The organism is Ralstonia pickettii, assembly GCF_016466415.2.
Classification (GTDB): Bacteria; Pseudomonadota; Gammaproteobacteria; order Burkholderiales; family Burkholderiaceae; genus Ralstonia; species Ralstonia pickettii.
This window is the reverse complement of the sequence record NZ_CP066772.2, coordinates 453,797-509,932: the sequence shown is the minus strand read 5'-3', so window position 1 is coordinate 509,932 and position 56,136 is coordinate 453,797. Positions and strand designations below refer to the sequence as shown.

Below are 56,136 nucleotides of genomic sequence, written 5' to 3'. Positions count from 1 at the left end.
GCGCACCACGTAGTCGACCAGGCGAATGCGCTGGCGGTGGCAGTCGATCTCCTGGCGCGAGAGGATCACCGTGCCGGGCCGGTAGTGCGCCCCATGGGCGCGGCGTTCGCTGCGCCTGAGCACGGTGCGGGCCAGAAAGGTCTTGTGACCGGCACGGTTCGAGCGCAGCGACGTGCGATCGATGGAAGCCACGACGGACGTCGTCGTCAGATATTGGTGCCAGCGCGCAGCCTGGGCAGGCACTGCCAGGCCGAGGGCGCCCACGCCGACACTGCATATCCAGATCCACCGCCACATCATGCGTTTCACGACCGTCTGTCCTGCCATATCAAGAAACCAAGAAGCGGCACTGCTGCCGCAGGCACCTATTGTAACAATTGGCCCGCAAGACTCGCGCCTGCGCCCTCAGGTAGCATGCCGCCAACCCGATCGCCCCGACTACCCCATCCGCCATGCCCACCGTTGCCCTGCCTGCCCTCGTTGCCCACGCCGCCGCGGCCTTGCTCATCGCAAGCGTGCCCGTCGCGGCGTGGTTCTGGCTACGGCGGCGCTTTGGCCTGGCGTGGCGCGACATCGGCGTGGGCGCGGCGGTGTTTGTCGTGTTTGCGCTGGTGCTGGAACGCACGCTGCACCTGTATCTGCTGCAACTCAATCCAACGACGGCGCATTGGCTGCGCATGCCTGCGCTGTTCGTCATCTACGGCGCGCTGATGGCCGGTGTGTTCGAGCAAAGCGGGCGCTGGATCGGCCTGCGCTTTCTCGTGCGCAAGCCCGGGGATGCCGCCACACCGGTGGCGTATGCGCTCGGGCACGCCGGCATCGAGGCTTGGCTGGTCGGTGCGGCATCGCAGGCGCAGATGGTGATGTTCGGCCTTGCCGCCAACCGCGGCGAGCTCGAATCGCGTCTGGCGGCCAGCGGCGCCTTCGCCATGGTGGGGACGATTCACGCCATGCTCGCGCAGCTCTCGCCGTGGCTGGCCCTCGGTGCGGTGAGCGAGCGTGTTGCGGCGATGTTGATCCAGTTCACGCTCACGCTGGTGGTGTGGCACGCGGTGCGGCAGCGGCGTTTTGTGATTGTCGTGCTGGCGGTGTTGCTGCATGCGCTGGCAGACTTGCCGGCTGCGCTGTACCAGGTGCATGTGCTGCCGCTGGCGGTAACTGAAGCGATCTACGCCGTGGCGGCCGTGCTGCTGGCAGCAACGTGCTGGCCGCCGCAGGGTGGTCGCAAGATCGGCGAATCCTCGCTGCGCTAACTGCTGCGGAAGCGCTCCGGCTCGATCCCGTGCCGGTTGAGCTTGTCGTACAGCGTCTTGCGCGGCACGGCGAGCAGGTCCGCCGCGCGCGCGACGTTGCCCTCCGTGGCGCGCAGTGCTTCCTCGATGGTGGCGCGTTCGACTGCCATCATCCGCCCGGCCAGGGAATGCTGGCTCGCTTCGGACGCCACCAGGCCATCGTCCAATCCGAGGCAGAAGCGCTCAGCCACGTTCTTCAGTTCGCGCACGTTGCCGGGCCAGTCGTGGTGCTGCCAGCGCATCATGTCCTGCGCCGACCAGTCGGGCGCGGGGCGCTCGTAACGCACTGCGGCCTGTTGCAGAAGGTGCGCCATCAGCAGCGGAATGTCTTCTGCACGCTGACGTAGCGCAGGCAGCGCAATCGATACGACATTCAAGCGGTAGTACAGGTCCGCACGGAACTGGCCGTGATCGGATGCGTCTTTCAAGTCGACCTTGGCGGCGGCCACCACGCGGCAATTGACCGGCACGCTCGCGTTGCTGCCCAGCCGTTCGATGCTGCGTTCCTGCAGCGCGCGCAGCAGCTTGGCCTGCAGCGACAGCGGCATCGATTCGATTTCATCGAGGAACAGCGTGCCGCCATCTGCGTATTCCATCTTGCCGATGCGGCGGCGGTTGGCGCCCGTGAAGGCGCCGGCTTCGTGGCCGAACATCTCGCTCTCGAACACGGATTCGGGCAACGCCGCGCAGTTGAGCGCAACGAACGGGCCGCGACGTCGGCTGCTTTCGTGAATGGCACGCGCGAGCACTTCCTTGCCCGAGCCGGTCTCGCCCGTGACGAGGATGTCGGCATCGGTCGGCGCCAGCGCGGTGACGAGCCGGCGCACGTTCTGCATGACGGCGCTCTGGCCGATCAACGGGTACGCCTGCCGGCCCTGCAGCGCTTCACGCAACCGCAGGTTTTCGGACGTGAGCCTGCGCTTTTCCAACGCGCGCCGCACCACGTCTATCAGGCGTTCGGAGTGGAACGGCTTCTCCATGAAATCGTAGGCGCCGGCGCGCATGGCAGCCACGGCCATCGTCACATCGCCATGACCGGTGATGAGGATGACGGGCAACTGCCGGTCGTGCTGCAGCATCTCGCGCAGTACGGCCAGGCCGTCGCGGCCGGGCAGGCGCACGTCGGTGACAACCACGGCCGGTGGTTGCGTGGCGAGTGCGGCCAGCGCGCTTTCCGCATCGGCAAAGGACTGCACCGGCACATCGGCCAGCGAGAGTGCCTGCTCGCAGCCCAGGCGCACGACGTCATCGTCTTCGATCAGGAAGACGGGTGCATGGTCGATGGGGGAAAGGTCCGGCGTACCGTGTTCAGTCATGTGGGTTTCACAACGCGTTCAAGCTCGATGATGAATTCTGCGCCACCTGCATCGTCACCCGCATTGCGACCTTCGAGCCGGCCGCCAAAATCTTCGATGATCGCCAGCGAAATCGCGAGGCCCAGCCCCAGGCCTTGACCATCGTCCTTGGTGGTGAAGAACGGCTCAAACAGGCGCGGCAGCACATCGGCCGGAATGCCCGGGCCGAAGTCGCGCACGGTGATGCGTACCCATTTCTCGATGGGTTCGACGCTCACGCGCACGGTCGACGATTCGGCTGCGGGGGCTTCGGCGGTGGCGTCGATGGCGTTGCGGATGAGGTTGACGAGCACCTGCTCGAGCCGCACGGCATTGGCCCACACCGCCAAATCTGCCGGCACCGGGTCGGCGATCACTGTCACGCCGGCCTGGCGTCGACGCGTCTCAACCAGCATCAGCGCCTGGCGGATGGCTTCGTCCACCGACACGGCTGCACGTGCCGCATCGCCCTTGCGCGAGAACGCCTTGATGTGCGAAACGATGCGCCCCATGCGCTCGGCAAGCTGGCTGATGTGCGTGAGATTGCCGCGCACTTCGTCGATGCGTCCGCGCTCGGCAAGCTGGTTCGCGTTGTCGGACAACGTGGTGAGCGCGGTGAGCGGCTGGTTGAGTTCGTGCGTGATGCCGGCGGCCATCTGGCCGAGTACGGCGAGCTTGCCGGCCTGCACGGCGGCATCGCGCGTTTCGCGCAGGATGCGTTGCGCGGCGTCAAGCGCCTCGACCTTGCCGGCGAGTGCGGTGTTGGCGGACGTCAACTCGGCAGTGCGCTGGGCGATGCGCGCTTCCAGATCGCGCTGGACTTCGCGCAGCGCGGCGCGCGCGCGGTGCTGCTCTTCGCGCCGGCGCTGACGCAAACGCAAAGCGACGAGCACGGCAAAGATGAGCGCCATCGCAAACGCGGCGCTCGCCCCGGCTACGAGCGCAGTGCGCTGCTCGTCGCGCGGGTCGATCAACACGGCGACCTGCCAGCCGAGCAGGCCCACCGGGCGGTACTGCACACGCAGTGTCGATACCGATTTTCCGGGCAATGCCACGCGCACGGTCTGCGGGGGATGGTCCGCAGAAAAGGGTACGCTCGCGGCTCGCCCATCGTTCATGCCGAGCGGGGTGAGGATGTGCGGTGCGTACTGGCGCGTCGCGTCAAGTGCGGCGCGCTGGTCCGCGTTCAAGGTGCCGAGCGTGCGGTATTTCCACTCGGGTACCGACGACAGGAAGATCACGCCGTGCCGATCCACGAGCAGCACCGTATCGCCGCTGCGCGACAAGGTGGCCTCGAACGCATCGAGGTTGACCTTCACGACCACCACGCCGATCGGCTTGTTGTCTTCGCGCACGGGCGCGGCGACGAAATAGCCCGTCTCGCCCGTGGTGTTGCCGACGCCGTAGAAGCGACCGAGCCCTTCGCGCATGGCTTCGACAAAGTACGGGCGGAATGCGTAGTTCTGGCCGACGAACGAGGTCGGCAGGTCCCAGTTGCTGGCCGCGATTGTGAGGCCGGTCGTATTGATCAGATGGGCCGCAGCCAGATCGGTGGCGGCCTGTACTTCTTTCAGATACGCGTTGGCCGCGCGGCGCGTGACAGCATCGCCAGCGTGGGGATTCTCCTGCAGGGCAACGTGCAGGACGTGCTCCAACGCCGCCAGCCTCGGCAAAGATTCATAACGGGCCAGCGTGCTGCGCAGGTTCTGCGCGTGGAAGGTGGTGCGCTGGCCGGCCTCTTCGGCCCGCGTGGCAACGTAGCGCTGCAGGGCGACGGCGTAAGCGCCCCATCCCGCTGCTGCGCAGCATGCCGCCATGGCCAGCGCGACAGCCACGCGCCAGCCGCGCCCGCGTGCGGGTGGGGCAAGGTCGGGGTGGCCGTCGGTTGGCGACATGGGTCAATGTTCGATGCGGGAATGCTCGCGAGTATCGCGCATGAACACGTACACCAACAGCGACAGGAAGATGGTGCCCGTCACGTACCAATAGAACAGCGACTCGTGACCTGCCTGCTTAAGCCACAGCGCGATGTACTCCGCCGTGCCGCCAAAGATGGACACCGTCAATGCATACGGCAGGCCCACGCCCAGCGCCCGCACTTCCGCAGGGAACAGCTCGGCCTTCACCACCGCGTTGATCGACGTGTAGCCCGAGACGATCACCAGCGCGGCCATGATCAGGAAGAAGGCCGCCCACACATTGGTGGTCTGGCTGATGCCGGTCATGATCGGCACGGTAAACAGCGTACCGAGCACGCCGAACGCGATCAGGATCGGGCGGCGGCCAATGCGGTCGGACAACCCGCCCACGATCGGTTGCAGCATCGCAAACAGCAGCAGCGTGGCGCCCGACACCAGCGTCGCCGTGTCCTTCGACAGCCCGACCGTGTTGGCCAGGAACTTCTGCATGTAGATCGAGTACGTGTAGAACGCCACCGTACCGCCCATCGTCAGGCCCACGACCGTCGCAACGGCGCGCGGATGCTTGGCCAACTCCGACAGCGTGCCGCGCTTCTTGTTTGCCTTCGCGGCGGTAAAGGACTGCGTTTCCTCCATGTGCGAGCGCATGGCCATTGCCACCAGCGCACACAGCGCGCCGACAAAGAATGGAATGCGCCAGCCCCACGCCTCGAGCTGCGCCGGCGACAGCACGAACTGCTGCAGCACGATCAGCAGGGCCAGCGCCGTCAGTTGGCCGGCGATGAGCGTGACGTACTGGAAGCTCGAGTAGAAGCCACGGTTTTCCTTGTTGGCGACTTCGCTCAGGTACGTGGCCGACGTGCCGTATTCCCCGCCAACCGACAGCCCCTGCAGGAGCCGCGCCAGCACGAGCAGTACCGGCGCCGCAACGCCGATCGTCGCGTAGCTCGGCGTGAGCGCGATGATGAGCGAGCCCGCGCACATGAGCACCACCGAGAAGAACAGCGCGCGCTTGCGGCCGTAGCGATCGGCGTAGATGCCCATCAGCCAGCCGCCCACCGGACGCGCCAGGAAGCCCACTGCAAAGACCGCTGCCGTATTGAGCAACTGGGCAGTCTGGTCACCCTTGGGGAAGAACGACTTGGCAAAGTACAGCGCAAACGCCGAGTAGACATACCAGTCGTACCACTCGACCAGATTGCCAATTGAACCGGAGAAGATGGAACGCAGACGACGGCGAACATCTGCGGGGGTGTCTTTGATGGGGGCGTACGTGGGCGACAACTCGCCCGCGACCGCGCCAGCCTGGGGCTGCGTCATGGTGTCTCCTTGGAGCGTTGGCGGCGGCCTTTGCTGGTGACATGTCGGCACACCCAGCTGCGTGTGCGACGTCCGAGCGGTCCGCCGGTTTATGGGTGGTCGCTCTTACTCAAGAAGCATTCCATGCGAAAAGCAGACGCGCCGATCCGTCGCAAACGCCCATGGCACGAGGCTTTGCGGGAAATCGGCGGAACGGTGGACGACAGGAGAAGTGTGCGGTTTCTCAGAATCGGCCGGGCGGCCTGTGCGGGATTCCGCACGACCGGCTCTGAGAAAGAGAGAGGCGAAGCTCAGGCGGCCACGCTCAGCGGAATGGCGCCGCGGACCAACGATTCCACTTCGGCAGACAAATCTTCACGCGTGTGCGACAGGCCAAGGCGGTCATGCAGATACGCTTCGAAGTCTGCACGCACTTCCGGATGGCGCAGCGCGAACTCGACGGTCGCCTGCAGGTAACCGAACTTGCTGCCGCAATCGAAGCGCTGACCACGGTAGCGATAAGCCAGGATCTGCTCTTCGGCCAGCAGGCTCTGGATGGCGTCCGTTAATTGCAGCTCGCCGCCGGCGCCCGGCTTCAGATTGCGCAGATGATCGAAGATGCGCGGCGTCAGGATGTAGCGGCCGACCACGCCCAGGTTGGACGGTGCGTCCTTCGGCGCCGGTTTCTCGACGATGCCGTCGAGCTTGACGAGGCGGTCGTCCCATTCACGGCCCGCCACCACGCCATACGAACGCGAGGCTTCCGGCGCAATCGTTTCGACACCCACGATGGAGCAACGGTAGTGATCGTAAAGCTCCGTCATCTGCTGCATGACAGGCGGCTGGCTGTCCAGCAAGTCGTCGGCCAGGATCACGGCGAACGGTTCGTCGCGTACCAGTTTCTGCACGCACAGCACCGCATGGCCCAGACCGAGCGTCTCGGGCTGGCGCACATAGAAGCACTCGACGCCGGCCGGCTTGATGGACTGCACCATCTCAAGCAGCGCCTGCTTGTTCTTGGCGGCCAGTTCAGTTTCGAGTTCGTACGCCTTGTCGAAATGATCCTCAATAGCCCGCTTAGCGCGGCCCGTGATGAAGATCATTTCCGTGATACCCGCAGCAGCAGCCTCTTCCACCGCATATTGGATCAGCGGCTTATCGACAATCGGCAGCATCTCTTTCGGGCTGGCCTTGGTGGCGGGGAGAAAGCGCGTACCGAGCCCCGCCACGGGGAACACGGCCTTGGTGATCTTCTCGTTCATGACAACTCCATTGGTGAGACGTAGTGTCATGAGCAAGTCATATGCCAGCGGAAGCTCCCGGGTCCATCTTTTGGTGGAGCACGATCTGACGTGCCCCGCGCAACGTGGCGGGCACTGCGGTGCCGCCTTTCCTACAACAGGTTGCAACGCGGTCGCACCAACTTTCAGCGCCGAAAGTTGAAAAAGCGTACCCAATTCTGCGTACCGGTTTATGCCAACTTGCGACCGGACAGACCAGTAAGCGCCCGCTAACAGTGCGTCAAGAAATCAGGAAGATGGCTTGACCCAGCCGCGCGAGACCGGCGCGGTGCGCTCGGGCGTGCGCCGGTAGGCGTCGATCTGGGCGTTCAAATGCGCGACTTCGGCTTCGAGGGTGCGGATACGCTGGCGCAGTTGATCGGCTTCGTTTTGCGTTTGCTGGCGTACCGCGTCGTTCTGCAAGCGCAGAAAGCGCTCCGTCCCCGCCAGCGCGCTGGCCGCCCCCTCCAAGCGGGTCACGGTTTCAATGGTCTGCTCTAGGCGCTCTAGCGTTGCGTCGGTCAACTTGGGGGGCACGGCGGGCGCCGTGGCAAGCGCCTCGCCGAGACGACGCTCCAAGTCGGCCATGGCGGCCTGCAATTGCCGATTGCGGGCGGCTTCGTGTTCCAGCGCGCGCTCCGCCACCTCTGCACGAATGCGCGCTTCCATCCATTCGGCACCTGCACCTGGCGCGCCAATAGCGCGTGAGGCGATACGGTTTTGCTCCTCCCGCGCTGAAAGCGTACCCGTTTCTGCGTGCGCCAATGGGAGCGGCCACGGCTCTACCGCGTCCGCTGCGGCACCGGCTGCAGCCGGCCCGCGCCCCTGCGCTCGATCGACCGCTTTCTGCAGCGTCGTATTGCTCGGACGTCGGCGTACTCCAGCCTCCCCCAACCACTGCACGTAGCGTCGAACGCCATAAACACGACGCGTCACAGCCTGGACGGCTTCGATGACTTCATCCAAGAACACTGCGTTGTCGTGCGGGAAGGCGATATCCAGCCTCCGGATCGCTTCAACAATCCGCTGCTGCTGCTCTGCCGAGAAATGGAGTCCGGGTCGGGCCATAAGGTCTATCGAGTGCTTTTTAAGTGTACATGAAAGGTTAAAAACCTCAAGAATTCCAGTGTGATGGACATTATTTTTATATCGCCGCTTTTTCCTTGCAGCTAGATTCTGCAGCGCTAAAACGCCTGTGACTTGCCGGATCGGCCCTTCCAGCACCGGCTATAGGCCAAGTCGGGCCTTCCTGGAGAGGTGGGGATTGCACGCTTGAGGTGACGCAGAAACGGGTACGCTCACGCCAAGTGTCGACGTCCAACACACAGAAATCGGACGAGAAAAAAAGCGCCCTCGCGGGCGCTTATATCGAATGTGCGGCAGCACTACAGCAGCGCGACGTCCAAGCCAAACCGGCTTTTAAGCGCCTCGACCAGCGATTCCCGCGCGCCACGATCGACGAGCTTGACATCCAGCATGACGCGGCCGGAGTCCCATTCCTTGATTGTGCCGAGAAGATCACCTTCTGCACTTCTGATCTTGTATTGGCGGCTCACTTCTTTAACCTTCCGGGTGCGTCCTTCCTGAGCCACCTTACGGATCTGCTCCACATCACGGCTCGAGAGCCCTTCTTCCAACACACGGTGTACCAGCTCACGCGTGCGATCTTCGCCCGCGGTCTTGAAGTACAGGGTCAACTCGTAACCGGTTGCGATACCAATTCCGGCCGGCCGCTCCTTCATCACTTCGAGAACGGACTCCGGCAGCTTCAACAAGGCCAGCGTCTTGTTGACCGTTCCCGCCGATACTCCGGTAATTTCACAAATATCTTCTTCTTTCTTAACTTTTCCTTCGTCCAATAGCTGACGCCAGGCGATCGCGTTGTCCAGTACGGACTGGCCGGAACGCTGCTCGTTCAGAACGAAGGACAGGCGGTAGAAATCGATGTCCGACAGGCCGTCTTCAACGAAGCAGTCCATCTCCGGCTTGCCGGCAGCAGCCAACGCCCGCTTACGATAGTGGCCATCAATTAAGACATACCAGCCGGGTCGTGCTGGATCTGGAGCTGCTAAACCGGGAGTCTGCTGACCATGCGTAGCGATCGATGCAGCCCGTTCCTGGACGATCTGCGGATCGTATATTCGGCGAGCGTTGAGCGGATTTTCCTGCAGCCGTTCAAGCGGAACCTTGATGACCCGGCGCTCGGAAGCGTTCGTAGCGGCGGCACTTTCAGCGCTGAAAGCGGGGGTCGGGACGGGTTGACCCAGAAGGCCGCGAGGGTGAGACGTAATCGCTTTTTCCGCCAAAGCAAAGCGATCAACCGGTGTCGCCTTGGTTTTCTCCGCGGCAATGCCGGCCAGCATGCCATCTTTGAGCGATTTCAACTTCGCGCTCATACACGTTCCTCCTGCAACAACTGCAATACCTCGTCGATCAAGAGGTCGACTTCGCTCATCGCTTCCCGGGCGCCTGGCACACCGTGCACCGTTGCGCCGATCGCCTGGCACTCACGAAATGCTGAGCGCGAGCCGATCATGGAATCCATCAAAGGAATATCACCATCATCACCGAGGATTTCAATTGCTTGTTTTGCAAGCGACACCCGCCGCTGGACCATGTTCGCCAGCACGCGAATACGGAGCGTCTCATTGGTGACTTGAGCCTGCTGCGCAAGCGCTTTGGCCGCCACCGCAGCCCACAGGTCCGGAGGCGAAGGCACAACAGGGATGAGTGCGACGTCCGAAATCAGCAGCGCGCTTGACGACGACGGTGAGTGGACCGCCGGAGGGCAATCGACCACGATGTAGTCGTAGTCCGCGACAAACTTGCGGACCTCCCGGTGCATGGCGCCACCGGAAGGCGCCAAACCAATCACCGAAGCCGGGAAGGGCTTGTCTTCGGGCGCTTGAGCGGCCCACCGCGTGGCCGTTCCTTGCTCGTCCATATCGACCAGCAGCGTCTTACTCCCCCGCAAACCAAGGGTTCCGGCGATGTGCATGCTGACCGTGGTCTTGCCACAGCCACCTTTCTGATTGAATACCGTTACGATCTTGGCGCTCACTGGCCCTCCACTTTCAGCGCTGAAAGTCAGCAGCGCTCATCTTAGGGAAGGCAGCACGAAAACACAAGTTCGATAAAATTCAATTCATACAAATTTCACTGGCATGGTGAGACTGCTGACGACGGAAAGGCGGTTTTCAACTCACCTAAATTGAGATGTAAATGCGGCCTTTAGCGCATAACTTTACGTGTTCAACCCCGCATTTACGGGCTCCCTAGGTGTTTACCAGTGAGATGCATAAAAGCGACATTTCGGAAAAATGCCGCCCATCGACACTCTGCTCCAAACTGGTTATGATGCTTAGACAGTCGTCTGAAGACTTTGTCTACGCAAGATTCGGAATCAGCCGGTTCTTCGTGCGATGTCCGGATCGGCTGGACGACGTGTTTTTTGTTATTTAAAGGAATTTTTGCATGGCCACGGGTACTGTCAAATGGTTTAACGAAACCAAAGGCTTCGGCTTCATCACTCCGGACGGCGGCGGCGCAGATCTGTTCGCGCACTTCTCCGAAATTCAGGGTTCGGGCTTCAAGACCCTGAAGGACGGCCAGAAGGTCACCTTCGAGGTGAAGCAAGGCCCGAAGGGTCTGCAAGCCTCGGCGATCAAGCCGGAATAAGTTTCAGGCTGATCGCCTGAGATGAAAGAAAGGGGAGCTTCTGCTCCCCTTTCTTTTTGCCCGACGCCCTGTTCAGCTTCAGGCCAATTTGCGCACACTGGTTCGCGAAGGCTGCAGAATCAGCGCCTTGGAAGAGTCTGCATCCACCTTGGCGTCAGGATAGACAACCAGCACGTCCTTCAGCGCCTTTCGGAACAGCGCACGGAATTTCCGCTCGCTTTCGGTCTCGGTACCGAATTGCATCTGCAGTGCTTCCCAAGGAATCTCCGTACGCTTCTGGATCGTAAAGAAGCGGTACGTGAGCCACGAATACACGTCCAGCGCAAATGGCGATTGCTTGAGCGCCTTCAATGCACGCATATCGACTGGCACAGGCCGATTCACGAGCTCATTGAAGAACGGTTCGGACAGCACCACGAAGCTCTCGAACATCGAGCCTTGCCCTGGCTGCATGGGATCCCACCAGGTCGACAATTGGTCGGCCAGCAGGTAGCCGATACGATCGATCGATAGCGGCTCCTGGTTCTGGTTCTGGCTGCTGGGTGCCGACTTGTTCTGCACGATGGCAATTGTCGCCGAGAACAGGCGAATCATCTGCTGGCGCACCAACGTCATCGTGCCCCGCTTGCCGCCGGTCGCCATCGGAATGCCCAAGTTGTACATGAACTCGGACAGCGAGTTGCCAAGCGAGATACGCCGGTCTTCCACCGTACCCTGGAACTCGCCCCGTTTCTTCTTGGCCATGATCTCCTTGCCGATCCAGGCGAGCATCAGACGCGGATACGAGCCATAGGGATAGCCGAAGGAGACCGTCTCGGAGACGATGCGCTGCCGCCCATTGCTTGCCCGCTCGGAACGCTGCTGCGTGAAGTAGCCCGGCTGGATCATCAACGAGATATTGCCGCTGGAGCGCGTCCAGACCGGCGGCGCACCTTTGGGCGCGCGATAGGGGAGGGTGACCTGCACGCTGGCACGGCTGAGAAAGCCGACCTCGCCGCTTTGCCAGGCGTCTTCGCGCTCCATCGCCTGCGCTTCGTCGAACAGGCGCTGAAACTTCTCCGGCGCGGCAATGACTTGCCCTCCCGAAGGGACGATGATGCGGCCGGGCGAATCGTCGTCCGGTTTCCCATTGGGTGTGAGGCGTTTGGTGACCATGGTGGGCAAGAATTGTTCAGAGCCTTTGTACTAAAACGCCTTCGCCTTGTCACGCAGATTTGGGTACGTTTTCTGAATTTTGCTCGTTGTCGCGGGAAGGGCATCGGTGGGCAACCGTCAAGGTTGTCCACGGAAGACCTTTCCCTACTACCAGCCATATATACCTTCTACGTTTACTACAGGTAAACCGTATACGCGTCCCGCAAAGCCATGCCAGCACTAGGTGTAGTGGCGTAAACCGAACCAGATTCTGCGTACCTGCGAACCAGATTCTGCGCGCTGGCGTACCCGCTTCTGCGCGAAACCGTACCCGCTTCTGCGCATTGGGCGTACCGGAATCTGCGGGGACAACATCATGTTGTCCACAGTGTTATCCACAGAAAACGGAGGGAGGGCGGGGTGATTCAGTGTGTTTCTGCAGGCGCGTACCCGTTTCTGCGGCGGATTTGGCGATTTCTGGGGTGGGCGCAGCCTGACCATCTCCGAAACGTACCTGTTTCTGCGTGAGTAAGGTCAATTTCGGCGCGTCGTTGCGTACCCAAATCTGCGGGGTGAGCCCATCTCCGTGATTTTTGCGTCACCGCAATTACGAGGTTGCTGCAAAAGCGAGTGCACGCTTACGGATTGTAAGCCTCCAGGCCGTGCGTACCAGTTTCTGCGTGGCGATTCGAAAGCCGCGGGCTGCTGCACAGCGACAGGCCTTCCCCCTCGACGGCGGAATTGTGAACTTTCATCGCTGAAAGCCGCACCGGAGGATGCGGCTTGCCAATGTCTTGGTGCCCCGCGATCGGATCACCGTACCTGTTTCTGCGGGTAAAAAGCCTTATTAGCCAAAGGCTTGGCGGCGAGGCTTGCAGATTAGCCGTACCCGTTTCTGCGAAAGGCCACGCAGAAACAGGTACGGCCAATCCCGGCTTGCTCTCGCAGAAACGGGTTCGCATTGATTCAGGCCCTGTGGAGTGAGCACCCGCAGAAACGGGTACGGCACGTCATTCAGCGGCTCGCAGAAACGGGTACGTCTTTGCTCGTTCTCACGCGCTTCTATTTCTGCAAGGGGACGTACCTGTTTCTGCGGAAACAAGCGCAGAAACAGGTACGGTGATCGCCCAAGATGCCCCGTCGCTTCTGGATTTCGCAGAAACGGGTACGTTTTTTTCCATGAAGTCCGCCCTTGCGCTGCCAAAGCGATGGATCTCGCCGGCTGGATGCACAGGCACCGCGTTTCGGGCATCATGCGCATCCCGCGCGCCGGCCCGGCTCTTGGTTGGCCGTCGCGTTTTCATCATTCGATACGCATGAACAGTATTTCGACCGCGCCGCCGTGGGGTGCCGGAATCTTGCTAAGAGTAGCCTCGCCCCATGGTGGGCGTGCATCGGGGGAGCCAAGCGCTGGACGGCGTCGGCCGGCGATGACACTTCACAACAAGAGGAGACAACCTGAATGACCTGGATTGCGCGCACCTTCAAGCTCGAGGAACACCAGACCAACGTCCGCACGGAAGTGCTTGCGGGGCTGACAACGTTCCTCACGATGGCGTACATCATCTTCGTCAACCCGAACATCCTGGCCGACGCGGGCATGCCGCACGACGCGGTGTTTGTCGCCACCTGCATTGCCGCGGCGATCGGCACCATCATCATGGGGATATACGCGAACTACCCCATCGCGATGGCGCCGGGCATGGGCTTGAACGCCTACTTTGCGTACGCGGTGGTCAAGGGCATGGGCTTTACGTGGCAGGCGGCGCTGGGCGCGGTGTTCATTTCCGGCTGCCTGTTCCTGCTGGTGAGCGTGTTCCGCATTCGCGAGATGATCGTCAACGGCATTCCGCATTCGATTCGCGTGGCCATCACCGCGGGTATCGGATTGTTCCTGGGCATCGTGTCGCTGCGAGGAGCCGGGCTGATCGTCGGGAATCCGGCGACGCTCGTGACGCTGGGCGATGTGCACCAGCCTTCGGTCATCCTGGCGGTGGTCGGCTTCTTCGTGATCGTCGCCCTGGACCACCTGCGCGTGAAGGGCGCCATCCTGATTGGCATTCTGGCCGTGACGGCAGCGAGCTTCTTCTTTGCGGGCAACACCTTCCACGGCGTGGTGTCGATGCCGCCGTCGCTGGCGCCCACGCTGCTGCAGCTCGACATCATGGGTGCCCTGTCGGTGGGCATCCTGAACGTGGTGCTGGTGTTCTTCCTGGTCGAACTGTTTGACGCGACCGGCACGCTGATGGGCGTGGCCAACCGTGCGGGCCTGCTCAAGCAGGGCAAGATGGACCGCCTGAACAAGGCGCTGCTGGCGGACAGCACGGCCATCATGGCGGGCTCGCTGCTGGGCACCTCGTCGACCACTGCCTATATCGAAAGCGCTTCGGGTGTGCAGGCCGGCGGCCGGACGGGGCTGACTGCGCTGACGGTGGCCGCGCTGTTTCTGCTGTGCCTGTTCTTTTCGCCGCTGGCCGGTGTGGTGCCGGCGTACGCGACGGCGCCCGCGCTGCTGTATGTGTCGTGCCTGATGTTGCGCGAACTGGTCGACCTGAACTGGGAAGACACCACCGAGGCCGTGCCGGCCGTGCTGACGGCACTGATGATGCCGTTCACCTACTCGATCGCCAACGGAGTCGCGTTCGGCTTCATCACGTACTCCGGCCTGAAGCTGTTCACGGGCCGCATGCGAGAGGTACCGGTCATCGTGTGGATCATCTCTGCGGTGTTTCTGTTCCGCTTCTTCTATCTGTCCGGCGGCCACTGAGCACCGGGCCTTCAAGCGATCCAAAACAAACGCGGACTTTCACGTCCGCGTTTTTCTTTCGGGATTTGAACCAGAGCGTACCCGTTTCTGCGTGCGATGTTGCAGGCTCGCGTACCCGTTTCTGCGTGCCGCCGTCGACGATTGAACGACAAAGCGTACCCGATTCTGCGGACGAGGTAAGCGACAACTGTCGCGCAAATCGCGCCGACAATGGATTTCGACAATGCACGAATACCGCATCCCCGCAGGCGGGGCGTACCCGTTTCTGCGCGATGTGTGGAGCAAAGTCAGGCGGACGGTAGGGCCAGCTTGCGGGCTGCGTCAACGATGCTGGCGGCGAGGTCGGCGTCGCGTGCGCGCACGGACGCGCTCGGCAGGGCCGCAAGCCCAAGCGCATGGGCAACGTCGGCAGCGGCTTCGCCGGTGGCAAGCCGCTCGCGCAAATGCGCACCGCGTACGCTGCGTAGCGAGGCATTCGCAAGGCGCACGGCTGCGTCGGCGTGGCCGATGGCGCGGGCATATTCAGCGGCTTCGCCCAGCATAGCCTTGACGATGAGCAGCAGCTGCGAACGCGAGGCGATGCCCTTGCGCTCGCCGAAGTCGCGGCGCAGGGCAGGTGAGTCGATGATGGTGCCGTCCGCGCGTCGCGGCGAGCGCTTGCGCACCGACAGCAGCAGCGGTGTGGCTTCGTTCGGCAGCGGCAGTGGCGACAGGCCGAAGGCCGTGCGGTACTCACGCAGGGCAGACATCAACGCATCGCATGGCAGCCAGCGCTGCGCGCGGCCCGTGCCGACCGCCAGCAGCCAGACCGATGACGGGAGCTGTGCGCCGGTTGTTGCATGCGAGGCCGGCACGGCATGCAGCGCCACATCGCCCATGCGGGCAAACATCAACTCAGATACGCGCATGCCCGCCTGCGCAAGAAGCACGGCGAGGAAGTGGTCGCGCGCTTGGCGCAAGCGCGCTTCACGGCCCAACGCGACACGCGCACGTACGGCATCGATCATCAATGCCATGTCAGATGCGCATAGTGCGGGGTCTGGTTCCGATGCTGTGACGGGCCTGGCTGCGGGCGCGCTGGGCGCCGGCACGGTAAGAACGAGCGCGTCGTCATCGAGAAACGGGTTCGCGCGCAGATAGCCCGTGCGCTGCAACCAACCGCAGAGGTTGGCGGCGATGATGCTGCTTTGCCGCGCGGAACGTGCAGAGAGCGGACCGCGCAGCGGCGTCCAGTTGGCATCGTCACGTTCGGTGCCGCGCGCGCTGACCGCCCATGCAGGCGGTTCTTGCAAAAAGCGCAGGTAGGCCGATGCGTCGTCACGCTGCCAGCTTGCAATCGGCTTACCGACTGTACGCGCATACCAGCACACGCGCTCGGCTTCCACACGGTACTGCGACAGCGTGGAGGCACCTACCGCGCGTGCGCCCGAAGCCCGCGCCGCAAGCCACGCCTGCACGCGTTCGCGTTCTTGCGCGAATACCTGCAGAGCGGCCTGGGAAGCGGCGTTGTCGGGACGAGGCGCGGCGTTGGCGGGGCGCGGTTCGGGCATGCGAAGCGGGTGTGGCGCACACAGAAAACACAGATCGCGCAAGTATAGCGATCCGTACTCGCGGACGGTCCCACGGGCCGATTGGAGGAACACTTCAAGCCCAACGGGCACGCGCCATGCTCAATGCGGGAACGTCGCTTCGTATGTCGGACGCATCCGACAGAACGATCGGAACCGGTTCGATAGGCGCGCCGAATGTGCGCGCTTATCTTCGGCTTCACGTCGACAACAACGACCATGGGCGCGCGATGCATGCGGGCCGATTCATGAAAAGACTCTCCTTCCGAGGTGCAAGATGAGGATACAGATCAGAAAGATCGCCGCCGTGTTGGCGCTGGGTTCGTTAGGTGTATTGGCGGGATGCGGTGGCGGTGACAATGACATCGGGCAGATCATCGGCACCAGCGCGCCGCAGTACCGCACGGTGCACGCCAACCCGTTCATCGGCAACGTCGATTTCGGGGTGAACGGCACCACGAAAACCTCCAATGTCGCGTTCAAGAGCGTCAGCAACTACTTTGGCATCGACGCGACGGCCAGCACCGCCACGGTGTCGAACACGGGCAGCAGTACCCCGTTGGCCTCGACCGGATTCACTCCGGCCAACGGCCACCGCTATACGGCGCTGGCCCTCGTAGGCGCCAACGGTTCGGCCACGAGCCTGGCCCTCATCGACGACCCGTACAACAAGTCGATCCTGTCGGACAAGGCGCGCGTGCGTGCCTTCAACGCTTCGTACAACGCCCCCAACGTCGACGTCTACGTGACCGCGCCGAACGTGGATCTTTCAGCCATTGCGCCGACCATGAGCGGTGCCGGTTACGGCGGCGCGTCGCCGGCCAGCACGCAGGATTCGATCTACGTCGATGGCGGCACGTACCAGGTGCGGGTGGCGACGGCCGGGACGAAGAACATCATCTTCACCTCGCAACCGTTCAGCCTGGCCAACAACGCCGACTGGCTGATCACCACGCTGCCGGCCGGGGGCGTCGGTGCGGTGACGCCGAATGCGATTCGCGTGTTGGTGGCCCAGGCCAACGGTGCCTCGCAGACGGCGTCTGAATTGCCCTCGCAGTAACTTCGCTCCACGCCCTATGATGCGGTGCTGCGGCACCGTTTTTTTTTGGGCGGCGAGGGCGGGAATGAAAACTGCTAAGAAGGGCGCAATGAGTGAATCCGTAACGGGCTGGTCGGCACCCGTGCGCGCAGCGCGCGAGACGTGTGCTGCACCGGCCGCCAGGAAGCAGGTGGATGTGTTCTGGGTAGACGATCCGTTGACGGGAACGCGTCTGCACGTGAGCGCCGGGGCGCAAACGTGGGGCGTGCAGCCCGATTCTTTGTGCGGTATCCGGGACCGCTGGCTCGTCCATGTGCATCCGGATGACCATGTCGCGCTGCGTGCTGCTTGGGAGGGTTTAGCACGGGGGCGGGAGTTTGCCCTCGAATACCGCTGGCTCGGCACCGACGACGGCCAAACGCGCGAATACCGCGTTCGCGAACGCGGCTACCTCCTGCCACGCCTCGACGGTGCGTCCGCCCATGCCGTGGGCGTGGTCGAAGACGTGACGCAGGGCCAGCAGACCCTGGCTGCACTCACCGAGTCGGAATTCCAGTTGCAATGGCTCACTGAAAGCGTGCCGTTTCCGCTCGTGCAGATCGACCCCGAGCACCGCGTGCGCTTTGCCAACCGCGCCTACGCGCAGCGCTTGGGCTTTCGGCACGAAGACGTGCTGGGCCGACATTTGCGCGATCTGATGGGCGAAGCAGCGTATGCGCGTGTCCTGTCGCACCTGAACGACGCATTCGCGGGGCAGCGCGTCGAGTTTGAAATGGAGTTGCAGTATCGGGCCGATGTTGGCCGTCGCTTCGTGCACGCCGCGTACTCGCCGCAGCATGGCCCGGACGGCAAGGTACAGGCGCTCGTTTGCGTGGTGGAAGACATCACCGAGCGCAAGGAGGCCGAGCACGAGCGCTTTCGCCATCAGCGCGAATTCGTCACGCTGGTCGAGAACGCGCCCGACGTGATCGCGCGGCTCGATCGCGAATTGCGCTGCATGTATGTCAACCGCGCGGTCACCGAAGCCTTTGGCGTGACGCCTGCCGTGATGATTGGCAAGACGCTGGCGGCATCGCCGCTCGCCACCGAGGTCACGCGCCCGCTGGAGGACGCCGCCCGCCACGCGTTCGCCGTGGGCGCAGAACAGACGCTTGCCTTGCATCTGGACGTGCTCGACGGACGTCCGCGCATTGCGCACTACAACGCGCGCGTGATTCCGGAAGCCGATCGGAATGGCGCGATGGAATCGGCGCTGCTCATCATTTACGACGTGACCGAACGCACCGAGGCCGAGCGCGAGCGCGATGCGCTGCTGCTGCGCGAACAAGCCGCGCGTGCGCAGGCAGAAGCCGCGGCGCGGGCGCGCGATCAGTTCCTGGCGGTGGTGTCGCACGAGCTGCGTTCGCCGCTCAATGGCATCCAGAACTGGGCGTATGTATTGGAGAGCCAGATCGCCGGCGGTGCGCCGCTCATGCAGCGTGCGCTCGCGGGCATCAAGACGGGCGTCGAGCAGCAGGTACGCCTGATCGAAGACCTGCTGGACGCAACACGCGTGATGAGCGGGAAGCTGCGGTTGACGCGTGAACCGTTCGTGCTGCGCACGGCGCTGGAACGCGCGCTCAACAGCGTGCACGCGCTGGCCGCCGAACGCCACATCGCCCTGCACACCACCATCGACCTGGACGATCACGAAATTGACGGCGATGCCGATCGTGTCGAGCAGATCGTGTGGAACCTGCTGACCAACGCCATCAAGTTCACGCAGGAAGGCGGTGATGTCTGGCTGTCTGCCGATCTGTTGGGCGAGGTGGCGCGCATTGTCGTACGCGATAACGGCCGCGGGATTGCGCCGGCGTTCTTGCCGTATCTGTTCGATCCATTCCGCCAGGCCGACGGCGCGCACACGCGGCGCACGGGTGGACTGGGGCTTGGGCTCGCGTTGGTCAAGCGCCTGACCGAGTTGCACGGCGGGCGCGTGTATGCGCGCAGTGAGGGCGACCAGCATGGCGCTGCCTTTACCGTGTACCTGCCGCTGCATGCCGGCGCCGATCTGATCACGCCGCTGGCTGAAGACCCCGAACGCAGCGGGCCACTGCCTTCACTGGCGGGCCTGCGCGTGCTGCTGGTTGACGACCAGCAGGATGCGCGCGACGCGCTGGCGACATTGCTCACGCAGGTCGGTGCGGAGGTCGGCAGCGTGGGCTCCGGGCACGAGACGATGGCGCTGCTCGACCTCTGGGGCGCACGGGGTGAAGCAGGCCTCCCGCAGGCGGTGGTGTGCGACATCGCGCTGCCCGATGAAGACGGCTACGCGATCCTGCAGAGAATTCGTGCTTGGGAACACGAACACCTGCCCACCGGCGCGACACCGATGGTGGCCATCGCGCTGACCGCCTTTGCGCAGCCGCACGATCGCGCTCAGGCGCTGGCCACCGGTTTTCAGGAACACCTGATCAAGCCTGTGTCGCCGTACGATCTGGTGCGTACGTTGCGGATGCTGGCGATGCCTGCTGCTTCCGTGTCATAGCCCGCCAGGGCACGACTTTTGCGCAGAGGACGGAGAACCGCATTCTCTGCCATGCCAGCCGAACCGACCCCACCCACCACGCCGCTGGAACCCTTGCACGGTAGCCTGCTCGACGGGCTGCGGCAGCCGGCTTGGCGCGTGGCGATGGTGCTGGTGGCCATTGGCGGCACCTTGGTGTTTCTGCAGTGGGCGCGAGCGTTCCTGGTGCCGGTTACGCTGGGGGTGGTGCTCGCGTTTGCGTTGAATCCGGTGGTGGTGTGGCTGCGGCGCTGCTATGTCCCGCGCCCCCTAGCCGCGGGCATCGTGGTGTTGGGCTTGTGGATTGCCGGTGCGATGCTGGTCTTCGGAATGCAAGACGGCGTGTCGGCCATGGCGGACCGGTTGCCCGTTGCGGCGGAGCGCATGGCGCAAGCCGTCGACGGTATGCGCGGGCACATGGGCGGCGCGTTCGACAAGATGCGCGATGTGACCGTCGCGCTCGAGCATGCCGCCGAAGGCGTGCAGGGCAAGCCGGCACCAGCACCTGCCAAGCGTTCGCCCGCGACCCCGGTTTCCGCCGAGCCAGCTGCCGCGCAGCCGGTGCTGCCGCTGCGCGAGTTTCTATGGACAGGCTCCGCCAGCCTCTTCGCGCTGGCGGGGCAACTCGTCGTGGTCTCGTTTCTCGTCTACTTCCTGCTCGCTTCGGGCCAGGCACTCAAGCGCAAATGGGTGCGTGCAGTGGGCAACACATTGAGCGAGAAGAAGCGCGCGGTGCGCATGATGGCGGTGATCGGCACGCAGATTCAGTATTCGCTGCTGGTGCTGTTTGCCACCAACATCATGCTGGGTGTACTGACCACGGTGGCCTTTGTGCTGCTCGGCATGGAAGACGCGGCGGTCTGGGGTCTGGCGACCGCTGTGCTGCATTTCGTGCCGTATCTCGGTTCGGTGGTGATTGCCGTGGCCAGCGGCATTGGCGCATACCTGCAGATGGGCGCGTGGTCGGATGCGCTTGTCGTGGCAGGCGTTACGCTGCTGCTGGCCACGCTGGTCGGCACGCTGCTCGTGACGTGGCTGCAGAGCCGGGCGTCCAAGCTCGACCCGTGTGTGGTCTACATCGGCCTGCTGCTGTGGGGCTGGCTGTGGGGCCTGTGGGGCTTGCTGCTTGGGACGTCGATCACGGCGATGATCAAGGTGGTGTGTGATCACGTCGACCGACTGCGCCCGCTTGGTACGCTGCTCGGCACCACCGATGCGCCGGCCGGCGTGTCGCAGCGGCTGCTGGACCGACTGCGCGGCCGTTCCACACGGCGCCTGGAACGCGTGCACCGCCCCCGCTGATTGCCTCTCCATCACCTGGCGCAGCAAGCGTTACAAGCGCGCATGTAACCCTTACGCAATGATCACGCCGCGACGCCGGCACATGCATGGTTAATCCGCACCGTCTGCACCGCGTGGTTGTGCAGCAGCGGTGCAGGTCTTGCACCTTGCATGATGTGGGCGTGCGCTGTGGGCACGTCGGTTGCGGTGCGCAAGGCACAACCAGATCACGTCCGCAGGAGGGCGCCATGAACCGACTACGCCCCACCTTACGTAGCCCGCATCAGCGCGGCGAACGGCCGGCAGGCATGACACCGCTGCGTGCGCCAGGCGCAGGCCGAAATGCTGAAAACATCGAAAAGATGCTCGGCAAGCCGGAGCAAGGCAAGCCGGAGTCGGGCTCGGCAGATCGGCTGCCGCACGAGCGCGACCAGCACCTTGAAGAGCAACGTTCCGCACCGCGCAGCGATGTGGAGCAGGCCGCGCGCGACATCGAAAGCGGCCAGCTCGACACCGATCTGCACAACACCCCGGGCGTGGAGCGCGTCGTGCGCGAACGCCAGGCGGCCAATCGCGACGACAGCGATCGCCAAGTCGCCAATCGCAGCGCAGATGACCTTGCCCACAAGCGAGGCCAGACGGGCGGCCCTTCGCACAGCCGCGACGAGCACAAGGGTTGACCGGCGCATGCGCATCGCTTATGTGACCGAAACCTGGCCGCCGGAACTCAATGGCGTGTCGCTCACTGCCGCGCGCACCGTGGCGTTTCTGCAGGCGCGCGGGCATGACGTGATGGTGGTGCGCCCGCGCCAACGTGCCATCGACGCCGGCAAGGCCGCGTTGGCGGACGACACGCTGCGCGTTCCTGGCGTGCCGATTCCGCTGTATCCGGATTTGCGCATGGGGCTGCCCGCGCGCCGGCGCCTGCTTCGCGCGTGGGCCGCCTATCGGCCCGACCTTGTGCATGTCGCCACGGAAGGGCCGCTCGGCTGGTCAGCCATTCGCGCCGCGCGGCAACTCGGTTTGCCGGTGACGTCGGATTTCAGAACGCGCTTTGACGAATACGGCCGCCACTATGCGTGGGAGGGCGCCGTGACGCTGGTGCGCGCGTATCTCCGTGCCTTTCACAACCGCACCGACCGCACGTTCGTTCCCACACGCGAATTGCAGCGGCAGTTGAGCGAACTCGATTTTGCGCGCCTGACCGTCAGCACACGCGGCGTCGATGCACACCAATTCACGCCGCAAGCCCGCAGCGACGCATTGCGCGCGCAGTGGGGCGCCAATGCCGATACGCCGGTCGTGCTCACGGTTGGCCGTCTGGCGTTGGAAAAGAACCTCGGTGTCGCGCTCGATGCGTTTCATGCGGTGCGCAAGCGCGTGCCCCGCGCACGCCTCGTCATGGTGGGCGATGGCCCGCAGCGCAACGCACTGCGCAGGCACTGTCCCGATGCCATCTTTGGCGGAACGCAGCATGGCGAGGCACTGGCCGCGCACTATGCATCGGCTGACGTGTTTCTCTTTCCGAGTTTGACCGAGACCTTCGGTAACGTGGTGGTCGAGGCGATGGCCAGCGGTTTGCCCGTGGTCGCGTTCGATACCGCAGCGGCCGGCATGCTCGTGCGCAGCCAGGAGAACGGCTGGCTCGCGCCCGTCGGTGATACCGCGTCCTTCACGCAGGCGGCCGTCGCGCTCGCCACCGATGCCGGCTTGCGGCAACGCCTCGGCAGGCAGCGCGGCTGACGGCGCAGGGCCTGGATTGGCCGCGCGTGCTCGAACGCTTTGAAGCCGCGCTCATTGCCGTGCGCGACGCTGCCACCAACGGGTAGGCCTACCATGGCGATCCACGCCTGGCCTGACTGGAAGCGCTGGCGCGAGCGCGATCGGCAGCTCGCCGTGGCGCTCAACCACGTGGCGGGCAATGCCTCGGCCATGCGCTTCTATCGTAGTGTCAGCCGCCTTGGTGACGGCATGCTCTGGTATGCATTGATGGCCGCGCTGCCGGTCGTGGGCGGTGAGGCCGGCTGGGAATGCGCCAAGCAGATGGGGCTCACGGGGCTGCTCTCGCTCATCATCTACATCCTGCTCAAGCGCGGCGTATGCCGCCCGCGGCCCTATCTTTCCTGCGACGAAATCCACCTGTGCGGGCGCGTGCTGGATCAGTTCAGTTTTCCGTCGGGCCACACGCTGCACGCGGTGTCGTTCAGCATCGTGATGGCGGCGTACTACCCGCGCATGGCGCTCGCGCTCGTGCCGTTTACGCTGGTGGTCGCTGTCTCTCGCGTCGTACTGGGCCTGCACTATCCGAGCGACGTGCTCGCGGGCGCGGGGCTTGGGATGCTGATCGGCGGGATGTCGGTGTGGCTGTTTTAGCGCGCGTGATCAGTACGACGTTTGCGCTTGCCCGGTGACGGTCGTCTCCGGGCCGCCCATCCAGGCCTGTGCGAGGACCTGTGCAAAGCCATTCTTGGTCACGGGCGTGCGCGTCTCAAGGCATGCAGCGAGCAGTTCCTGCCAATGGCGAATGACGTCGGGATGTGCTGCGTCAACCGGGTGCAGGCCCAGACGCAGCAGAGGTGCCTCGGCATGCCGCTGCGCGAGCCAGCGCAAGTAGTAGCGTGACACCAGCCGGCGTGCCGGCGAGCGAACGCTGTACGTCAGACACGGTGCCTTGAGCGGCCGGCGCGGGTGCAGCAGGTAGAAGCGTTGCAGCGTGGTGGTGTAGCGCAGGGGCAGGCCGTCGAGCGCCTCCCAGGTGGCCGGGTTCATCAACCAGGCCGGTGCGACAAAGCCATGCAGCGGCCAGCCATTGGCGGCGAACCACGCCGCACCCGCTTGGATGCGCGCACGCGCTGCGGCCAGCGGAATCGCAGAGAACTCCCCTTCACCAGCGGTATAGCGCGTGCGGATCAGTTGATCGATCAGGCCGCCCGGAGGCTGGTCGTCCAGGTGGGCATAGCCGTGCAGCACAAGTTCATCGCCTTCGGCCAGGCATTCGCTCATGACGCGGCAGAAGCGCTCGCTCTGGCGGGCTGTCGGGCCGCGATAGAAGTTCGGAATGACGAGGAGCGACTTGGGTACGCGCGCCACCTCATCCAACGCTGAGAGCAAGACCTTGCACGCAGGCCAGTTGGCGGGCGTGACATCGTGCATGGCGAGAATGAGATAGCGCGACATGATAGTCAACCGGGCAAGTGGGGTCTGGGCTAACGGCTACGCAATGCGCGCACACGCTCGCGCGCCGGTTCGAATGTTTCTGCGGCGGCGCTGGCTTGCCGGCCGAGCAGCGCCAGATAGCGGCGCAACAGTTGCGGCAGCACGGCCCGCCAGTCGTACTGCATTGCATGGCGGCGCGCGGCGTGCGCGAGCGCTACCGGATCCCGTTGGCGCAGCGCGTCGAGCGCTTGCGCAAAATCATCCGCGACGCAACGTGGCACGGCGTAGCCCACGTGCTCGTCCACCAGCTCGCTCAGCCCTCCGGCCGCGCACGTCACGACCGGCACCCCACTGGCCATCGCTTCCAACGCGACGAGGCCGAATGTTTCCTGATCGCCTGCATGCACGAAAACATCGACACTGGCCATGGCGGCGGCCAGGTGCTGCGCATCGCCTTCATAAGCGAGCGCGCGCACGTTCTTGCCGCGCGGAGGGGTCGGGCCCGAGCCGATGGTGACGAGCACGCTTCCGTCGTCGAGCTTGTCTACCGCGTCGCAGAGCACGTGCAGGTTTTTCTCCGGCGCATAGCGGCCGACGTAGAGGAGCACGCGGGCATCTCGCGGCAGGCCCAACTGTTCGCGCCAGCGCAGCGAGCGCCGTGCGGGGTGGAAAAGGCGCGAGTCCACGCCCAGCGGTTGCAGCTCAATGCGCTGCACGCCCAGGTCGGCCACCTTCTGCGCGATGTAGCGGCTCGGCACGAACACCGCGTCGAAGTGCGGATACAGCTTGCGGGCGTACGCCGCTGCGGCCAGTTCCGCGGGTGGGCCGCCCAGCCGGCGGAAGAACGCAGGCAGATCGGAGTGGTAGAACGCCGCCACCGGCACCTGCAGTCGCGCGCCGGCATGCACCGCCGCCCACGACAGCCGATAGGGGTCCCCGGCTTCAATCAGGTCCGGCGACAACGCACAGAGAGCACGCACTGCTGGTCCGGTGCGCAGCGGAATGCGATAGCCGTGCGAAAGCGGCAGCGGCACGCCGGGCACCACGGCGATCTCGTTGCTGGCGTCGTCTGCCGTGCCGGGTACAACCAACGTGTGCCGCCAGTGCGTGGAGCGCAGGAAGTCGTGCTTGGCCCGCAGGTAGCGTTTGACGCCACCGCTTTCCGCCGCCCAGAACATCGTGACGTCCGCCAGATGCAACCCGGCGGCCGTGGCATCGCCGTCGTGGCGATGCGGGTAGTCATCGGTGGGCAGCTTGCGCACGGTGATCAGACCTGGCGCCGCATTTCGGCGGGTGCAATGCGCATGAGGCCGCGGTACTTGGCGACCGTGCGGCGCGCAACGATCACGCCCTGCTCAGCCAGCATCTTGGCGAGCGACACATCGGAGAGCGGCGCGTCCGCGTCTTCGGCTTCGATCATCTCCTTGAGCAGCGCCCGCACCGAGGCGGCCGAGCATGCACCGCCAGTGTCCGTCGCCAGTTGGCGCGAGAAGAAGTACTTGAACTCGAAGATGCCGCGCGGCGTCGCCATGTACTTGTTGCCCGTGGCGCGCGAGATGGTCGATTCGTGCAGGCCAAGTTCTTCGGCCACATCGCGCAGCACCAGCGGCTTCATGGCCACCTCGCCGTATTCCAGAAAATGCTTCTGGTGCGCGACGATCGCCTCGGCTACGCGCTGGATGGTGGCAAAGCGCTGCTGCGCGTTGCGGATCAGCCAGCGCGCTTCCTGAAGCTGATGTGCCAGCGGGGTGCGATGGTGGCCGCGGGTCTGCGCAAAAAGCTCCGCGTAGACCTTGTTGATGCGCGCGCATGGCGCAACCGACGGGTTTGTCAGCGCAATCCACTTGCCCTTGATCTTCGTGACGATCACGTCCGGCACGATGTAGCCGGCATGCGCCTGCGAGAAGCGCAGCCCCGGGCGCGGGTCGAGCATGCGGATCAGCGCGCAGGCATCGCGCAACTCTTCTTCCGTACACCCCAGCGCACGACGCATTTGCGTGAATTCGCGCTTGGCCAGACGCGGCAGGTGGCTGCGCACGATGTCTTGTGCGATCTCCTGGATCCGCTCTTCGGCTTCGGTGTCCGCGGGGCGCGCTTCGATCTGCAGGCGCAGGCACTCCGCCAGATCGCGTGCGGCCACGCCCGGCGGGTCCAGGCTCTGCACGAGCGCCAGGGCAATCTGCATTTCCTTCTCGGTTGGGGGCGGCTCCACCGGTGCCAGCGGGATCAACTCGGAGAGCAGTTGGCGCAGGTAACCGTCGTCGTCCAGCGCTTCGATCAGCGTCTGCGCGAGGAGGCAGTCGCGCTCAGACAGGCGATAGCTGCGCAGCTCCTGGTGCAGATGCTCGCGCAGGCTCGGCGTGGAATGTACCCATTCGCCGATGTCGCTGTCTTCACCGTCGCCGTGGTGGGCGCCGCCGTGGCTGTAATAGGTGCTAAAGTCGGTGGGAAAGTCTTCCGATGCGGCCAGCGTCGCGTCGGTTTCGATGGCGCTGGTGGTGGTTTCCAGCGGGGCGTCGTCTACAGGCGCGTGGTCGGCCGCGACGCCCTCCAGGTCGGTAGAAATGGCAATGTCGCTGGTGCGCGCGACATCGGGGTGCGCACCCGCTTCTTGCTCGACTTCTTCCAGGAACGGATTGCTTGCGAGCGCTTCTTGCATTTCCTGCGCAAATTCGGTTGCAGACAACTGCAGCAGCTTGACGGACTGCTGCAGTCGCGGGGTTAGCGCGAGATGCTGCTTCGCACGCATTTCCAGAGCGGCCTTAACCATTCGCCTTGCCTCCTTTGGTGAGTGGACGTCGACATTTCCGCCGACACTTCACCGCTTCGATGCAAAGGGTATGCCATGTCAACAAACCCAGTCACCACAAGGCTTTGTGGGTGGCTGGCACGCCGTTTCTACATGGTCATGTCGTTTTTATATGCACAGTGTTGCCGGCACATGACAGCGCCGGCGTGGGGCACGCGCTGCGTCGGCCTAGGCAGACGGGTGGCACCGCAGGTACATGCGTTGCTGCGGTAGGAAGCGGGAGACGCGCCGCAGTGCGCTTCCATTGCCTTCTTATCAAGCACCACTTCCCAGGAGAAACCACATGCGAACACGTTTCCTGACCGCTGCGCTCGCCAGCGTCATCTTGAGCCTTGGTATGGGTACCGCCATAGCCCAGACGACCAACGCGCCGGTCGACAACCAGGAATCCAGCAACCCGACCAAGGCGCCGGGCAAGCGTACCGACCCGCCGTCGACGACGGCAGACCGCACGGCCAATACACCGATGGCCGGCAGCGAAGCGGCACCTGCGGCGGGCGGCAGCGATACCAGCAAGCCGATGCACAAGAAGCATCGCAGCCACAAGAAGTCCGGGTCTACCGTGCCGGGCGGTACGAACAGCGCGGGCGACATGTCGCACTCCGGCGTGCAGGCTGGCGGCAATGACGCCGCCACGACGACCGGTAATTCCTACCCCGGCAGTTCCAAGCAAGGTCAGTAACGTTGAAAGGAAAGGGCTCGCCATGCCGATGACACTCACCACCGCCGTCCGCACGGGCCCGCGCGCCCGCGCGGAAACCGAACCCGCACCACGCCGCCGGACGCCGGAACCGCAGGAACGCCGCCGCCACGAGCATCCCGGCGAGCGCGCGCACGCGCATCCGCGCTAGCACGTCAGCGCGGATGCAGCGGGTACAACAGGGGCGAAGGCGGTGCAGCGCTGAGAAGCGCCGCCGTCAGGCCGCCATGGCGGCGGCCGCGGTGCTTTGGTAGAGGTCGAGGCGGTTGTACAGCGTCTTCAGGCTGACGCCGAGCGTCTTGGCAGCCTGGCGCTTATCACCGTGAAAATGCTCCAGCGTGGCCATGATCATCGCCCGTTGCGCATCTGCCAGTGTCACCCCCACCGACAGGCTCAGCACACCTTCCTTCACCGTCGGACGCGCCGGGCCGCGCGTCTGTGCGAGCGGCGTGGCCAGCTCGACGGTTTTCTCGCCGAGGATATAGCCGCGGTGCACAGCATTGCGCAACTCCCGCACATTGCCCGGCCAGGTTTGGGTGCGCAGCGTCGCCAGGGCCTGACGCGAGAACACCTTGTCGGTCTGGTGCGCGGCATTGAACTGGGCGAGAAAATGCAAGGCCAACTCTTCGATGTCGTCGCCGCGGTCGCGCAGCGGCGGCACATGCAGCGGCACCACCGCCAGGCGGTACATCAGATCTTCACGGAAGGCCCCATCGCTGACCGCTTCAAGCAGGTTGCGGTTGGTGGCAGCGATGATGCGTGCGCGTGTCTGGATCGGCTCGGTGCCACCCACCCGCATGAATACGCCGGTTTCCAGCACGCGTAGCAGCTTCACCTGCATCTCGACCGGCATCTCGGTGATTTCATCGAGGAAGATCGTGCCGCCGCAGGCATGTTCGAAATACCCGATATGACGCTGGGAAGCGCCCGTAAAACTGCCCTTCTCGTGGCCGAACAATTCCGACTCGATCAGGTTGGGCGAGATGGCGCCGCAGTTCACGGCGATGAAGGCCTGGTCTGCGCGCGGGCTCATGTCATGCACCGTGCGCGCGATCAACTCCTTGCCGGTACCCGATTCGCCCATGATGAGCACGGTGGCAAGCGTGCCGGACACCTTGCCGATCTGATCGTACAGCGCGCGCATCACCGGCGAGCGGCCGTAGAGGTGGCCGAAATCCGGATCCGCAACAGGTTGGACAGAAGGCGTTTCGACATCGGCCGGTGCACGCTCGGCGTCGTCAAAGTCGGCCAGGGCGGGGGGATAGCTCAGGCGCCCGGCGGTCACTGCACGTTCGTCGGCGAAGGCTTCGCTCAAGGACATGGCTCCCTCGTGGTTGATCGCGACGGGGACGTCCTGGCGAGCGGCTGCATCTTCAGCGATGCAGTCTCCGGAAGGCTGGGTACGTCGTCATCCCGTCACATTGTGTTGAAAAGTTGAGCCATTATCAGGGCCGCACAAGCGCGTTGTATGTCGGGCATGCGCTGACGTTTCTTCCATCCTGTCGGTCAAACGCTGACAAGAAACGGGCCCGAGACGCAGATGCCGCGCGGGTTTCACATGGCCATGCGACGTACGGTGACCATTTCCGCCCGCAGGTGGCGAAGCGCTGGCCTTCTCAACTATGCTGACTTCTGCGTAGTTCCAGCGGTCCGCCCTGGAGTGATGTATTCGATCCATTTCTTGCACGCGTGCGTGTAAAAATTACCAGCGTCCATATCGTCGACGTGGGTGTGCCCGTGCGATGTCCGGGGGTGTATTAGATGGAATACTTTTTGCAGCTGCCGCCGGTTCTGCTGCCAAGCGTACCGTTGCGCCATGCATGACCGCCGGCACCTGCCGGCTCATCCAACCACATTGAGATGCCACATATCCTGATTGTCGAAGACGATGCCAACGCACGCGCTGCTCTGGGCGAGCTGGTGGGTGCCGAGGGCTTCACCACCGCGCTGGCCGGGTCGCTGCGCGATGCGCGCATTCAGATGTCGCGTCACAGCCCCGATGCCGTGTTGATCGATCTTGTCCTGCCTGACGGCAACGGCATGGACCTGATGGAAGACATCCCGTCGCACTCGGGTACCGAGATCATCGTCATGACGGGGCATGCCAGCGTGGAAACCGCCGTCGAGGCGCTGCGCATGGGGGCGGCCGACTACCTCGTCAAGCCGGTCAACTTCCAACGGTTGAAATCCGTACTGGCGCGCATTCCGCGCCCCGGCGATCTCAAAGCGGAAATCGGCAACCTGCGCGGCGAGCTGCGGCGCCTGGGCCTGTTCGGCCAGATGCTCGGCAACTCGACGGCGATGCAGACGCTGTATGACCAGGTCAGCCGCGTCGCGCCCACCGAGGCGACTGTGCTGCTGATCGGCGAGTCGGGTACCGGGAAGGAGTTGGCCGCCCAGACCATTCACGACCTCAGCCTGCGCCGCAAGCAACCGTTCCTGCCGGTCAACTGCGGCGCCATCTCGCCCAACCTGATCGAGTCGGAAATGTTTGGCCACGAGCGTGGCAGCTTCACCGGCGCGGACCGCCAGCACAAGGGCTACTTCGAACGCGCCAACGGCGGCACGCTGTTCCTCGATGAAATTACCGAGATGCCGATCGAACTGCAGGTCAAACTGCTGCGCGTGCTGGAAACCGGCGTGTTCATGCGCGTGGGCACCAACCGCGAGATCGATTCCGATGTGCGCGTGATTGCCGCCACCAACCGCGACCCCGAAGAAGCCGTGGCAGACGGCAAGCTGCGCGCCGACCTGTATCACCGCCTGAACGTGTTTCCGCTGCAACTGCCGCCGCTGCGCGAGCGCGGCAAGGATGTCGAACTGCTGGCCCAGCATTTCCTCGACCAGCTCAACGCGCAGAGCAATACCAAGAAGGCATTCCTGCCGCCGGCCATGGAGACGCTGCGCGGCTATCACTGGCCGGGCAATGTGCGCGAACTGCGCAATTACGTGCAACGCGCGTACATCCTGTCGGACGAAGCCGGCATCGATACCGCGAACGTGCCGCTGCAGGTGTCGAGCACGCAGACCTCGTCCGGTTCCACGCTGACGATTCCGGTTGGCACATCGCTGGCAAGCGCCGACAAGAAGATCATTCTTGCCACGCTGGAGCAGTGCGGGGGTGTGAAAAAGCGGGCGGCTGAGCTGCTTGGTATCAGCCTGAAGACGCTTTACAACCGGCTGGAGGAATACGGCAGCAGCTCTGCCGAGGACGTTGGCGAGGGCAATAACACCAGCAACAGTGCGGGCTCCGGCCGCGCGCATGCCACCGAGGCATAACCGGAGTTCCTGGCGCGGTACGCGGCTTGCTGATCCCGTGGGGTATCCGCCCCATGGCGGCAAGCTCACTCAACTGCACAGGAGGTCACCATGCTGCGTTATGCAGTCATCTTTTTCATCATCGCCCTGATTGCGGCCGTGCTCGGGTTTGGCGGCATCGCTGCCGGCGCAGCGAGCATCGCCAAGATTCTGTTCATGATTTTCGTGGTGCTGTTTGTGGTCAGCCTCATCTGGGGCCTGGTCGCGGGCAGAGGATGACGCCGGGATGATGCGCACAGCTTTCAACCCGGCTCTCACGACGCCATGCAACTCCAGGAGCGCTGACTGATGGAACCGTCTCAAACCAATCCTTTCCCCAAATCCGATGCCAACGGCAACCTCATCCGCAGCGACGTGGAGCAGGCCGCCGAGCGTGTGAAGGCGACCACGGCGCAGGCCATCGATCGCACCGCGGACGCTGCGGCTTCCGCGCTCGACGAAGCGGCTGCCAAGCGCGAGCAGTTGCGCGCTTCCCAGCAGCGGCTGATGAGCAACGCGGCCGAATGCATGCATTCGTATCCGCTCGCGACGATCGGCCTGGCGTTCGGTGCCGGCTTTCTGATCAGCCGGTTGCTGGGGCGCAGCAACGATTGAGGGCGAAAGCCTTCCTTCATGGCGGCCACGGTGGCGTGCTTGCGCGCGCGCCGTGCGCTGACTAGGCTCGAGGTCCAGGCCGGCACTGCGCCGGCCGCGTCGCTTTGTAAGGAACATCCATGCGCCTGGCTGCCTGCTTCGACCGCGCCCTGCTCAAGCGATCTGCCCAGGTGCTGATCGGGGCAGTGCAGCAATGGTCTGCGCATCGCGCCGCGAGCAAGGGCGCTGCGTTGTCGTTCTACACGCTGTTCTCGATGGCACCGGTGCTGGTGCTTGTCATCTCGATCGCGGGCTTGTTCTTCGGTGAACAGGCCGCCCGGGGTGAAATCTTCGGGCAGATCGAAGGATTGGTAGGCGCGCAGGGCGCGTCTGCAGTGGAAGCCGTGCTTGCCGCGACCCGGCGCTCCGGCAGTGGCCTATTCGCGGCAGTCACAGCGGTCGTGCTGTTGCTGGCGGGCGCCACGACCGCGTTCTCCGAACTCAAAGACAGCCTCGACGAGCTTTGGGAAGTGCCCTCGCGCCAGCAGCCCGGCATGTGGGGCTTGCTGCGTTCACGCCTTCTGTCATTCAGCTTGATCCTGGTGTTGGCGTTTCTGCTGCTGGTGTCGCTCACCGTCAACGCGGCGTTGGCGGTGGTGGAGCGTTTCTGGGGCGCGCTGTGGTCCGGCTCGACGTCAAGCATTGCGCTGGCTGCGGCCCAGGTGCTGTCGTCGGCGTTTTCATTTGCGGTCGTGGCACTGTTGTTCGGCACCATCTTCAAAATGCTGCCGGAAACGCGCGTGGCGTGGCGCGACGTCGCCCTGGGCGCGGTGGTGACGGCGCTGCTCTTCACACTTGGCAAGCACCTCATCGGCCTGTATCTCGGCAACAGCGCCGTCGCATCGTCGTACGGAGCGGCGGGCTCGGTGGTGGCGCTGATGCTGTGGATTTACTACTCGGCGCAGATCTTCTTCTTTGGCGCGCTCGTCACGCGGCAATATGCGCTGCAGTTCGGCAGCCGGCAGTACGAAGCCGCTGGCCGGGCCCGCGCCGCCTCGCAGGCGGCGTTGCTCAACCCGACGCTGGCGGCCAACCTGTCTAATGGAACAACAACCACAGGCGGCAGCGCCAGCGCCCCACGCGACGGGCGCTGACACGCCCGCTCAGCGCTCAATCCCGCGTCAACTGCTCCAGCAGCATCCCCGCCACAAAAGCGAGGCCGATCGTAATGACCGGATGCTGACGCACGGAGCCGCTCGCCTGCTCCGAGACATTCGCATGCAGGTTCTTCAACTGTTCAGTGCGTCTGTCGAATTGCGTAAGCGCGGTGGAAAGGACGCTCGCGAGCCGGTCGATCCCCTCCGCCGTCGCATCTTTCACGCGCTGCGCGGTGTGGTCGATCTGCGGATGCAGCGTGGTGACGGTCGCACCGTGGGCGCCGTTCGTGCCGTTTGTGCCATTGCTACCGGGCGACTTCGGGTTCAGTTCGGTCATCTGGGCCTCCTGAGCTGGGTAACGTCACTCTCGTAGCAAGCAACCGTCATGCCCCAGACGTTGCGCGATGCCAAAAGAAAAGGGCCACGACTGTGGCCCTCGACACGGTGAGGAACTGCGCGGCTAGCCGACCGTCACCACGGTCTTGCGCACGGCCCAGATTTCAGCTTGCAGGGCGAGTGCGGCGAGTGCCTGCAGGCTGTCCTGCGGCAGGGCCTTGATCCGTTTGCGGCGATTGGCGGCACGCTGCTGACGCGCCGCGCGCACGCTTTGCTCGTCGAGTTGCCACGCCTTGCGGGTGGTCTCGATGATGCGTTGCACTGCCGGATCGACAGGGATTCGACTACGCACGATGTTGGACTCCTTGCTTCTTTGCTTCTTCAAATATCGCGGCGTACCCAAAGGCGGGTTTCGCGACGGACTCCACAATACGGGAGCTTCATGACAACTTCGATAACACCGGCTCCGAAAGGGTTGTCAGTGCATTCCCACAACGGGTTGGTCTCGTCCGTCCGGGGGACGGTTCCTAGGGAGTTTCCCGCGCTTGCGGCCCGGGTCAGTTGATCCTAAGCCGGGGCGCCGATCGCGTACAATCTCGGCTGCCCCGGATTGACAACGCCGTTCGGGCAGTCCATCGGCCGCCGGGATACCCGCCAGCCAGCGCACCGACCACGTGCGCAACCATCCGCATTTTTCACTCCTTCCCTTTCGGTTTTTGCCCGTGAGTACGCTGCAGCAGGAGATCCGGCGCCGCCGGACGTTCGCCATCATTGCCCACCCGGACGCGGGTAAAACCACCCTGACCGAGAAGCTGCTGTGGTTCGGCGGCGCCATCCAGATGGCCGGCGCCGTGCGCGCACGTAAAGCCAACCGCCACGCCACCTCCGACTGGATGGAGATGGAAAAGCAGCGCGGCATCTCCGTCACGTCCTCGGTGATGCAATTCCCGTACCGGAACGAAGGCGGCGACTACATCGTCAACCTGCTCGACACCCCGGGCCACGAAGACTTCTCGGAAGACACGTACCGCACGCTCACGGCCGTCGACTCCGCGGTGATGGTGATCGACTCCGTCAACGGCGTGGAAGCGCAGACCATCAAGCTGCTCAACGTCTGCCGGCTGCGCAGCACGCCCATCCTCACGTTCATCAACAAGCTCGACCGCGAAGGCCGTGCGCCCATCGAGCTGCTCGATGAAATCGAAAGCGTGCTGCAGATCCAGTGCGCGCCGATGACGTGGCCCATCGGCATGGGCAAGTCGTTCAAGGGCGTATATCACCTGGTGAACGACACGGTGCAGCTGTTCGACCCGAACGCCGACAGCGAGAAGGGCGCCACTGCCGGGTTGATCCAGGGTCTGGATAACCCGGAGCTGGATCGCGTGCTGGGCTCGCAAGCGGAAGAACTGCGCATCGACATCGAACTCGTGCGCGGCGCATCGCACACGTTCGACAAAGAGGCGTTCCTGGCCGGCAAGCAATGCCCGGTGTATTTCGGTTCGGCAGTGAACAACTTCGGCGTGCAGTCGCTGCTCGATGCACTGGTCGACCAGTCGCCCGAGCCGCTGGCGCGACCCACCGAAACCCGCGAAGTCAAGCCGATGGAAGAGAAGTTCACCGGCTTCGTCTTCAAGATCCAGGCCAACATGGACCCGAAGCACCGTGACCGCATCGCGTTTGTGCGCGTGTGCTCGGGCCGCTTCGAGCGCGGCATGAAGCTGCTGCAGGTGTCGACCGGCAAGACGGTCGCCATCAACAACGCCATCACGTTCATGGCGCAGGACCGCAACACCACGGAAGAGGCCTTCGCCGGCGACATCATCGGCGTGCCCAACCACGGCACGATCCGCTTGGGTGATGCCTTCACGGAAGGCGAGGCGCTCAAGTTCACGGGCATCCCGTCGTTTGCGCCGGAGTTCTTCCGTCGCGCGCGCCTGAACAATCCGCTGCGTCTGAAGCAGTTGCAGAAGGGTTTGCAGCAACTGGCCGAAGAAGGCGCCACGCAGATGTTCCGTCCGCTGGCGTCGAACGACCTGGTATTGGGCGCCGTCGGTATCCTGCAGTTCGACGTGGTGGCGCACCGCCTGGAGCACGAGTACGGCGTCGATGCCATCTTCGAACCGCACGAGTGCTCCACGGCTCGCTGGCTGCGCGGCAAGCAGGAAGATATCGACAAGCTGATCGACAAGGCCGGCCACAACGTGGCCCTGGATGGTGCGGGCGACTACGTGTACCTGGCACCGAGCCAGGTGAACCTGCGCCTGACGCAGGAGCGCTTTCCGGACATCCAGTTCATGGAAACACGGGAAATCGTCTAAGCGGCGAGCAGCCAAAAAAAACGGGGCCATGTGCCCCGTTTTTTATTGATCCGTTCTGCGCGACACCGGGCAAACCGCTTCAAGCTGGCGGGCACCGGTGTCGGCGTTTCGCGGTGAGAGCTGCAGAAGCTGCAGAGGCTGCGGGTCTGCGCCGGTCACTTTGACCGTGATTGGGGTGCCTGTATGGAACAACGCGTAGAAGCGCGCCCGCGACTTCACGTCACCCACGGCATACGCTTCCATGTCGGACACTTCAAGGCGCGCCGGGATCGCTAAACGAAGAGGGCCGGAAGCGAATTGGATGCGGAGGGCTGTTCCGTTGTGCTCCGATTGCCCACTCGTGGATACCGCAACGGAGAGCCGCTCGTACTCGCAGTTGGCGTAAAAGCTCAGGCCTTCGGTTTCGTAGCCGCCGTAAGTCAATGACTGTGCGACGTAGTACCAGCTTGCGAGTTCTTCTTCGGCGGTTTCCGTGGTGGCCGCCAACGCGGAGGTGGCGAACAAGGTGGCGATGGCGGCAATGCACAGGACGCGCAATTCGGGACCTCTCACGAGCGATGAAATGTGGCGCGCAACGATGCCGGAATGCCGCTGAAAAGTCCATGACCCAGATAATTCAAAGGCCGTCCCCGCGGCGCTGTCGCTGTATCCGCACCCGCACCGCATCCCGCCCGGCGCCTGCATCCAGCACCGCACCGTCCGCAAACACACCTTGCGCCAGACGCGCCAGCGTGCCGCCGCCCGGCACCTCCACCGCCATGCGTGCGCCGCGTTCCAGCGCATGCCGCAGCGTGTCATGCCACAACACCGGTCGCGCCATGTTCCACGCCAGGTCTTCAACGATGAGGTTCGCGCGGAATAGCGCCCGCGCGCGACTGCTGCTGACGTAGGTGAGTTGCGGCGCGTGGGCCGTGACCTTTGCGGCAGCGGTCGCCAACTCGCCGGCCTGTGCGCCAAGCAGCGGGCAGTGCGACGGCACTGCCATGCACAGCCGCGTTGCCGTGGATGCGCCCGCCGCTTGCGCGCGCGCCATGACTTGCGTGAGCGCCGCATCGCTGCCCGCCACGACAATCTGCCGTTCCGCGTTCAGGTTGGCGACATAGGCTGGCGTGGCCGCCGAGTTGACCTGCGCAACGATGGCGGCGACTTCGGGTTCGGTCAGCCCCGCCGTGACGGCCATGCCGTAGCCGCTTGGATACGCGTCTTCCATCAGTTGGCCCCGCAGGCGGACCAAGCGCAGTGCATCGGAGAAATCAAGCACGCTCGCCACGACCGCCGCAGGCCACGCGCCAATGGACAGGCCCGCCACCATGTCCGGCCCTGCGTCCTGCCGAGCCAGCGTGCGAGCCACGGCCACGCCTGCAATCAAGAGACAAAGCTGTACGGCCACCGTCGACCGCAACGCCTCTGCGGTGTCGAGCGTGAGCGGATCGACGCCGAGCACGTCGCCGGCTTCGGTCAACGTCTGCGCAACGGCCGGGTCACCAGGCAGCGCATGCAGCATGCCCGCGCGCTGGCTGCCCTGCCCGGGAAACATGAACAGGATGCTCATGCCGCGTCGCTCCATGGGTCTGCGACGAGCCGGGGGCCGTGGTCGGTCTTGAGCAACGTTTGATGCGGCGACGCCAGCCAATCGCGTAACGCGAAGCCGCCGCAGCCGGTGTCGATCTGCAAATCGACCCGGCACTCGGTATCGCTGAACAGGCGGACGAGCTGATCGCGTTGCGCAGTCGACGGGGCACGCGGCATGCGCACGACGAGATCGAGATCGCTGTCCGCATGCAGCACCGGCAAGCCGCTGGCGAGCGCAAAGCCGGCGCCGCCCGTCGGCCCCCACGCCCAGCCGAGTGCATTGAGGCCGGGCGCCAGCGCGCGCAAGGTGCGCAGCGCCGCGAATGGCGCGTCGTGTGCGATGGAGGTCGCTTGGGCCGCCAGCGCCTCGGGCGAGACCACACGCGTGATCCTGTTGGCGGCTACCGTTGCTGCGCAGCGTTCATGCCGCGCGCCGCCGCGCAGGCCGACCGGCACGGAACCATCGGTGCCGCGCGGTGCGCGTCGCACCACGACAGGCGCCCCTTGCCGGCACGCCGTGATGGCCCAGTCCGGCAAGGGCGCGCCATCCGTCGCCACGGGTGTCTCAGATACCCACAGCAGATCGTGCGCACGCAGCAGCGTGGTTGTCATCGCAGCAGCGCTTGTGTGGCCAGGAACAGGATCGATGGCCCGAGCAGGCAACCGAGACCTGTATGGAACGTCGCCACCAGCGAGCCGTACGGCACCAGGCGTCGGTCGGTAGCCGCCAGACCTGCCGACACCCCGCTGACCGTACCCGCCAACCCGCCGAACACCATGGCCGCGCGCGGGTTGTTCAGACCGAGCGCCTTGGCCGCGAACGGCGTGCCGACCATCACCAGGATCGCCTTGACGAGGCCCGTCGCAATCGACAGCGCCATCACATCGGAGGTGGCGCCGAGCGCCGCTCCGGTGACCGGCCCGACGATGTACGTGACGGCACCCGCGCCGATGGTGGTGACGCTCACCGGATCGGTGTAACCGAAGGCATAGGCAACGCAGGCGCCGACGATGAACGGCAGCACCGTTCCCAGCAGCAGCGAGATGGCGCCGATCATGCCGGCCTTGCGCGCCTCGGTCACCTGCACTTCGAAAGCCGTGGCCACGATCGCGAAGTCGCGCAGCATGGCCCCGCCCATCAGACCGATCCCGCCGAACAGTTTCAGGTCGGCCAGGCCACGCTCGCCGCCGGTCTGCATGCCGCCCCAATAGGCGAGCACCAGCCCGATCATGATGGCGATGGCCGAGCCGTGCACGCGCCCGAACGTCAGCTTCTTGGACACCCACATCGACAGACCCATGACGATGCCGACCAGCGCGAACGCCGCGACCAGCCCGTTGTGCTGCAGAACTTTCTCTAGCATTGACAGCATGGTGCGGCTCCTTAGGCGCGGGCTTGTTCGGTTTCAGGCAGTGGCGGCAGCGGTTGTCGGTTTTCTGCTTTGCCTGTGCGGTTGATAACCGCGATGCAGGCACCGCACACGATCACCGCGCCGATGGCACCGAGCAACGCAACGGGACCGCCGCGCAGTGCCGTGACGACGTTCTGCGTGGCTGCCATGGCCACCACCACGGGGATGTACATCGCGCCCCAGAACGAGACGCCTGCCTCTGTAGCGGCAGGCATCAAGCCGCGCTTGTGCAGGTAGAGCCGCGCGAAGATGAGCAGCAGCATGGCGATGCCCACGCCGCCCACGTTCGCCTTCACGCCGATGGCCTGGCCGAGTAGATCGCCCAGGAAGAGGCCGGCTATGTGGCATAGCGCTAGCAGGGTTGTACCGTAGATGATCACGTCTTTGTCTCCTGAAGGAACGGCGATGGGTCGCCTGTTGTGGTGTTTGGGTGATCGAGGGTTGAAGACTGGTCGTTTTTGCGTTGATTGCGTTGGTGGTGTATCCCTTGTTTCATCCCCTGCCGGGGCTGACTTACTTTCTTTGTCTTGCCAAAGAAAGTAAGCAAAGAAAGGCGCGCCCGATGTGGCGAAAGACTCCTTGAATTTCCGTGACCGTGCGGGGAAGGAGGCAAACTCGCTGCGCTCAGACAGCCTCCTTCCTTTTTCCGCCCGCTCACAAAAATTCAAGGCGCCGCATAGGGCAGGGTGCGGCCACACCATCTGGTGCTTTAGGTTCGCGCCGTGATGTGTCTCCTATTTGTTATGCGCCTTCTGGCTGCGCGTTCCATTGCTCGCGCAGGCGTTTGCGTACCTCTGAGGACGCACTGCGCAGCGGTGCGCCCAGGCGGCTTTCCAGGCCGCGTGATGGGTCGGCTGTGATGTCGGCCAGTGCTGCGGCGAGTGCGGTCTGCACGGTGTCGACGTCGCCTGCATCTGGCGCGTCGGCAGACTTCACCTTCAGCAGTTTCCACAGCAAACCGAGCGACGCGAAGCTGGCGATGTCGTATGCCATGGGCGGAATCTCTTGCGCGAGGCGTTCCAGGTCGGCCACGGAGCGTAGCGTTACGCGCGCGGCTGCGGCCTTGCCCATCGCGTGCACCATCACGTCGGCATCGTCCAGGGCGAGCAGGCGATTGGCCTGGTAGCCGTGCGCGAGCAATGCGCCCGACATGGCGCGACCGACGATGAGGCCGATGACGGGGTGGCCGGCCAAGCGTGCGGCAGCGTAGGCGTCCGCCGCTGCAGCCAGCGCGAGGTGGATGCCGTAGGCCTCCTCGCGGCGGCCGTAGGCTTGGCTTGCCACATCGATGACGGCGACGATGGCGCGCTTCTTTTCCTGCCCTGCATCGGCACGCATGGCATCGCGCACGGCACGCGCAAGCTGCCAGCCTTCGACGAGGCCGACTTCACCGTTGCGTGCGCGGGGGAAGCGGTTCTCGGCATCGGGCACGACGGCGATGTAGCGAGCCGGCTGACCCGCGAGCGCGGCATCGACGACTTGCAGCGTGCTGCCGTAACCCGGCACCGGTGTGCCGACGGCGAGCGCGCGCATCCAGGTCGCGCCGCGCGTGGAAAGTTCGTTCTGGCTCATGCGACGTCCTTTGCGTAGTGCGCGCGCACATCTTCTGCGGTGGCTTGGCGCGACGTGTCGACAGCGGCAAGTTGGGCGAGGTAGTGGTCGATCTGCTCGCTGCGCTGGCGCGCGGGTGCGCCGGCACGCAGCCACTCGATCACCTGCGCGCGGATCGTGACGGAATCGTCTTCGATGCAGACATCGGCCAAGCCGGTGGCGGCGCGTTGTTCGCCTCCGGTGAGGCTCCAGATGAAGGGGCGATCGCGCGAGTCGTATTCTTCAATGCCGGCTTCCTGCTCGATCACCTGCGGGCCGTTCAGGCCGAGGCGTGCTTCGCGCGTCATCAGCAGGTAGCTGCACAGGCCTGCAGCGATGCTCATGCCGCCAAAGCAGCCGACCACGCCTGCGGTGATGCCGATCACCGGCCCGTACTCGCGCAAAGCACGGATGCCTGCGTGGATTTCAGCAATGGCGGCCAGGCCCAGGTTGGCTTCCTGAAGCCGCACGCCGCCCGTTTCGAAGACGATGACGGCGCGTGTGGGAATACCGTTGCGGTTGTCTTCCACCGCCAGCTCCAGCGCGCCCGCAATCTTGGCGCCGGACACTTCGCCCATGCTGCCGCCCTGGAAGGCGCCTTCAATGGCGAGCACCACCGCGGGATGCCCGCCCAGCGTGCCGCGCGCCACCACGACGCCATCATCGGCCTGCGTGACGATGCCCTGACGCGGCAGCCACGGCGAGGTCAATTGTTCGAACGGGTCCAGCAGCTCACGGAAGGTGCCGGGGTCGAGCAGCGCAATCGCGCGTCGGCGCGCGTCGCGTTCGATAAAGCTGTCGCGTTCAATCGGGTTGCGTGACATGGCTTCTCCTCAAGATTGCGCCAGCGCGTTAAGCGCTTCAAGCGCCTGCTCGAGCCGCAACCGCACCACGGCCGGTGTCGCGCCGAAGTCGTTGATGATGATCTTGGCCGCCGGCCACGCGTGCGAGCCGAACACACGCGCAAGCTGCGCCTGCCACGTCGCGCTCATGCCATTGACGGACGTCGTGATGGCCACGTCGATGTGGCCGGCCTTGCCCGGCGTCAACAGCACTTCAAGGTCGCCCGAGCCGACCACGCCGGCATACGCGCGGCGCCCAGCGGGTGCGCCGCCGGTGAACTGAAAATCAAGATGCTCCATGTTCGGTTTCCTGATGAGCGGATTCGGTGTCGGACACTGCGTGCGCGTTTGCGGGCAGGCGGTCTAGGAAGAGCGCCGCGGCTAGCAAGTCGGCTGCGCCGCCAGGCGACACGTGCAGCGCCAGCATGTCTTGTTCGAGCGTGCGGAAAGCGCGGCGGCCTTGTGCTGTTGCCAAGCCGCCTTCTGCACGCACGGTGGCCGCGCCGGTTTGCACGACGTGCAGTGCCTTGGCGCCGCCGCGTGCGAGCACGCAGGTGTCGTCCAGCGCGGCCATGACGGCGAGCAATGCATCCACGCGTGCGTGGTCTTCGCGGATGCCGGCCGCACGCGCTTCGCGCAGCGCAGGCAGCGCCACCTTGATCACGTGCGGGAAGCCGGCGCAGGCCTGGCCCTTGGCCCCGCCGACGCCATAGTCGTTGCAGGCGCGCTCGCCTTTGTGGCCAGTCGAGACGGGGGCAAAGCGGTCGGGAATGTTCGCCAGGCGCGCGGCGCGGCGTGCAACAGCGGCTGCGTCCACTGCAGGCGGTGTTTGAGCTGCAGCCGTCACCAGCAAGCCCAGCGCCCAGATGGCGCCGCGGTGCGTGTTGACGCCGCCGGTGGCCTCGAGCATGGCTGCTTCGCCTTCGCGCCCCAGGCGGCCGATGCGCTCGCGCAGGGCGAGTTGTGCGCCGGCCTGCATTTCGATTTGCGCGCCGGCCAACGCCATGGCTTCAAACGCGGGGCGCAGCGTCTGCGCGGAATGCACCATCAGCGTCCAGTCCAGATCGTGATGCGCACCGTTGCCGCGCACATCCACCAGGCCGGGTTTGGGCGACAGCGTTACCTCGTCGATCAGGGCAGACTCGACCAGCGCGGCCAATCGCTTCGCGCGTGCTTTCGGGCTGGCCGGCAGGGGCCGTTGCAATGTCTTTTCCATTACCAGCTCCGGAAGCGCGCAGGCGGGTCGTACAGGCCGCCGGACCATTCGACCAGGTCGGCGATGCTCTTGGCGGCGAGCAGCTCGCGGCTGGCATCGCTGCGGCGCACGTCGAGGTCTTCGGGCAGCGCGATCAGGCCGTCGCGGCGCATCTGTTCGGTCTTGGATGGGTCATGCCGCAGGCCGATCGATGTGACGCCCGCCACCGCCGCAATCATGGCGCGCCGCTCGTCCAGCGAACGTGCCTTGTAGAGATACGCAATGCCGTCTTCGGTCAGCAGGTGCGTGACGTCGTCGCCGTAGATCATGATGGGCGCGAGCGGCATGCCGCTTTGCCTGGCCACGGCCACCGCATCCAGCGTGTCGACAAAGGTCGGCTTGCCGCCCTCCTGGAACGTTTCGACCATCTGCACGACGAGCTTCTTGCCGCGCTCCAGCATCGTCACGGGTTCCGTCATGTCCAACCATGCAGGCGTGGCGTGGCGGCGGCCGCGCGGGTCGTGGCCCATGTTGGGCGCGCCGCCAAAGCCGGCCAGGCGCCCGCGCGTGACGGTAGACGAGTGCCCGTCGCCATCCACCTGCAGCGTCGCGCCAATGAAGAGGTCCACCGCATATTGGCCGGCGAGCTGGCACAGCATGCGGTTCGAGCGCAACGAGCCATCACGGCCCGTGAAGAACACATCGGGGCGCGCGGCGACGTAGCGTTCCATGCCGAGTTCCGTGCCGAAGCAGTGCACGCTTTCCACCCAGCCGGATTCAATGGCGGGAATGAGCGTCGGGTGCGGGTTCAGCGTCCAGTTCCGGCAGATCTTGCCTTTGAGGCCCAGGCGTTCGCCGTAGGTCGGCAGGATCAACTCGATGGCCGCCGTGTTGAAGCCGATGCCGTGGTTGAGCGACTGCACGTTGTGCCGCTGGTAGATGCCGCGAATGGCCATCATCGCCATCAGCACGTGCACGGGTTTGATGAGGCGCGGGTCGCGCGTGAATAGCGGCTCGATGTAGAACGGCTTGTCGGCCTGCACGATGAAGTCGACCCACGAGCCGGGAATGTCGACGCGCGGCAGGTCGGCCGCGTCATCGACGATCTCGTTGACCTGCACGATGACAATGCCATCGGAAAACGCCGTGGGCTCGACCAGTGCGGGCGTGTCTTCGGTGCTCGGGCCGGTGTAGATGTTGCCGTCGCGATCGGCCTTGAAACCGGCCACCAGCGACACATTCGGAATCAAGTCCACGACCAGCCGCGCATACAGCTCGATGTAGGTGTGGATGGCGCCGACTTCCAGCAGCCCGTCGGCCAGCAACTGGCTGATGCGCAGGCTCTGCGGCCCGGCGAACGAGAAGTCCAGCTTGTGCGCGATGCCGGCCTCGAAAATGTCGAGGTGTTCAGCGCGGCTCACGCTGGGCATGATCATGTGCAGATCGTGCAGGCGCTCGGGGCTGACCTTGGCCAGCGAACGCGAGAGGAAATCCGCCTGTTTCTGGTTGTTGCCTTCCAGCACGACGCGATCGCCCGGGGCGAGCAGCGCTTCGAGCGCGGCGACGATATCGCTGGTGGGAATGACCTTGCCCTGGGCAATGCGCCGGGCTGCAGTCAGGCGGCGTTCTTTCTCGTCGCGCCGCCGGCGCCATTGGGGCGGGATGGGCGCGTTGGCCCCGTCTGCCGATTGGTTGGGCATCGGTTGCATGGGATGGCGTCTCCAGCCTTGGATTGATTTGATGCCCTGTACCGTATGCCGTAAAAAGGTGCACTTCAATCAACCTAGGCGCGGTTTCATTAACTTTAAGTTAATGGAACAATGGACGATTCCGATACCAGTGCGCAGCCAGAACGCGCCCGGAGGAGACCCTGCCATGGCAATCGATGAAGACATCACCCTGAAGAAGCTGGAGGTGTTCCAGTCGTTCATGACGCTGGGCAACATGGGCCGCGTGTCGGAGGCGCTCGGGCAAAGCACGGTAAGCGTGCACCGCGCGCTGCATTCCCTGGAGGAGGGGCTGCGCTGCCCGCTGTTCAAGCGCGATGGGCGCAAGCTGATTCCGCTCTCCACCGCCTATGTGTTTGCCGAGCACGTGGAGCGGATCCTGGCCGAGTGCGAAGCCGGCGTGCGCCGCACGCGCGAAGCGGCCGGGTTTTCGTCAACCACGCTGAAGATCGGCGGGCTCTATTCGATGACGGTCGGTACGCTGCCGCGCATCTTTGCGGGCTTGAAGACGCGCCGCTCCGCGCTCGACATCGAACTCACGCTGGGCTCGAACCGCAGCCTGCTCGCCAAGCTGGAAGACGGCCAGCTCGACGCCATCGTCATCGCACTGGGCGAGCCGCTGCGCAATCCCGATCTGCTGACCGTGCCGATGTTTGACGACGAGATCCTCTTTGCCGCGCCACTGGGCTCGCCGTATGCGTCGTCAGCGGAGATCGATTTGCAAACCGTGCGCAGCGAAAAGTTCGTTGCGCTCGGCGATGACTTTGCGACGTATCACGACTTCATGGCCGCCTTCGACAAGGCCGGCTTTGCGCCACAGATTGCGCTGCGCGTGGGCGACATCTTCTCGCTCATGAACCTCGTGAGCGGCGGCATCGGCTATGCGCTGCTGCCGCGTCGCGTGGCCGATTTCAGCCCCAAGGTGCAGCTGATTCCGCTGGCCGCGCGCTATGCCATCAGCCAGCACATCGTGCTCGTGATGCAGCGCAATCGGGAGCGCGATCCGAACCTGCTCGCGTTGTCGGCGGAGTGCCGGTTACTGGGCGCGCGATAACGATGTTCATGTGTGCCGTACCACATGAAGGGCTTCTCCCGCTGCGTAGGCGACGAAGCGGCGCCTGATCTCTTCAAACTCCGTGTCCCGGTCCTTCATGCGGAAGCATCAGCGGCGCGCTTTTCGCTCATGGGCCAGACGCGACGTTCGAATTCATGCGGCGGAACCGGGGTCGAATAAAGAAAGCCCTGCGCAAAATCGCAATCGACTGCCTTGAGAAAATCCCGCTGCTCGGCGGTCTCCACGCCTTCGGCAATGACTTTGAGCCCCAATTTGTGCGCCAGCACGACCATTGCCTCGCACAGTGCCTGGTTGTCTTCGTCAAAGCTCAGGTTGTGGACGAATGACCGATCGATCTTCAGGTAGTCAATATCGAAGCGCTTGAGATACGCAAGCGACGAGTAACCGGTTCCGAAGTCGTCAATCGAGATTCCGATGCCTGCGCTGCGCAGCGTCAGCAGCGTCTCGTCCGTCCGCGATTCGGCCTGCAATAGCAGCCCTTCCGTGATTTCCACCATCACGCTCTGAGCGGGCAGCCCTTCCCGTGCAAGGAAGTCGGGCCATCGCGCGCACAGTTGGCCATCCTGCCGCATCTGCACCGGAGACATGTTGACGCTGATCTGGAAAGACGGATGGAACCGATCCCGCCATTGACGCGCCTGTCGCACCGCCTGCTTGAATACCCAATCGCCGATGGGGACGATGAGGCCCGTGTCTTCCGCCACGGAAATGAAATCATGCGGGCTGATGGTGCCGCGCTCCGGGTGCAGCCAACGGATCAGCGCCTCGGCTTTGCAAACCTCGCCCGTGGCGAGCTCGACGATGGGCTGGTAGTAGACCTGAAACTGGCCGCTGGGCAGCGCGGTGCGCAGATCGCTGGTGAGCCGCAGGCGCTGTTCGGCCTCCACCTGCATATCGGGCTTGAAGTAACTGAAGCGATTGCGCCCGGCGTTCTTGGCCGCATACATGGCTTGATCTGCGTTCTTGAACAGCACGTCAAGATCGTGGGCGTCGTCGGGATAGAACGTGACGCCAACGCTGGCAGAGATGAAGGCTTCGTCTGCGCCCAGTTTGAATGGCTCGGCCAACTTGCCGATGATGGTCCGGGCGATCCGCTCAACGCTCTCTGCGTCATCCACATTGGGCAGGATGACGGTGAACTCATCGCCGCCAAGGCGGGCGACCGTATCCGATTGGCGCACACACGAACCGATGCGCTTGCCGGCCTCGATCAGCAACGTATCTCCCCTGTCGTGCCCGAGCGAGTCGTTGACCTCCTTGAAGCGGTCGAGATCGATCAGCATCAACGCCATGCGCCGCCCGATACGGCCTGGCTCACTGGCTTCCTGCGCGAGTCGCTCGTGGAACATCTGCCGATTTGGCAGGCCCGTCAGTGCATCGAAATTGGCCTGTTTCCAGATGGTTGCCTCAAACGCCATGCGGTCGGAGAGATCACGACCGACCGCCAACACGGAATGCACATTGCCGGCTTGGTCGGTCTCCGGCGTGAGGCGGACGTGCGAGCATTGTTCCTGCCCATCCTTGCCGGCCCATCTCAGTTCGAATTGCGCGCTTGTACCGCTTGAAATGACGTCGCTGATGATCTTTTCGTAGACGCGCGCGTTGTCGCCGCCGGGGAGTTCCGAGGGCCGCTTGCCGAGCGCTTCCGTAAGGCTGCAACCAGCAAGGGCACAGAACGCAGGGTTGGCGTAGATGCGGCGGGACTCGCGGTCATAGCGGGCAATCGTGTCGGGCGAGTTCTCGATCAGTGTGCGAGATTCCCGCTCCCGCGTGACGAGCTCTGCCGTCCGCTCGATGACGGTCTGCTCGAGCGAGGCATTGATCTCGTTGATCTTCTGGATCTTCTGTTTGATCGCTTCGCGCATTCTCTCGAAGCGCTGCGCGAGCCTGCTCAACTCGTCCTGGGCGCGGGCCCCGGCTTCCACGTGCTTTTCTTCGTCCACCTGGGCGCCGGCATCGTCTCCGGTATCGTGCACCTTGCGCACCAGCTCCCTGAGCGGCGCAGAAATGCTGTGCGAGATGAAGTAGGCGAGGAAGATCGACAGCAGAACCCCCGAGATGCCGACCAGCGCAATCTGGTTGCGCACCGCCTGCGCCTCGGCCGTCAGCTTTTTCTCCGCGATGGTGCTCACCACGAACCAGGTCGTGCCGGGAATTTTTGCGTACGCAGTCAAATAGCGTCCTCCGCGCTTTCCCTCGACCGCAACAAAGCTTCGCGCCTCGCCCGATGTCGCGTTGCGCGCGAGGTTTTCGAGCAGGCCGGGTTCGGGGAGTGCGCCGATATCATTCGAGGCGTCGGCGGCCCGGATGATGACCTCGTTACTCGCATCGAGAATGTAGATTTGCGTACCGCTGCCCGTGGCGACGTCGTTGAAGATGGTCGAGAAGTATGCCGGGCGGACGATCAGCACCAGATTGCCGAGCTGGCGGTTGCTGTTCTTGTCGATGATGGCGCGCACCACCCCGACGTTTTGCTGTCCAACACCGTTGTCGTAGCTGCCCCAGTACGTGTGCGCATGCTCGTCCTGAGCGCGTGAGACGAGGCGTGTCACACCCTCGGTCAATTGCGTGGCGGCCTGGGTGTCGAGAATCCGGTTGTTCTTGTCGAGCAGATACTTCTGGTTGATGAAATCAACCGATCCGTAATGCTCGAGGAGCAGCCGCGCCATGTCCTGGCGTGCCTCGCTTTGCTCCTTGCTGTTGCCGCTCGCAGCCCTGGCAAGCGCACCTTGAACCCGATTGGAGAGCACCAGCAAGTTGCTTTCCGTCTCGATCTGCCGCATGCGCAATTCGATGTTCCTCGAGACTTGCTTGACCACCTCCTTCGAGAAGATCTCTGCGTTGTCCTTGATTGCCGCGATCGAGTTCACGTATGAAATGCTGGCCGAAATGCAGATCGGCAGCAGAGACAGCAGGATGAACGCGGCAACCAGCCGGTGGCGAATCTCAACGCGGCGAAGCAGGTCCTGTGAGAGATAGTCGAAAGCGCGCTGCAGGAACCGTGGGATCGAGTTCATTTGTAGTGCATCTTCGCTTCATTCTTGACCGACTCGTCGAGTCGCTTGGCCGCTTGGCGGGGCGACATCTTCTTGAGCAGCACGTCCTGCATCAACCCATGCAGTGACTCGAGCGTGTTTGAAGGCAGCGTCGAGTAGTACGGGCTGGCAGTCACCAGATAGCGGCTGACGGTATTCGTGTAGTCGACGATTTCCGGGTCAGTGACGGCCGTTTCCGCGTCTTGCTGGAACGGGGAGATGTTGTGGCGCTTTCTCTGCAGGATCGGGAAGCCTTTGCCGGCGATGAATTCCAGAAAGCGCCTTGCAGCCGCCTTGTTGGGGGTCTCGCATACGGCAAAGCCTGTCTCGCTGCCGAGCACGGGCACCACCTGCTCGCCGCGCTTATTCCATGGCGGAATGAACGCGCCGACCGCAAAGCGATTGCCGTGCAGCAACTGGCCCGCCGCCCAACTGCCCTGGAAGGCCATCGCCACCTTGCCTTCCTTGAAAAGACGCATGCCGTCGTCGTAGCCGGTTGCCATGAACGACGCCTGGACGTAGCCACGTTCCGGCAGCAGAGCCATTTTGGCGAAGATATCGGCAACCTCGGGGGTGTCGAGATCCAGCGTGCCCTCGGCCATCTTGCTTTTCCAGTTCGGCTCGTGCGCGATCACGTTGTTGGCGAAGCCCGAGGCAAACGGCCCGTTTCCGAGCATGTTCGGGAATGCGCCGTTCAACATCATGGGCGTGAATCCTGCGCGTTTGAGTTGCGCGCAAACGCGCAGGAACTCGTCGAAATTTGCTGGCAGCTTGTCGACGCCCGCTTTTTCGAACATCTCGCGGTTGTAGTAGATCATCGTCGTTGCGACACCGCCCGAGATGCCGAATCCTGTGCCGCGGCGGCTGGTCCAGTCCCGCTTGAGCGGGCCGAGCATGTTGGTCCACGCCGATGTCTGGCTGACATTGGCCAGGATGCGCTGTTCTGCCAGTTCGGCCGAATAGGCATTTGGGTTGACGCTCAAGAGATCGGGCATCGTGCCGGCAGCGACGCGGGGTTTGATGTTCTCTTCGACCGAATTGCCGATCATGAACTGAACGTCCACCTGCACATCGGGATTGAGCTTGCTGAACTCGGCAGCGATCTGAAGCATCTGTTCGGGCCAGTCCGGAGCCCAGATCAATGCCGTAATGCTGGTCCGGTGCGGCGGGGGCGCACTGGTGATGGGGGCGTCTTGCTGCTGGCAACCGGACAGAACCAGCAAACCGATCAGACCGGATAGCAGCCGGGCAAAGTGGCTTCGTCGCACGTCACGCTCGCTTTCGCTTCGGTATGAGCCGGCTGGGCTCGCTGAGCACGAGAGACCTCTCGCGGCCGTCCGTCGTTTGGGGCCCTCGATATTGCTGAGCATGGATTGCCTGTAGATGACGGCATGCGCCAGCAGCACCCGCCACGCCCGGCAGATCGGGGCGCCCATGCGACAGACAGAATGCGGATAGTTGGGCATGACGACGAATAAGCTGATTAACCGCAACAGACGCAATCTGTTCATCGGCAGCCCACATGAATCCTTTAATGCTCGCAGGGCGTGGGCGTTTGTTTCCCATGTGGCCCAGTGCCTCAATGAACTTGGCACCTCGACACACGGCAGTTTGCAAACGTTTGGCTTGTGACGAAGGTGTTGGCAGGCTCGTGCTGCACAACCTTGGTGCTCCTGCCCGCAGCGCGAGTCGGACTTGCAACCAATGATCCGCAGTCAGCGGGCAGGCTAATCGGTTCCTAGGGGCGCAAGCCAAACCACCCCTGCCAGAACGACTCGAACGCACGCCGCGGCACTGCAGATTCGTCGACTTTGGAGGCCGCGTCTTCGGGTGCGGGCGCTGGCTGCGCGTCGGTCATCTCCGTTGCAGGCTTGGGGGAGCGCCGTGCTTCCTGCAAGGCCCACACGCTGTCGGCGATGCGCGCGGCGAGTTCTGCATCGCAGTCCCGGCCGAGCAGCACGCCGAACAGGACGTCGCGATGGTGGCCCTCGTCGGCAAAGCGCATGGCGATGGCGACCATCTTTTCGTAATGCTCCTGCGCAAGGCGTTCGCGCTCGCGTTGCGCTGCGCGCTCCTCTGCTTCCTGTGCATCGCGCTCCGCTTGCCAGCGCTGCATTTCCTGTGCGAATACCTCGTCGTAGACACGGCGCTGTTCAGCGTCGGAGAGGATCGCGTAGGCTTCGCGAATTTCCTGGAACGCCGCATAGGCCTCGGCTTCTCGGCCGGGGTTGCGGTCGGGATGCCACTTCATTGCGGCGCGGCGGTAAGCGCGCTTGATTTCGTCCAGGGTGGCGTCCGGCTGCACGCCGAGGGTCGCGTAGATGGTCGTCATGTGCGGTGTGGCGGCTGCCGGGGGAAAGGTCATCCTAGCATGGGTACGTGTGCATGCTGACCGGCCGCCCACCTGTGTCACCACACGCTGTCGAACCTTGTTGCATCAACGCATTCTCACGTATATAGTTAGCCAAATGGATAACAATGGAATTGCGCTAGACGCGGTATTTCACGCGCTTTCGGACCCAACGCGCAGGGCGGTTATTCAACGGCTCGGTGAAGGGCCCGCGTCGGTAAGTGAACTGGCGGAACCATTCGACATGGCGCTGCCGTCCTTCATGAAGCACATGCGGGTGCTGGAAGACGTCGGGCTGGTCCGCTCTGAGAAGAGCGGCCGAATCCGGACGTGCACGCTCGAGCGCAAGAAGTTGGCCGCCGCCGAGCGCTGGTTTGAGCAACAGCACGCGATCTGGACGGGCAGGTACAGCAATCTGGACAAGCTCTTAGAGAAACTCCAAGGAGAAGGCAATGAAGGCTGATCTTCGGTTTGATTTCCTCGTCGACATGCAAAAGAGCAGCCTCACCGTGAGGCGAGAGTTCGCGGCAAAGCGCCAGCTGGTGTGGGATTGCCATACGAAGCGCGAACTGCTCGATCAGTGGTTTGCACCCAAGCCGCTGACCACCAAGACCAAGCATATGGAATTCAAGGAAGGCGGCTACTGGCACTACGCCATGATCACCCCCGATGGAGAGTCTTTCTGGAGCCGCCTGGACTATCAGAAGATCAACCCGATCGATGGCTACGCGGCGCTCGATGCTTTTTCTGATGAAGCCGGCGCCGTGAATCCGGATATGCCCCGCGCCCGCTGGGATGTCACTTTTACCGATGCGAAGGAACGCACCCTCGTCACGACTGTGGTGTTGTACAACTCGCCAGAGGATGTGCAGAAGGTCATCGACATGGGGATGAAAGACGGCATGACCTCCACCATGGAGCGGCTCGACGAACTGCTGCTGGCCCTGGCCGGGCGGGACGCGCTGGCTTAAGACCGCGTCTGCAGACGAGAGCGCCCCGAACAGGTCGGGGCGCTTTGCGTTGGAGGTGCAACGGTGTGCTTCAGGTGACGGTCAACGTTCCATTCATCGTCTCGTGGCCGGAGCCGCAGAAGATGTCGCACAGGAAATCAAACGTGCCGGTCTTGTCCGGCGTGAGCGCCAGCCGTACGGTCTGCCCCGGCACCACGTCGGCGCGCACGTTGAAATCCGGAATCGAAAAGCCCATCAAGATGTCTTGCCCGGTCAGCTCGAACACCACGGGCACGCCGCGCTTGAGCGTGATCTTGTCGGGCGTGAACGTGAACTTGCGCGCATGCACGCGGATGACCGTCGGGCCCTCGCCGTGAGCGACGCAGGCGAGGGCCGCGCCTGCCGCAAGCACGGTCATCTGACGCAGCGCCAGCCGGCGCTTGGGGTTGTGTGCGATCAAGGCGCGCATGTCAGGTGGTCTCCGGGGTCTTGGCGGCGGTGGCTTCGCTGTTTGGTTGGATCGGCTGCTCGGCCAGCGCCCAGGTTGCGGCGTCCTGCTTGCCGTGCCCGGTGATGCTGCGCCAGCCCAGGCCGCGATACGGCGCAGCAGCATCCCACGGGATCGGGTTGCGTTTGGCCTGCGAGCCCGGCGCGGGGGGTGCGGGCAGCGGGAACATCAGCGAGCGCGCCGAGTGGTGCGCGATATGCCCGGTCATGTGGTGATGTTCCTGATGGATGTGGCCATAGAACACCGTCACGTTGGGGTGCGGCATCAGCAAGTCGATGACCTGCTGGCCATCGCGCGTGGCCCAATCCCACTGCGGGTACAGATCGAACAGCGGTCGATGCGTGAACACGACGATGGGCGTGTGTTCCGGCACGGAGCGCACATCTGCCGCCAGCCACGCGAGTTGCGCGTCGCCCACGCGCGCGGACGGGTCCGACACGTTGTCGATGGCGATGAAGTGCACGCCCTTGTGATCGAACGCGTAGTGCGTGCGGCCGAAGAGTTCGATATACGCCTCGCCGTTGTCGAGCGAGGCATCGTGTTCGCCGGGCATGTAGTGCACCACCGGCACCTTGATCTTGGCGGCAATGTCGCGAAACTCGGCCAGGCGCCTGCGGCGCTCGGCAGGGTCGTCGCTGATGTGGCTCAGGTCGCCGGTAAAGATGACAAAGTCCGGCGGGGGCGATAGCGCATTCACCGCCGCAATCGCCTTGGGCAGCGTTCCTTGCGAATCCGGATTGGGCGCGCCCTTGAAGCCCCAGTGGGTGTCGGATAACTGCACGAAGTAGAAATCGTCTGGCTTGGCGCCGGCGGCGCGCGTGGTGGCCGCCATTGCCTGCCAGCCGGGCAGGCCGGATGCGTACACCAGACCGCCGACCGCGGCCAGTTGCAGGAACTGGCGTCGTCCGGGTTGCTTGCTCATGAGGGTCCCCTGCAATCGATGACTGAGTTGAGTGGCCGTCCAGCGCGAGGGCGAAGAAGGACGCGCCGGTCCTGCCTGTCATACCGGCCGGGGCGCTCGCGTATTCCACGAGATTCGCGTTTTCACAAAATTATTTTGGCGCGGGAATAAACTGGATTGCACACAGGTATACGGAGGTCCACCGCTTCCAGGCCGCCATGCACGACCTGCCAGACCCCACGTTCGATCTGCCCACCGACGCCCAGCGCTTTGCGCAGGCGGTGTTGCCGCATGTCGATGCCGCGTACAACCTGGCGCGCTGGCTTTCTGGTGACGGGCAAGATGCCGATGACATCGTCCAGGAAGCCTGCCTGCGCGCATTCCGGCTGTTCGGCGGTTTTCGAGGCGGGGACGGCCGCCCGTGGCTGCTGGCCATCGTGCGCAACACGTGGTTCTCGGAATGCGCGCGCCGCAAGCAGGCGCCCGCCCAGCCGTGGGATGACGACGCGGCCGCCGGCCAGGCGAACGACGACAGCGCCAGCTATGGCGTCGACCCCGCGGCGCTGCTCGCCCGCATCGACGACGTGCGCCGCGTGCATGCCGCACTGGCGCAGTTGCCCGTGCCGTATCGCGAGGTACTTGTGCTGCGCGAGCTGGAAGACCTGCCGTACCGCGACATTGCCGCTGTGGTCGACGTGCCCATCGGCACGGTCATGTCGCGCCTGGCACGTGCGCGGCAGCAGCTTGCACGTTTATTGACGGAAGACAACGCGCCACCGCGCACCAATGTGACACCCATCCGGGCATCGGGTGGTATGGGAAACAGCACCAAGGAGGCCCGCCATGAACTGTGACGACATCCGCGCGCTGCTGGCTGCCCGCGCCGATGGCGAACTCGGTGCGGCGGACAGCCTGCACATGGAAGCGCATCTGGGCTCGTGCGCCGCCTGCACCGACATCGCGGCGAATCACGATGGCGTGGTGCGGGCCCTGCGCCAGGGGCTGCGTGCGCCGGGGCTGTACATGAAGGCGCCGGCGGGTTTGAGCGAGCGGGTGATGCGTGCCGTGCAGATGGAGGCCGGCATGCGGCCGGATCCGATTTCGGCTGCCACGCGCGCGCCGCGCCAGGCGCAATCGCCATGGCAGCGGCTTATGAACTGGCTGATCACGCCATCGCGTGGCCTCGGTCTGGCAGCAGGCGCGCTGGCGGCGGTGGCGCTTGGGGTGGGCGTGTTCGTGGGTCGGCCCGATACGGCGGCGCTCACCGCGCACGACATCACGGCCAGCCATGTTCGCGCGCTGCTGGGGGCGCGGGAGACTGACGTCCTGTCATCGGATCGTCATACGGTCAAGCCGTGGTTCAACGGCCGTATCGACTATGCGCCGCCCGTTGCCGACCTTGCCGCGCGCGGTTTCCCGCTGGTCGGCGGTCGGTTGGATTACATCGATGGGCGTCCGGTTGCGGTGCTGGTCTACCGCTCGTCGCAGCATCCTGTCGATTTGTACGTACGCCCTGAGGCAGGCAGCGATACCGAGCCGGCGGTGCGTACCGAACGCGGCTACCAGCTTGTCGTCTGGCGCAACGCCGGCATGGGCTATTGGGCCATCACCGATGCGTCTGCGGACGTGGCGCAAGCGTTTGCGCGGGCCCTGCGCGGCGGTTGAGGCTGGGCACCGGGCGGCTTTTGTGTGCGTGCGGGTGCTCCACGGGCCGCGCTTTGATGTTGACCAGGCACGGGCTTACCCTCGTACTGGCGCCAAATCACGAAGGTTTCGGTTCCGGTGACCGATACGTTCCTTTACCATTCCAAACAGTGCTGTGTGGCGGCTGTGCGCCGCTCGCACGGCTTTTTTGCCGCTGTCTTCTTTTTTGGCTTCTTGTAGGTTTCAAACATGGTCTCTGCGACGCCCCGCATCAGCAACGCAACCCTGTCAGGCATGCTTCGCGGCGGCCGCTTCTCCCTTGGCAACCGCATCGTCCTCAGCTTCGGCGTGCTGTTCGTGCTGATGGTGATCATGGCGGTCGTTTCCTACAACCGCCTGCGCGCCATCGACCAGGAAGCCCTGAGCCTCGAGCGCGACTCCGTGCCGGGGCTGTATCTGTCGACCTCGCTGCGGGCGACCACGCGCAACAGCCACGCGACCCTTGAGCGCGCGCTGTTTGTGGATGTCGACCCCGAGCTTGCCAATCGGGATTTGGAGCGCGCCGCACAGCTCGTGCGTGATCTCGACAAGCATTCGGCCGACTACGAAAGCACCATCTACCGCGACGACGACCGCCAGCGCTTCCGCGCCTATCGCGCAGTCGTCGACAAGTACCTGCCCATGTTCAACGAGGCCATGCAGCTCGCCCGCACCTCCAAGCCGGCAGCGCAGGCCATCGCCCGGCGCGCCGTGCCGGTCTGGGAAGAGGCCACGGCGCTGGCCGACAAGCTGGTCGCCGACAACCGGGCGGTAGCCGACGAGTCGGCCCGCCAGATTCGTGCGTCTGTTCAAAGCACCGAGATCACGCTGGCCGTGGCGCTGGGCGTGGTGCTGCTCGCCGCACTGGTGTTGGGCTATGCACTGTTCAAGGCGATCACGGTGCCGATGGCGCGGGTGGTGGATGCGCACGACGACATGCGCACCGGTAACCTGGCGGGCCGGCTGGACCTGCGCCGCAACGATGAATTCGGCACGCTGGAAGAAGGGTTCAACCGCATGGCCGAAGAGCTGGCGAGCCTGGTCTCGCAGGCGCAGAAGTCGTCCCTTCAGGTGACGACGTCCGTGGCCGAGATTGCCGCCACCTCCAAGGAGCAGCAGGCCACCGCTGCCGAGACGGCCGCCACCACCACCGAGATTGGCGCAACGTCGCGCGAGATCTTTGCCACCTCCCGCGACCTGCTGCGCACGATGAACGAAGTGTCGAGCGTGGCGGAGCAATCTGCCACCCTGGCCGGCGCCAGCCAAAGCGGCCTGAACCGGATGGAAGACACCATGCGCGGCGTGATGGAAGCCGCAGGTTCGGTCAACGCCAAGCTGGCGATCCTCAACGAGAAGGCGACCAACATCAACCAGGTGGTCTCCACCATCACCAAGGTGGCTGACCAGACCAACCTGCTGTCGCTCAACGCAGCCATCGAGGCGGAGAAAGCCGGCGAGTACGGCCGCGGCTTTGCGGTGGTCGCCACGGAAATCCGCCGGCTGGCCGACCAGACGGCGGTGGCCACCTACGACATCGAGCAGACGGTCAAGGAAATCCAATCAGCCGTGTCGGCCGGCGTGATGGGCATGGACAAGTTCTCGGAAGAGGTGCGACGCGGCATGCGCGATGTGCAGCAGGTCGGCACGCAGCTCTCGCAGATCATTACAGAAGTGCAAACGCTGGCGCCGCGCTTCCAGATGGTGAACGAGGGCATGCAGACGCAGGCCACCGGCGCCGAGCAGATCACGCAGGCGCTGTCGCAGTTGTCGGAAGCCGCACAGCAGACGGCGGA

The 56,136-nt window shown here is 64.2% G+C and carries 53 protein-coding genes (2 of these 53 only partly in view); 22 read left to right on the top strand and 31 right to left on the bottom strand.

The genetic code is table 11. From position 1 onward, the window contains the following. Nucleotides 1-327, bottom strand: the 5' portion of a protein-coding gene (locus RP6297_RS18535; RefSeq protein WP_009240217.1) for a surface-adhesin E family protein. The gene continues 114 nt to the left of window position 1, outside the view; 327 of the gene's 441 nt are visible here — the first part of the coding sequence; the start codon lies at nt 325-327; the stop codon falls past the left edge of the window. 125 nt (nt 328-452) lie between these two features. On the opposite strand from RP6297_RS18535, the gene RP6297_RS18530 reads away from it, so the two are divergent. Continuing rightward, a complete protein-coding gene (locus tag RP6297_RS18530) occupies nt 453-1,253 on the top strand; it encodes a YhfC family intramembrane metalloprotease (protein WP_009240216.1) in 801 nt (266 codons plus the stop codon). Here RP6297_RS18530 and RP6297_RS18525 read toward each other — a convergent pair. The 7 genes from RP6297_RS18525 to RP6297_RS18495 all read right to left on the bottom strand — a co-directional run bounded on the left by RP6297_RS18525 (nt 1,250) and on the right by RP6297_RS18495 (nt 10,185). Next, complete coding sequence (locus tag RP6297_RS18525; RefSeq protein ID WP_009240215.1) at nt 1,250-2,608, bottom strand: sigma-54-dependent transcriptional regulator; 1,359 nt, start codon at nt 2,606-2,608, stop codon at nt 1,250-1,252. The two genes, RP6297_RS18530 and RP6297_RS18525, sit on opposite strands and share 4 nt — an antisense overlap. After that, nucleotides 2,605-4,521, bottom strand: a complete 1,917-nt coding sequence (locus RP6297_RS18520) for a sensor histidine kinase (protein WP_009240214.1) — start codon at nt 4,519-4,521, stop codon at nt 2,605-2,607. The genes RP6297_RS18525 and RP6297_RS18520 overlap by 4 nt, the downstream gene beginning before the upstream one ends. Before the next feature lie 3 nt (nt 4,522-4,524). Continuing rightward, a complete protein-coding gene (locus tag RP6297_RS18515; RefSeq protein WP_009240213.1) occupies nt 4,525-5,865 on the bottom strand; it encodes an MFS transporter in 1,341 nt (446 codons plus the stop codon). 290 nt (nt 5,866-6,155) lie between these two features. After that, nucleotides 6,156-7,106 carry a UTP--glucose-1-phosphate uridylyltransferase GalU gene (gene galU, locus RP6297_RS18510; RefSeq protein WP_009240212.1) on the bottom strand — a complete coding sequence of 317 codons (951 nt, stop codon included), beginning with the start codon at nt 7,104-7,106 and terminating at the stop codon, nt 6,156-6,158. Nucleotides 7,107-7,373: 267 nt separating this feature from the next. After that, nucleotides 7,374-8,192 carry a DNA-binding protein gene (locus RP6297_RS18505; RefSeq protein ID WP_009277044.1) on the bottom strand — a complete coding sequence of 273 codons (819 nt, stop codon included), beginning with the start codon at nt 8,190-8,192 and terminating at the stop codon, nt 7,374-7,376. Nucleotides 8,193-8,509: 317 nt separating this feature from the next. Beyond that, the gene (locus tag RP6297_RS18500; protein WP_009240210.1) at nt 8,510-9,520 is read right to left on the bottom strand and encodes a ParB/RepB/Spo0J family partition protein; all 1,011 of its coding nucleotides are present in this window, start codon (nt 9,518-9,520) and stop codon (nt 8,510-8,512) included. Beyond that, nucleotides 9,517-10,185 carry an AAA family ATPase gene (locus tag RP6297_RS18495; protein WP_009240209.1) on the bottom strand — a complete coding sequence of 223 codons (669 nt, stop codon included), beginning with the start codon at nt 10,183-10,185 and terminating at the stop codon, nt 9,517-9,519. Before RP6297_RS18495 ends, RP6297_RS18500 begins: the two co-directional genes overlap by 4 nt. 413 nt (nt 10,186-10,598) lie before the next feature. Between RP6297_RS18495 and RP6297_RS18490 the strand changes: the two genes are divergently transcribed. Next, nucleotides 10,599-10,802 carry a cold-shock protein gene (locus RP6297_RS18490; protein WP_004632415.1) on the top strand — a complete coding sequence of 68 codons (204 nt, stop codon included), beginning with the start codon at nt 10,599-10,601 and terminating at the stop codon, nt 10,800-10,802. Nucleotides 10,803-10,880: 78 nt separating this feature from the next. Here RP6297_RS18490 and RP6297_RS18485 read toward each other — a convergent pair whose 3' ends face one another. Then, on the bottom strand, nt 10,881-11,957 hold the full coding sequence (locus RP6297_RS18485; protein ID WP_009240208.1) for a replication protein RepA: 1,077 nt from the start codon (nt 11,955-11,957) through the stop codon (nt 10,881-10,883). Between the two features lie 1,441 nt (nt 11,958-13,398). Here RP6297_RS18485 and RP6297_RS18480 point away from each other — a divergent pair. Continuing rightward, nucleotides 13,399-14,703, top strand: coding sequence for an NCS2 family permease (locus tag RP6297_RS18480; protein ID WP_009240207.1), 1,305 nt, complete (start codon nt 13,399-13,401; stop codon nt 14,701-14,703). A 287-nt stretch (nt 14,704-14,990) separates the two neighbouring features. Here RP6297_RS18480 and RP6297_RS18475 read toward each other — a convergent pair whose 3' ends face one another. Continuing rightward, nucleotides 14,991-16,253 carry an integrase gene (locus RP6297_RS18475; RefSeq protein WP_009240206.1) on the bottom strand — a complete coding sequence of 421 codons (1,263 nt, stop codon included), beginning with the start codon at nt 16,251-16,253 and terminating at the stop codon, nt 14,991-14,993. A gap of 295 nt (nt 16,254-16,548) precedes the next feature. Here RP6297_RS18475 and RP6297_RS18470 point away from each other — a divergent pair, with 295 nt between their 5' ends. The 6 genes from RP6297_RS18470 (at nt 16,549) to RP6297_RS18445 (ending at nt 23,509) form a co-directional block, all read left to right on the top strand. After that, nucleotides 16,549-17,331 carry a DUF4397 domain-containing protein gene (locus RP6297_RS18470; protein WP_009240205.1) on the top strand — a complete coding sequence of 261 codons (783 nt, stop codon included), beginning with the start codon at nt 16,549-16,551 and terminating at the stop codon, nt 17,329-17,331. Nucleotides 17,332-17,419: 88 nt separating this feature from the next. Continuing rightward, nucleotides 17,420-19,837: a hybrid sensor histidine kinase/response regulator gene (locus RP6297_RS18465; RefSeq protein ID WP_009277045.1), complete on the top strand. Its 2,418-nt coding sequence runs from the start codon at nt 17,420-17,422 to the stop codon at nt 19,835-19,837. A 51-nt stretch (nt 19,838-19,888) separates the two neighbouring features. Beyond that, nucleotides 19,889-21,157 (top strand): AI-2E family transporter, encoded by a 1,269-nt coding sequence (locus tag RP6297_RS18460; RefSeq protein ID WP_009240203.1) that lies wholly within the window; start codon nt 19,889-19,891, stop codon nt 21,155-21,157. 227 nt (nt 21,158-21,384) lie between these two features. After that, nucleotides 21,385-21,816: a hypothetical protein gene (locus tag RP6297_RS18455; protein ID WP_009240202.1), complete on the top strand. Its 432-nt coding sequence runs from the start codon at nt 21,385-21,387 to the stop codon at nt 21,814-21,816. A gap of 7 nt (nt 21,817-21,823) precedes the next feature. After that, complete coding sequence (locus tag RP6297_RS18450) at nt 21,824-22,879, top strand: glycosyltransferase family 4 protein (protein WP_009240201.1); 1,056 nt, start codon at nt 21,824-21,826, stop codon at nt 22,877-22,879. Between the two features lie 93 nt (nt 22,880-22,972). Beyond that, nucleotides 22,973-23,509, top strand: a complete 537-nt coding sequence (locus tag RP6297_RS18445) for a phosphatase PAP2 family protein (protein WP_009240200.1) — start codon at nt 22,973-22,975, stop codon at nt 23,507-23,509. 9 nt (nt 23,510-23,518) lie between these two features. Here the strand turns inward: RP6297_RS18445 and RP6297_RS18440 are convergent, their stop codons facing one another. Genes RP6297_RS18440 through RP6297_RS18430 form a run of 3 tightly spaced genes read right to left on the bottom strand, consistent with a single transcriptional unit; the run spans nt 23,519 to nt 27,062 of the window. Then, the gene (locus RP6297_RS18440) at nt 23,519-24,313 is read right to left on the bottom strand and encodes a DUF2334 domain-containing protein (RefSeq protein ID WP_009240199.1); all 795 of its coding nucleotides are present in this window, start codon (nt 24,311-24,313) and stop codon (nt 23,519-23,521) included. A gap of 29 nt (nt 24,314-24,342) precedes the next feature. Beyond that, complete coding sequence (locus RP6297_RS18435; RefSeq protein ID WP_009240198.1) at nt 24,343-25,554, bottom strand: glycosyltransferase; 1,212 nt, start codon at nt 25,552-25,554, stop codon at nt 24,343-24,345. Nucleotides 25,555-25,559: 5 nt separating this feature from the next. Continuing rightward, a complete protein-coding gene (locus RP6297_RS18430; RefSeq protein ID WP_009240197.1) occupies nt 25,560-27,062 on the bottom strand; it encodes an RNA polymerase factor sigma-54 in 1,503 nt (500 codons plus the stop codon). Nucleotides 27,063-27,384: 322 nt separating this feature from the next. Here RP6297_RS18430 and RP6297_RS18425 point away from each other — a divergent pair, with 322 nt between their 5' ends. Continuing rightward, nucleotides 27,385-27,783 (top strand): hypothetical protein, encoded by a 399-nt coding sequence (locus tag RP6297_RS18425; protein WP_009240196.1) that lies wholly within the window; start codon nt 27,385-27,387, stop codon nt 27,781-27,783. Between the two features lie 22 nt (nt 27,784-27,805). Next, nucleotides 27,806-27,952: a hypothetical protein gene (locus RP6297_RS18420; RefSeq protein ID WP_009240195.1), complete on the top strand. Its 147-nt coding sequence runs from the start codon at nt 27,806-27,808 to the stop codon at nt 27,950-27,952. 66 nt (nt 27,953-28,018) lie between these two features. Here RP6297_RS18420 and RP6297_RS18415 read toward each other — a convergent pair whose 3' ends face one another. Beyond that, nucleotides 28,019-29,122: a sigma-54 interaction domain-containing protein gene (locus RP6297_RS18415; RefSeq protein ID WP_009240194.1), complete on the bottom strand. Its 1,104-nt coding sequence runs from the start codon at nt 29,120-29,122 to the stop codon at nt 28,019-28,021. Nucleotides 29,123-29,661: 539 nt separating this feature from the next. On the opposite strand from RP6297_RS18415, the gene RP6297_RS18410 reads away from it, so the two are divergent. The 4 genes from RP6297_RS18410 to RP6297_RS18395 all read left to right on the top strand — a co-directional run bounded on the left by RP6297_RS18410 (nt 29,662) and on the right by RP6297_RS18395 (nt 32,846). Continuing rightward, on the top strand, nt 29,662-31,080 hold the full coding sequence (locus tag RP6297_RS18410; protein ID WP_009240193.1) for a sigma-54-dependent transcriptional regulator: 1,419 nt from the start codon (nt 29,662-29,664) through the stop codon (nt 31,078-31,080). Between the two features lie 90 nt (nt 31,081-31,170). Then, nucleotides 31,171-31,338: a DUF1328 domain-containing protein gene (locus tag RP6297_RS18405; RefSeq protein ID WP_009240192.1), complete on the top strand. Its 168-nt coding sequence runs from the start codon at nt 31,171-31,173 to the stop codon at nt 31,336-31,338. Between the two features lie 69 nt (nt 31,339-31,407). After that, nucleotides 31,408-31,713, top strand: coding sequence for a hypothetical protein (locus RP6297_RS18400; RefSeq protein WP_009240191.1), 306 nt, complete (start codon nt 31,408-31,410; stop codon nt 31,711-31,713). 119 nt (nt 31,714-31,832) lie between these two features. Further along, nucleotides 31,833-32,846 (top strand): YihY/virulence factor BrkB family protein, encoded by a 1,014-nt coding sequence (locus tag RP6297_RS18395; RefSeq protein ID WP_009240190.1) that lies wholly within the window; start codon nt 31,833-31,835, stop codon nt 32,844-32,846. Nucleotides 32,847-32,862: 16 nt separating this feature from the next. On the opposite strand, the gene RP6297_RS18390 is transcribed toward RP6297_RS18395, so the two are convergent. Together RP6297_RS18390 and RP6297_RS18385 are read right to left on the bottom strand one after the other, a co-directional pair. Beyond that, nucleotides 32,863-33,186 (bottom strand): hypothetical protein, encoded by a 324-nt coding sequence (locus RP6297_RS18390; protein WP_009240189.1) that lies wholly within the window; start codon nt 33,184-33,186, stop codon nt 32,863-32,865. A 123-nt stretch (nt 33,187-33,309) separates the two neighbouring features. Next, on the bottom strand, nt 33,310-33,537 hold the full coding sequence (locus tag RP6297_RS18385; RefSeq protein ID WP_004632457.1) for a hypothetical protein: 228 nt from the start codon (nt 33,535-33,537) through the stop codon (nt 33,310-33,312). A 370-nt stretch (nt 33,538-33,907) separates the two neighbouring features. On the opposite strand from RP6297_RS18385, the gene RP6297_RS18380 reads away from it, so the two are divergent. Then, nucleotides 33,908-35,503 (top strand): peptide chain release factor 3, encoded by a 1,596-nt coding sequence (locus tag RP6297_RS18380; protein ID WP_004632461.1) that lies wholly within the window; start codon nt 33,908-33,910, stop codon nt 35,501-35,503. A gap of 42 nt (nt 35,504-35,545) precedes the next feature. Here RP6297_RS18380 and RP6297_RS18375 read toward each other — a convergent pair whose 3' ends face one another. The 10 genes from RP6297_RS18375 to mdcA form a co-directional block, all read right to left on the bottom strand. Continuing rightward, nucleotides 35,546-36,007 carry a hypothetical protein gene (locus tag RP6297_RS18375; protein ID WP_223293315.1) on the bottom strand — a complete coding sequence of 154 codons (462 nt, stop codon included), beginning with the start codon at nt 36,005-36,007 and terminating at the stop codon, nt 35,546-35,548. Between the two features lie 112 nt (nt 36,008-36,119). Then, a complete protein-coding gene (gene mdcH, locus RP6297_RS18370) occupies nt 36,120-37,055 on the bottom strand; it encodes a malonate decarboxylase subunit epsilon (RefSeq protein WP_009240187.1) in 936 nt (311 codons plus the stop codon). Then, complete coding sequence (locus RP6297_RS18365; RefSeq protein ID WP_009240186.1) at nt 37,052-37,687, bottom strand: malonate decarboxylase holo-ACP synthase; 636 nt, start codon at nt 37,685-37,687, stop codon at nt 37,052-37,054. The genes mdcH and RP6297_RS18365 overlap by 4 nt, the downstream gene beginning before the upstream one ends. Then, nucleotides 37,684-38,448: a malonate transporter subunit MadM gene (gene madM, locus RP6297_RS18360; protein WP_009240185.1), complete on the bottom strand. Its 765-nt coding sequence runs from the start codon at nt 38,446-38,448 to the stop codon at nt 37,684-37,686. The genes RP6297_RS18365 and madM overlap by 4 nt, the downstream gene beginning before the upstream one ends. Before the next feature lie 11 nt (nt 38,449-38,459). Next, complete coding sequence (madL, locus tag RP6297_RS18355; protein ID WP_009240184.1) at nt 38,460-38,867, bottom strand: malonate transporter subunit MadL; 408 nt, start codon at nt 38,865-38,867, stop codon at nt 38,460-38,462. A gap of 361 nt (nt 38,868-39,228) precedes the next feature. Continuing rightward, nucleotides 39,229-40,059 carry a biotin-independent malonate decarboxylase subunit gamma gene (mdcE, locus tag RP6297_RS18350; RefSeq protein ID WP_009240183.1) on the bottom strand — a complete coding sequence of 277 codons (831 nt, stop codon included), beginning with the start codon at nt 40,057-40,059 and terminating at the stop codon, nt 39,229-39,231. Next, nucleotides 40,056-40,901: a biotin-independent malonate decarboxylase subunit beta gene (locus tag RP6297_RS18345; RefSeq protein ID WP_009240182.1), complete on the bottom strand. Its 846-nt coding sequence runs from the start codon at nt 40,899-40,901 to the stop codon at nt 40,056-40,058. Before RP6297_RS18345 ends, mdcE begins: the two co-directional genes overlap by 4 nt. A gap of 9 nt (nt 40,902-40,910) precedes the next feature. Next, nucleotides 40,911-41,219: a malonate decarboxylase subunit delta gene (locus tag RP6297_RS18340; protein ID WP_009240181.1), complete on the bottom strand. Its 309-nt coding sequence runs from the start codon at nt 41,217-41,219 to the stop codon at nt 40,911-40,913. After that, the gene (locus RP6297_RS18335) at nt 41,206-42,135 is read right to left on the bottom strand and encodes a triphosphoribosyl-dephospho-CoA synthase (RefSeq protein ID WP_009240180.1); all 930 of its coding nucleotides are present in this window, start codon (nt 42,133-42,135) and stop codon (nt 41,206-41,208) included. Before RP6297_RS18335 ends, RP6297_RS18340 begins: the two co-directional genes overlap by 14 nt. After that, complete coding sequence (gene mdcA, locus RP6297_RS18330; protein ID WP_009240179.1) at nt 42,135-43,823, bottom strand: malonate decarboxylase subunit alpha; 1,689 nt, start codon at nt 43,821-43,823, stop codon at nt 42,135-42,137. Before mdcA ends, RP6297_RS18335 begins: the two co-directional genes overlap by 1 nt. A 166-nt stretch (nt 43,824-43,989) precedes the next feature. Here mdcA and RP6297_RS18325 point away from each other — a divergent pair, with 166 nt between their 5' ends. After that, nucleotides 43,990-44,895 carry a LysR substrate-binding domain-containing protein gene (locus RP6297_RS18325; RefSeq protein ID WP_009240178.1) on the top strand — a complete coding sequence of 302 codons (906 nt, stop codon included), beginning with the start codon at nt 43,990-43,992 and terminating at the stop codon, nt 44,893-44,895. A gap of 95 nt (nt 44,896-44,990) precedes the next feature. Here RP6297_RS18325 and RP6297_RS18320 read toward each other — a convergent pair whose 3' ends face one another. The 3 genes from RP6297_RS18320 to RP6297_RS18310 form a co-directional block, all read right to left on the bottom strand. Further along, complete coding sequence (locus RP6297_RS18320) at nt 44,991-47,933, bottom strand: bifunctional diguanylate cyclase/phosphodiesterase (RefSeq protein WP_009240176.1); 2,943 nt, start codon at nt 47,931-47,933, stop codon at nt 44,991-44,993. Beyond that, on the bottom strand, nt 47,930-49,321 hold the full coding sequence (locus RP6297_RS18315; RefSeq protein WP_037028879.1) for an ABC transporter substrate-binding protein: 1,392 nt from the start codon (nt 49,319-49,321) through the stop codon (nt 47,930-47,932). The genes RP6297_RS18320 and RP6297_RS18315 overlap by 4 nt, the downstream gene beginning before the upstream one ends. A gap of 368 nt (nt 49,322-49,689) precedes the next feature. Continuing rightward, nucleotides 49,690-50,316, bottom strand: coding sequence for a J domain-containing protein (locus tag RP6297_RS18310; protein WP_009240174.1), 627 nt, complete (start codon nt 50,314-50,316; stop codon nt 49,690-49,692). A 103-nt stretch (nt 50,317-50,419) separates the two neighbouring features. Here RP6297_RS18310 and RP6297_RS18305 point away from each other — a divergent pair, with 103 nt between their 5' ends. Beyond that, nucleotides 50,420-50,764 carry an ArsR/SmtB family transcription factor gene (locus RP6297_RS18305; RefSeq protein WP_009277053.1) on the top strand — a complete coding sequence of 115 codons (345 nt, stop codon included), beginning with the start codon at nt 50,420-50,422 and terminating at the stop codon, nt 50,762-50,764. Then, complete coding sequence (locus RP6297_RS18300) at nt 50,754-51,272, top strand: SRPBCC family protein (RefSeq protein WP_009240172.1); 519 nt, start codon at nt 50,754-50,756, stop codon at nt 51,270-51,272. The genes RP6297_RS18305 and RP6297_RS18300 overlap by 11 nt, the downstream gene beginning before the upstream one ends. Nucleotides 51,273-51,342: 70 nt before the next feature. Here RP6297_RS18300 and RP6297_RS18295 read toward each other — a convergent pair whose 3' ends face one another. Both RP6297_RS18295 and RP6297_RS18290 read right to left on the bottom strand, forming a co-directional pair. Continuing rightward, nucleotides 51,343-51,720 carry a cupredoxin domain-containing protein gene (locus RP6297_RS18295; protein ID WP_009240171.1) on the bottom strand — a complete coding sequence of 126 codons (378 nt, stop codon included), beginning with the start codon at nt 51,718-51,720 and terminating at the stop codon, nt 51,343-51,345. A gap of 1 nt (nt 51,721) precedes the next feature. After that, the gene (locus tag RP6297_RS18290) at nt 51,722-52,681 is read right to left on the bottom strand and encodes a metallophosphoesterase family protein (RefSeq protein ID WP_009240170.1); all 960 of its coding nucleotides are present in this window, start codon (nt 52,679-52,681) and stop codon (nt 51,722-51,724) included. Nucleotides 52,682-52,878: 197 nt separating this feature from the next. On the opposite strand from RP6297_RS18290, the gene RP6297_RS18285 reads away from it, so the two are divergent. The 3 genes from RP6297_RS18285 to RP6297_RS18275 form a co-directional block, all read left to right on the top strand. Then, on the top strand, nt 52,879-53,514 hold the full coding sequence (locus tag RP6297_RS18285) for an RNA polymerase sigma factor (protein WP_009240169.1): 636 nt from the start codon (nt 52,879-52,881) through the stop codon (nt 53,512-53,514). Then, a complete protein-coding gene (locus tag RP6297_RS18280; RefSeq protein WP_009240168.1) occupies nt 53,504-54,325 on the top strand; it encodes an anti-sigma factor family protein in 822 nt (273 codons plus the stop codon). The genes RP6297_RS18285 and RP6297_RS18280 overlap by 11 nt, the downstream gene beginning before the upstream one ends. A 228-nt stretch (nt 54,326-54,553) precedes the next feature. Further along, a protein-coding gene (locus RP6297_RS18275) for a methyl-accepting chemotaxis protein (RefSeq protein WP_009240167.1) crosses the window boundary here: on the top strand, nt 54,554-56,136 show its 5' portion. The gene runs 94 nt beyond the window's last position; the window shows 1,583 of its 1,677 coding nt (coding positions 1-1,583); the start codon lies at nt 54,554-54,556; its stop codon lies off the right edge, out of view.

Coding starts and splice junctions, on each gene's coding strand:
- RP6297_RS18425 (WP_009240196.1), top strand. CDS start 27,385: ATGCGAACACGTTTCCTGACCGCTGCGCTCGCCAGCGTCATCTTGAGC.
- RP6297_RS18305 (WP_009277053.1), top strand. CDS start 50,420: ATGGATAACAATGGAATTGCGCTAGACGCGGTATTTCACGCGCTTTCG.
- RP6297_RS18300 (WP_009240172.1), top strand. CDS start 50,754: ATGAAGGCTGATCTTCGGTTTGATTTCCTCGTCGACATGCAAAAGAGC.
- RP6297_RS18335 (WP_009240180.1), bottom strand. CDS start 42,135: ATGGAAAAGACATTGCAACGGCCCCTGCCGGCCAGCCCGAAAGCACGC.
- RP6297_RS18475 (WP_009240206.1), bottom strand. CDS start 16,253: ATGCCCGAACCGCGCCCCGCCAACGCCGCGCCTCGTCCCGACAACGCC.
- RP6297_RS18450 (WP_009240201.1), top strand. CDS start 21,824: ATGCGCATCGCTTATGTGACCGAAACCTGGCCGCCGGAACTCAATGGC.
- madM (WP_009240185.1), bottom strand. CDS start 38,448: ATGCTGTCAATGCTAGAGAAAGTTCTGCAGCACAACGGGCTGGTCGCG.
- RP6297_RS18520 (WP_009240214.1), bottom strand. CDS start 4,521: ATGTCGCCAACCGACGGCCACCCCGACCTTGCCCCACCCGCACGCGGG.
- RP6297_RS18440 (WP_009240199.1), bottom strand. CDS start 24,313: ATGTCGCGCTATCTCATTCTCGCCATGCACGATGTCACGCCCGCCAAC.
- RP6297_RS18410 (WP_009240193.1), top strand. CDS start 29,662: ATGCCACATATCCTGATTGTCGAAGACGATGCCAACGCACGCGCTGCT.
- RP6297_RS18460 (WP_009240203.1), top strand. CDS start 19,889: ATGCCAGCCGAACCGACCCCACCCACCACGCCGCTGGAACCCTTGCAC.
- RP6297_RS18320 (WP_009240176.1), bottom strand. CDS start 47,933: ATGAACTCGATCCCACGGTTCCTGCAGCGCGCTTTCGACTATCTCTCA.
- galU (WP_009240212.1), bottom strand. CDS start 7,106: ATGAACGAGAAGATCACCAAGGCCGTGTTCCCCGTGGCGGGGCTCGGT.
- RP6297_RS18485 (WP_009240208.1), bottom strand. CDS start 11,957: ATGGTCACCAAACGCCTCACACCCAATGGGAAACCGGACGACGATTCG.
- RP6297_RS18365 (WP_009240186.1), bottom strand. CDS start 37,687: ATGACAACCACGCTGCTGCGTGCGCACGATCTGCTGTGGGTATCTGAG.
- RP6297_RS18405 (WP_009240192.1), top strand. CDS start 31,171: ATGCTGCGTTATGCAGTCATCTTTTTCATCATCGCCCTGATTGCGGCC.
- RP6297_RS18490 (WP_004632415.1), top strand. CDS start 10,599: ATGGCCACGGGTACTGTCAAATGGTTTAACGAAACCAAAGGCTTCGGC.
- RP6297_RS18445 (WP_009240200.1), top strand. CDS start 22,973: ATGGCGATCCACGCCTGGCCTGACTGGAAGCGCTGGCGCGAGCGCGAT.
- RP6297_RS18285 (WP_009240169.1), top strand. CDS start 52,879: ATGCACGACCTGCCAGACCCCACGTTCGATCTGCCCACCGACGCCCAG.
- mdcA (WP_009240179.1), bottom strand. CDS start 43,823: ATGCAACCGATGCCCAACCAATCGGCAGACGGGGCCAACGCGCCCATC.
- mdcE (WP_009240183.1), bottom strand. CDS start 40,059: ATGAGCCAGAACGAACTTTCCACGCGCGGCGCGACCTGGATGCGCGCG.
- RP6297_RS18530 (WP_009240216.1), top strand. CDS start 453: ATGCCCACCGTTGCCCTGCCTGCCCTCGTTGCCCACGCCGCCGCGGCC.
- RP6297_RS18340 (WP_009240181.1), bottom strand. CDS start 41,219: ATGGAGCATCTTGATTTTCAGTTCACCGGCGGCGCACCCGCTGGGCGC.
- RP6297_RS18400 (WP_009240191.1), top strand. CDS start 31,408: ATGGAACCGTCTCAAACCAATCCTTTCCCCAAATCCGATGCCAACGGC.
- RP6297_RS18415 (WP_009240194.1), bottom strand. CDS start 29,122: ATGTCCTTGAGCGAAGCCTTCGCCGACGAACGTGCAGTGACCGCCGGG.
- RP6297_RS18295 (WP_009240171.1), bottom strand. CDS start 51,720: ATGCGCGCCTTGATCGCACACAACCCCAAGCGCCGGCTGGCGCTGCGT.
- RP6297_RS18525 (WP_009240215.1), bottom strand. CDS start 2,608: ATGACTGAACACGGTACGCCGGACCTTTCCCCCATCGACCATGCACCC.
- mdcH (WP_009240187.1), bottom strand. CDS start 37,055: ATGAGCATCCTGTTCATGTTTCCCGGGCAGGGCAGCCAGCGCGCGGGC.
- RP6297_RS18470 (WP_009240205.1), top strand. CDS start 16,549: ATGAGGATACAGATCAGAAAGATCGCCGCCGTGTTGGCGCTGGGTTCG.
- RP6297_RS18465 (WP_009277045.1), top strand. CDS start 17,420: ATGAGTGAATCCGTAACGGGCTGGTCGGCACCCGTGCGCGCAGCGCGC.
- RP6297_RS18310 (WP_009240174.1), bottom strand. CDS start 50,316: ATGACCTTTCCCCCGGCAGCCGCCACACCGCACATGACGACCATCTAC.
- RP6297_RS18515 (WP_009240213.1), bottom strand. CDS start 5,865: ATGACGCAGCCCCAGGCTGGCGCGGTCGCGGGCGAGTTGTCGCCCACG.
- RP6297_RS18455 (WP_009240202.1), top strand. CDS start 21,385: ATGAACCGACTACGCCCCACCTTACGTAGCCCGCATCAGCGCGGCGAA.
- RP6297_RS18390 (WP_009240189.1), bottom strand. CDS start 33,186: ATGACCGAACTGAACCCGAAGTCGCCCGGTAGCAATGGCACAAACGGC.
- RP6297_RS18505 (WP_009277044.1), bottom strand. CDS start 8,192: ATGGCCCGACCCGGACTCCATTTCTCGGCAGAGCAGCAGCAGCGGATT.
- RP6297_RS18420 (WP_009240195.1), top strand. CDS start 27,806: ATGCCGATGACACTCACCACCGCCGTCCGCACGGGCCCGCGCGCCCGC.
- RP6297_RS18430 (WP_009240197.1), bottom strand. CDS start 27,062: ATGGTTAAGGCCGCTCTGGAAATGCGTGCGAAGCAGCATCTCGCGCTA.
- RP6297_RS18345 (WP_009240182.1), bottom strand. CDS start 40,901: ATGTCACGCAACCCGATTGAACGCGACAGCTTTATCGAACGCGACGCG.
- RP6297_RS18315 (WP_037028879.1), bottom strand. CDS start 49,321: ATGCTCAGCAATATCGAGGGCCCCAAACGACGGACGGCCGCGAGAGGT.
- RP6297_RS18395 (WP_009240190.1), top strand. CDS start 31,833: ATGCGCCTGGCTGCCTGCTTCGACCGCGCCCTGCTCAAGCGATCTGCC.
- RP6297_RS18325 (WP_009240178.1), top strand. CDS start 43,990: ATGGCAATCGATGAAGACATCACCCTGAAGAAGCTGGAGGTGTTCCAG.
- RP6297_RS18280 (WP_009240168.1), top strand. CDS start 53,504: ATGAACTGTGACGACATCCGCGCGCTGCTGGCTGCCCGCGCCGATGGC.
- RP6297_RS18290 (WP_009240170.1), bottom strand. CDS start 52,681: ATGAGCAAGCAACCCGGACGACGCCAGTTCCTGCAACTGGCCGCGGTC.
- RP6297_RS18500 (WP_009240210.1), bottom strand. CDS start 9,520: ATGAGCGCGAAGTTGAAATCGCTCAAAGATGGCATGCTGGCCGGCATT.
- RP6297_RS18480 (WP_009240207.1), top strand. CDS start 13,399: ATGACCTGGATTGCGCGCACCTTCAAGCTCGAGGAACACCAGACCAAC.